The 41,980-nt window shown below is 69.5% G+C and carries 38 protein-coding genes and 2 pseudogenes (1 of these 40 only partly in view); 23 read left to right on the forward strand and 17 right to left on the reverse strand.

Features of this window, described 5'->3' with window-relative positions; genetic code table 11:
- Positions 1–339, reverse strand: the 5' end (the start) of a protein-coding gene (locus AWQ68_RS27025; protein WP_174554151.1) for an NADP-dependent oxidoreductase. 684 nt of this gene lie to the left of the window's left edge; only the first 339 of its 1,023 coding nucleotides appear in the window; its start codon is at positions 337–339; the stop codon falls past the left edge of the window.
- Between the two features lie 80 nt (positions 340–419).
- Here AWQ68_RS27025 and AWQ68_RS27030 point away from each other — a divergent pair, with 80 nt between their 5' ends.
- Positions 420–1,337 (forward strand): LysR family transcriptional regulator, encoded by a 918-nt coding sequence (locus AWQ68_RS27030; protein WP_066945043.1) that lies wholly within the window; start codon positions 420–422, stop codon positions 1,335–1,337.
- A gap of 223 nt (positions 1,338–1,560) precedes the next feature.
- Here AWQ68_RS27030 and AWQ68_RS27035 read toward each other — a convergent pair whose 3' ends face one another.
- Together AWQ68_RS27035 and AWQ68_RS43730 are read right to left on the reverse strand one after the other, a co-directional pair.
- Positions 1,561–2,736: a coiled-coil domain-containing protein gene (locus tag AWQ68_RS27035; RefSeq protein WP_066945046.1), complete on the reverse strand. Its 1,176-nt coding sequence runs from the start codon at positions 2,734–2,736 to the stop codon at positions 1,561–1,563.
- Positions 2,737–2,942: 206 nt separating this feature from the next.
- Positions 2,943–3,281, reverse strand: a complete 339-nt coding sequence (locus AWQ68_RS43730) for a hypothetical protein (protein WP_169808994.1) — start codon at positions 3,279–3,281, stop codon at positions 2,943–2,945.
- Between the two features lies 1 nt (position 3,282).
- On the opposite strand from AWQ68_RS43730, the gene AWQ68_RS27040 reads away from it, so the two are divergent.
- Positions 3,283–3,717 (forward strand): beta C-S lyase family protein, encoded by a 435-nt coding sequence (locus AWQ68_RS27040; RefSeq protein WP_218007054.1) that lies wholly within the window; start codon positions 3,283–3,285, stop codon positions 3,715–3,717.
- A 363-nt stretch (positions 3,718–4,080) separates the two neighbouring features.
- Here AWQ68_RS27040 and AWQ68_RS27045 read toward each other — a convergent pair whose 3' ends face one another.
- Positions 4,081–5,049 carry a DUF6183 family protein gene (locus AWQ68_RS27045; protein WP_066945048.1) on the reverse strand — a complete coding sequence of 323 codons (969 nt, stop codon included), beginning with the start codon at positions 5,047–5,049 and terminating at the stop codon, positions 4,081–4,083.
- Positions 5,050–5,407: 358 nt separating this feature from the next.
- Here AWQ68_RS27045 and AWQ68_RS27050 point away from each other — a divergent pair, with 358 nt between their 5' ends.
- The gene (locus AWQ68_RS27050; RefSeq protein WP_157545764.1) at positions 5,408–5,665 is read left to right on the forward strand and encodes a hypothetical protein; all 258 of its coding nucleotides are present in this window, start codon (positions 5,408–5,410) and stop codon (positions 5,663–5,665) included.
- Positions 5,662–5,928, forward strand: a complete 267-nt coding sequence (locus AWQ68_RS27055) for a hypothetical protein (RefSeq protein ID WP_066945052.1) — start codon at positions 5,662–5,664, stop codon at positions 5,926–5,928. The genes AWQ68_RS27050 and AWQ68_RS27055 overlap by 4 nt, the downstream gene beginning before the upstream one ends.
- Positions 5,929–6,182: 254 nt before the next feature.
- Here AWQ68_RS27055 and AWQ68_RS27060 read toward each other — a convergent pair whose 3' ends face one another.
- The gene (locus AWQ68_RS27060; protein ID WP_066945054.1) at positions 6,183–7,733 is read right to left on the reverse strand and encodes a hypothetical protein; all 1,551 of its coding nucleotides are present in this window, start codon (positions 7,731–7,733) and stop codon (positions 6,183–6,185) included.
- Positions 7,734–8,282: 549 nt separating this feature from the next.
- Here AWQ68_RS27060 and AWQ68_RS27065 point away from each other — a divergent pair.
- The 5 genes from AWQ68_RS27065 to AWQ68_RS27080 all read left to right on the forward strand — a co-directional run bounded on the left by AWQ68_RS27065 (position 8,283) and on the right by AWQ68_RS27080 (position 12,513).
- Complete coding sequence (locus AWQ68_RS27065) at positions 8,283–8,567, forward strand: hypothetical protein (RefSeq protein WP_066945056.1); 285 nt, start codon at positions 8,283–8,285, stop codon at positions 8,565–8,567.
- 175 nt (positions 8,568–8,742) lie between these two features.
- The gene (locus tag AWQ68_RS42780) at positions 8,743–8,934 is read left to right on the forward strand and encodes a hypothetical protein (protein ID WP_218007055.1); all 192 of its coding nucleotides are present in this window, start codon (positions 8,743–8,745) and stop codon (positions 8,932–8,934) included.
- Positions 8,935–9,152: 218 nt separating this feature from the next.
- Entirely contained in the window at positions 9,153–10,301 is a 1,149-nt protein-coding gene (locus AWQ68_RS27070; protein WP_218007056.1) for a serine hydrolase domain-containing protein, read from the forward strand.
- A 383-nt stretch (positions 10,302–10,684) separates the two neighbouring features.
- Positions 10,685–11,107, forward strand: coding sequence for a transposase (locus AWQ68_RS44365; protein ID WP_066945059.1), 423 nt, complete (start codon positions 10,685–10,687; stop codon positions 11,105–11,107).
- 230 nt (positions 11,108–11,337) lie between these two features.
- Positions 11,338–12,513 (forward strand): Cmx/CmrA family chloramphenicol efflux MFS transporter, encoded by a 1,176-nt coding sequence (locus AWQ68_RS27080; RefSeq protein ID WP_066945061.1) that lies wholly within the window; start codon positions 11,338–11,340, stop codon positions 12,511–12,513.
- On the opposite strand, the gene AWQ68_RS42785 is transcribed toward AWQ68_RS27080, so the two are convergent.
- Positions 12,469–12,912 carry a hypothetical protein gene (locus tag AWQ68_RS42785; protein WP_157545766.1) on the reverse strand — a complete coding sequence of 148 codons (444 nt, stop codon included), beginning with the start codon at positions 12,910–12,912 and terminating at the stop codon, positions 12,469–12,471. The genes AWQ68_RS27080 and AWQ68_RS42785 overlap by 45 nt on opposite strands.
- Before the next feature lie 305 nt (positions 12,913–13,217).
- On the opposite strand from AWQ68_RS42785, the gene AWQ68_RS27090 reads away from it, so the two are divergent.
- From AWQ68_RS27090 to AWQ68_RS27105, 5 genes are all read left to right on the forward strand, one after another.
- On the forward strand, positions 13,218–13,892 hold the full coding sequence (locus AWQ68_RS27090; protein WP_084464448.1) for a DNA alkylation repair protein: 675 nt from the start codon (positions 13,218–13,220) through the stop codon (positions 13,890–13,892).
- A 99-nt stretch (positions 13,893–13,991) separates the two neighbouring features.
- Positions 13,992–14,168, forward strand: a complete 177-nt coding sequence (locus AWQ68_RS42790; RefSeq protein ID WP_157545768.1) for a hypothetical protein — start codon at positions 13,992–13,994, stop codon at positions 14,166–14,168.
- A gap of 307 nt (positions 14,169–14,475) precedes the next feature.
- Positions 14,476–15,330: a hypothetical protein gene (locus tag AWQ68_RS27095; protein WP_157545770.1), complete on the forward strand. Its 855-nt coding sequence runs from the start codon at positions 14,476–14,478 to the stop codon at positions 15,328–15,330.
- A gap of 303 nt (positions 15,331–15,633) precedes the next feature.
- Positions 15,634–16,410 (forward strand): GntR family transcriptional regulator, encoded by a 777-nt coding sequence (locus AWQ68_RS27100; protein WP_066945067.1) that lies wholly within the window; start codon positions 15,634–15,636, stop codon positions 16,408–16,410.
- Positions 16,411–16,510: 100 nt separating this feature from the next.
- Positions 16,511–17,332, forward strand: a complete 822-nt coding sequence (locus AWQ68_RS27105; protein WP_218007057.1) for a sulfite exporter TauE/SafE family protein — start codon at positions 16,511–16,513, stop codon at positions 17,330–17,332.
- Positions 17,333–17,560: 228 nt separating this feature from the next.
- Here AWQ68_RS27105 and AWQ68_RS27110 read toward each other — a convergent pair whose 3' ends face one another.
- Complete coding sequence (locus AWQ68_RS27110; RefSeq protein ID WP_066945070.1) at positions 17,561–18,253, reverse strand: TetR/AcrR family transcriptional regulator; 693 nt, start codon at positions 18,251–18,253, stop codon at positions 17,561–17,563.
- 53 nt (positions 18,254–18,306) lie between these two features.
- Between AWQ68_RS27110 and AWQ68_RS27115 the strand changes: the two genes are divergently transcribed.
- A complete protein-coding gene (locus AWQ68_RS27115; RefSeq protein WP_066945073.1) occupies positions 18,307–19,479 on the forward strand; it encodes an FAD-dependent oxidoreductase in 1,173 nt (390 codons plus the stop codon).
- A 105-nt stretch (positions 19,480–19,584) separates the two neighbouring features.
- Here AWQ68_RS27115 and AWQ68_RS27120 read toward each other — a convergent pair whose 3' ends face one another.
- Positions 19,585–20,148: a dihydrofolate reductase family protein gene (locus tag AWQ68_RS27120; protein ID WP_066945076.1), complete on the reverse strand. Its 564-nt coding sequence runs from the start codon at positions 20,146–20,148 to the stop codon at positions 19,585–19,587.
- A gap of 549 nt (positions 20,149–20,697) precedes the next feature.
- Between AWQ68_RS27120 and AWQ68_RS27125 the strand changes: the two genes are divergently transcribed.
- The gene (locus AWQ68_RS27125) at positions 20,698–21,081 is read left to right on the forward strand and encodes a VOC family protein (protein ID WP_066945079.1); all 384 of its coding nucleotides are present in this window, start codon (positions 20,698–20,700) and stop codon (positions 21,079–21,081) included.
- 262 nt (positions 21,082–21,343) lie between these two features.
- On the opposite strand, the gene AWQ68_RS27130 is transcribed toward AWQ68_RS27125, so the two are convergent.
- The gene (locus tag AWQ68_RS27130; protein WP_066945081.1) at positions 21,344–22,456 is read right to left on the reverse strand and encodes an ABC transporter substrate-binding protein; all 1,113 of its coding nucleotides are present in this window, start codon (positions 22,454–22,456) and stop codon (positions 21,344–21,346) included.
- Between the two features lie 287 nt (positions 22,457–22,743).
- Positions 22,744–23,673, reverse strand: coding sequence for a tyrosine-type recombinase/integrase (locus AWQ68_RS27135; protein ID WP_066945083.1), 930 nt, complete (start codon positions 23,671–23,673; stop codon positions 22,744–22,746).
- Between the two features lie 226 nt (positions 23,674–23,899).
- Between AWQ68_RS27135 and AWQ68_RS27140 the strand changes: the two genes are divergently transcribed.
- Positions 23,900–24,334, forward strand: coding sequence for a VOC family protein (locus AWQ68_RS27140; protein ID WP_066945087.1), 435 nt, complete (start codon positions 23,900–23,902; stop codon positions 24,332–24,334).
- A 70-nt stretch (positions 24,335–24,404) separates the two neighbouring features.
- Here AWQ68_RS27140 and AWQ68_RS27145 read toward each other — a convergent pair.
- Positions 24,405–27,608: pseudogene (locus tag AWQ68_RS27145) on the reverse strand (Tn3 family transposase).
- Positions 27,609–28,221: 613 nt separating this feature from the next.
- Between AWQ68_RS27145 and AWQ68_RS27150 the strand changes: the two are divergent.
- Positions 28,222–28,761, forward strand: a complete 540-nt coding sequence (locus AWQ68_RS27150; RefSeq protein WP_218007058.1) for a DUF1062 domain-containing protein — start codon at positions 28,222–28,224, stop codon at positions 28,759–28,761.
- Positions 28,762–28,955: 194 nt separating this feature from the next.
- Here AWQ68_RS27150 and AWQ68_RS27155 read toward each other — a convergent pair whose 3' ends face one another.
- The gene (locus AWQ68_RS27155; RefSeq protein WP_066945093.1) at positions 28,956–29,504 is read right to left on the reverse strand and encodes a GNAT family N-acetyltransferase; all 549 of its coding nucleotides are present in this window, start codon (positions 29,502–29,504) and stop codon (positions 28,956–28,958) included.
- A gap of 217 nt (positions 29,505–29,721) precedes the next feature.
- Between AWQ68_RS27155 and AWQ68_RS27160 the strand changes: the two genes are divergently transcribed.
- Positions 29,722–30,471: a class I SAM-dependent methyltransferase gene (locus AWQ68_RS27160; RefSeq protein WP_373281546.1), complete on the forward strand. Its 750-nt coding sequence runs from the start codon at positions 29,722–29,724 to the stop codon at positions 30,469–30,471.
- Positions 30,472–30,893: 422 nt separating this feature from the next.
- Here AWQ68_RS27160 and AWQ68_RS27165 read toward each other — a convergent pair whose 3' ends face one another.
- A complete protein-coding gene (locus AWQ68_RS27165) occupies positions 30,894–33,290 on the reverse strand; it encodes a M4 family metallopeptidase (RefSeq protein WP_066945098.1) in 2,397 nt (798 codons plus the stop codon).
- 615 nt (positions 33,291–33,905) lie between these two features.
- Here AWQ68_RS27165 and AWQ68_RS27170 point away from each other — a divergent pair.
- From AWQ68_RS27170 to AWQ68_RS27180, 3 genes are all read left to right on the forward strand, one after another.
- A complete protein-coding gene (locus AWQ68_RS27170) occupies positions 33,906–34,280 on the forward strand; it encodes a hypothetical protein (protein WP_066945100.1) in 375 nt (124 codons plus the stop codon).
- 36 nt (positions 34,281–34,316) lie between these two features.
- The gene (gene secD, locus AWQ68_RS27175) at positions 34,317–36,563 is read left to right on the forward strand and encodes a protein translocase subunit SecD (protein WP_066945104.1); all 2,247 of its coding nucleotides are present in this window, start codon (positions 34,317–34,319) and stop codon (positions 36,561–36,563) included.
- 259 nt (positions 36,564–36,822) lie between these two features.
- Positions 36,823–38,232: an FG-GAP-like repeat-containing protein gene (locus AWQ68_RS27180; RefSeq protein WP_157545772.1), complete on the forward strand. Its 1,410-nt coding sequence runs from the start codon at positions 36,823–36,825 to the stop codon at positions 38,230–38,232.
- 268 nt (positions 38,233–38,500) lie between these two features.
- Here the strand turns inward: AWQ68_RS27180 and AWQ68_RS27185 are convergent, their stop codons facing one another.
- Complete coding sequence (locus AWQ68_RS27185) at positions 38,501–39,100, reverse strand: ABATE domain-containing protein (protein WP_066945110.1); 600 nt, start codon at positions 39,098–39,100, stop codon at positions 38,501–38,503.
- 87 nt (positions 39,101–39,187) lie between these two features.
- On the opposite strand from AWQ68_RS27185, the gene AWQ68_RS27190 reads away from it, so the two are divergent.
- Positions 39,188–39,976, forward strand: coding sequence for an MBL fold metallo-hydrolase (locus AWQ68_RS27190; protein ID WP_066945112.1), 789 nt, complete (start codon positions 39,188–39,190; stop codon positions 39,974–39,976).
- Between the two features lie 220 nt (positions 39,977–40,196).
- On the opposite strand, the gene AWQ68_RS27195 is transcribed toward AWQ68_RS27190, so the two are convergent.
- From AWQ68_RS27195 to AWQ68_RS43735, 3 genes and pseudogenes are all read right to left on the reverse strand, one after another.
- Complete coding sequence (locus AWQ68_RS27195; protein WP_157545774.1) at positions 40,197–40,925, reverse strand: hypothetical protein; 729 nt, start codon at positions 40,923–40,925, stop codon at positions 40,197–40,199.
- Between the two features lie 382 nt (positions 40,926–41,307).
- Positions 41,308–41,775 (reverse strand): tRNA (N6-threonylcarbamoyladenosine(37)-N6)-methyltransferase TrmO, encoded by a 468-nt coding sequence (gene tsaA, locus AWQ68_RS27200; RefSeq protein WP_157545776.1) that lies wholly within the window; start codon positions 41,773–41,775, stop codon positions 41,308–41,310.
- Positions 41,775–41,980 (reverse strand): annotated as a pseudogene (locus AWQ68_RS43735) (TetR/AcrR family transcriptional regulator); the annotation flags it as partial. The gene tsaA and the pseudogene AWQ68_RS43735, both read right to left, overlap by 1 nt.

Genomic DNA, 41,980 nt, shown 5'->3' on the forward strand with positions numbered 1-41,980 from the left:
CCGCACCGTCGAGGCCTCCACCAGCGCGTGGGTGCGCCAGCCCTTGCGGTGCAGGACGAGGTCGCCCGGGGCGAGGGACGGGGCGGCGGAGGTCAGGACGCGGCCGATGGTGCGGCCTTCGAGCGGTGCGTCCAGGTCCCACCAGCTCACGCCGCCAGGAAGGCCGGCCTGATCCATCAGTTCACGCATGTAGGGGTCAACGGACAACAGGATGTTCTCGACCAGGGCCGTGCCGGGCGACGGCGCGTCGAGTACGTGCTCGGTGAAGGCGAAGTCGGACAGGGACGGGAAACCGGAGGGGCGTGCAACCTGGTGCACGGCCTGTGCTGTGATCGTCATGGTCACGACGCTACGGGGGACCCCCGGGCTCGGGCAGACCGTATTATTCATGGCTCTACCGCTGAACATGAAAGGCTCTCATGGCAGAGCTCACCCCCGCCGAGCTGCGCATCCTGGTGTCCGTGAGCGACGAGGGCGGCTTCACCGCGGCCGGGACCACTCTGGGCATGACCCAGTCCGCTGTCTCCCACGCCGTCCGCGGCATGGAGCGCAAGCTCGGTACGGTGCTCTTCGCCCGCGCCCGCACCGGCGCCACGCCCACCCCGGCCGGTGAGCGTGCTGCCGCGCACGCCCGCCGGATCCTGCGGCTGTACGAGGTGATGGTCGCCGAGGTCCGCGCCGACAACGCCACGGGCGCTGTGCTTTCCGGCCCGCTGCACGTGGCTGCCTTCCGCAGCGCGGCGCTCCACCTGCTCCCGGACGCCCTGGAGCGACTGGCCCGACGGCACCCTGGCCTGAGGCCGGAGGTCCGGGTGGTCCGGGACGTGGGCCCCGGGCCGGCCGGTGAAGTAGCTGATGGGCGCGCCGATCTGGCGATCGCGACGCTCGGCGGGTCTACCCCCATGCCGGCAGGATTGATCACGGGCGATCTGCTGGAGGAGGCATACGCCTTGGCCCATCCCAGCGGCCACACGGCTCCTCGCAGTCTGCCGCTCGTCGACTGGCAGGAGAACTGCTCCTCCTACACCGCCGCCTGGTGGTCCGCCCAGGACTGGCTGCCCCCCGCCACCATCACCGCCGAGGACGACGGAACGGTACTGGCTCTGGTCGCTCAGGGACGGGGCATGGCCGTCATGCCCGAGCTCTCGCTGCGCGACGCACCCCCGTCCGTCGAGACCGTCGACCTCGGCCCCGACCGCCCCACCCGACGTATCGGCTACGCCACGACACCGGAGCTGGCCCGCACGGCAGGGGTCCGCGCGCTCATACGGGAATTGCGAGCGGGAAAGCCCAGTGCGCTCCCCGGGCGGACGCCCGGCCTGCACCGGGGACGGTGAACGGCCCAGAGTGCGCCTGCCGTCAGTCTTCTTTTCCTCCTCTGCAGCGCCCGGGCCCCGGAAAGGGCGCAGTCCCTGGCCGGGGCCGCTGGCCTTGATGTTGCACAGGTAGCGGCACAGGAAGTGGAGTGGGGCCGGTCCCCGGTGAACGGACTCGGTCCTTGCGCACCCGGCGTGACCCATCCGGGGCGTCACCAAGAGCGGCCTTTGCCCGGGTGGAGCGTCACGCCGTAGGCCGGGGGGCCTGTCCGCCATCGCCGGCGGGCGCCTCGTCGTGGCGGTTCGCCCGGAACTCGGCCGCGACCGCGCGCTCGCGAAGCTGGGCCGACTCCGCCCTGGCCGCATCGAGCTGCGCCCGCATGTCCTGCAGGCGCGCCCGCTCCAGGGCCAGCTCGGCCTGGAGCCGCTCCCGCTCCGCCGCGTCCGAGCGCGCGCGCTCCGCGGCCGTGTCCAGCTCCTCGCGGGCGGCGCGGGTGTCGGCGGCGGCCTTCGCGGCCTCGGCCTGAGCCCGCGAGGTCTCCGCTACGGCGAGGGCACGGGCCGACTCGGCGGCCTCGGCCCGGTCCCGCTCCCCGTCCGCGCGGGTGACGGCCCGGTCGCGCTCCGCCTCCGCGGCCTGGGCCCGCGCGATGGCGGCGGCGGTCGCCTGCTCGGCCTCCCGATGCGCCCGGCGCGCCATCTCCGCCTCTGTTTTCGCGGTCTCGGCGTCGGCGCGGGCCCGCTCGCTCTCCTGCCGTGCCTGTACGGCGTCCGCCTGGGCCTGCTGTACCTCGGCGGTGGCGCGCTCGGTGTGCTCCGCGAGCTCATGTAGCGCCTTGTCCCGGGCGGTCTCGGCGAGGTCGGCGCGCTTGCGGGCGTCCTCGACCGCCTGCTTGGCCATCCGTTCGGTCGTCGCGGCCTCACGCAGCGCGGCGAGCGCCTGCTCCCTTGCGGTCTCGGCGTCGGCGAACGCCGTGTCACGCTCCCCGTGCGCCTCCTCGGTCTGGCGGCGGGCCTCCTCCGCCTCCCGCTTCGCCTCCTCGGTCGCCTCGCGGGCCAGCCGTACCTGCTCGAACGCCTGCTCCCGCTCGGTGCGGGCGATGGCGACGCGGGTGTGCGCCTCGGCCTGTACCGCGCTCAGCCGCGCCTCCACTCCGGCGGGGCTCAACTCGTCGGCCAGGACGTGCGCGAGCGGAGCGATCGCCGCGGCCAGCCCCTTCTCCATCCGCTCGTAGAGGTCCTCGGCGCGGGCGAGCGCGCCTTCGAGCCCCGGCGTCGCCCGGCGCAGCTCGCGCTCGCGCTTGGCCGCGACCTGGCAGTCGCCCTCCGGGCAGTACTCGCGGGGTCTCCCCCGCCCCGGCCGTTGCTCGACGGGCATGCCGCAGTGCTTGCACGGCGTCGCCGCCGGAGAGGTCGTCATGGTCGCCAACTCTAGCAATTTCTGGATTTCTGGAAACTGGAAAACAGAAAAGGCGAGATCTTGTGTGAGAGGATGTGTCGATCACTTGGGAGAATGTCAATTCCCGCAAGTAACCGCGAATCCGCACGATGGCGGACGTCGCGAAGCCGGTGATGTCCTGTCTCACGAGACCTGGCGTACGTCTCAGAGAGTTGGCAGCCGCACGGTCACACGCCAACTCGTTTGTGAAGCGCTCCGGCTTCGGCGGAGGCAGAAGGCGCCCGACCGGGCACCACCAGCGATGAATCGGCCGAGTTGGAGCGTCTGTGGTGGGAGAACGCCGCCAGCGGCAGAGCGCGGCCATCACCGCGCACCTGGTCGCCGCCGCCCCGCTCGGAGAAGAGGCCCGTTCCGCCCTGCCCCAGCTCACCGCGGTGCTCACCGAGCTGCCCCGCAGGCTGGAGGAGGCCGAGAGCGGCGCGCCGGCCCAGATCGAGGCCGCCGAACAGGAGGCCGCCGACGCCCGCGTCGACGCCGACTCTGACCTCCGCGACCAAGGCGTTCAACGTGCCGGGGGTACGCTGCGCCGTCGCGCACATCGGCGCGGCCGACGTGCGCGTGGCCCTTTCGGGCCCGACCTATCTGTACGGCGAGCCCAACACCTTCGGCGTGGCCGCCACCTTGGCGGCCTGGCGGGACGGTGACTCCTGGCTGTCACAGCTGCGGCCGGTCCTGGACCGGAACGCCGCGCTGGTGCATGAGGGGCTGCCGCGGGGCATCGGATACCGCGTCCCGGAGGCCGGCTTTCTCGCCTGGCTGGACTGCCGCGCCCTCGATCTCCCCACCGACCCGCACACATTCTTTCTGGAGAAAGCCCGTGTCCTGCTGAATGACGGCCAGACCTTCGGGCCCGGCGGCGAGGGCTTCGTCAGGCTCAACTTCGGTACGTCACCGGACCTCCTGCGGGACATCCTGGGCCGTATGCGCGAGGCCGTGGGCTGATCGCGCCCTCCGGGCGAGCCGGCCGCGAGAGCTACTTGTCACTTCCTGGCCGTGCCCGCGCTTATCGCCGTAGCCGGACCGGCCGGATCGGCGTCCGCAGGCGCCTCGTCACGGTTCCTCGCGGATGACGCCTTTCGACAGGAGTGCCTCACGGCGCACAACACCTATCGCGCGGCACGGGGTACCCGCGCTGCAAACTGAGCCGGAGGGCGTCGAAGCGGCCAAGAAATCCGCTGCCTATTACCCCCAAAAGGGAACCATCGACCACAGCTCGCCAATTGCCCCGGCGCAGGCCGCCGCGCGGGTCGCCGAAGCCGAGTGGGGACTGCCCACGGGCGGCCCCGCACCAGCCGGATACGTCGACTAGTCGGTGTCGTGGGTGACGAGCAGGCTGAGGACGGTTCCGCGCGGGCTGAGCGCGCCGATCGCGAGTTCCCGATACACCCAGTACGGCTGCCGCCGGATGATCCGGAACACCGTCCATCGCCATCGAGCGGCGAGTTCGTTGATCCGGCGGACGTACGCGCCCGCCGGGGCGCGTACGAGGCCGGCGACCGACTGCCACGCCGCGAGCCTGCCGTATCCGCCGCGGAGGCCAGGAGAGTAGCTGGCGTCGCAGTAGGCCACGGCGAACAGCTCGCTCACCACCGCGTCCAGGCCCGTCATCGCGCCGTACAGCGCGATCTGGGCACGGAGCGCGCCCGGCGGGAACGCGTTCACCCCCAGCGGCGTCAGGGCCTGGGGATCGATCTGCCGAGGAAGCTCGATGACGGCCGCCACCCCCGGCGCGCTCCAGTGCTCCACCGCGGAGGCGATGCGCCGCTCGTCCTCCCGCGTGCTGACGATCCTCGGCGCGCGGTCCGGAGAACCCCGGCCCGCGAGCCAGGCGTCCCGCTCCGGAGGCTCCGGGAGAGCCTGCTCGCCGCGTGGCGTCCAGCCGGGACCGAGGACGGCCGCGTCCATCCGCCGCTCTCCCCGGGTGCGCTTCAGGGGTAGTCCGGCCAGGGGGTGACCGAGTCCCCGTAGGGCGTCCGCGCATCGCGCCGCCGCCGGCACCCTGACCAGGGTGACGCGGCGTGCCACCAGCTCCTGGATGAGGCAGGCGACCAGCTCGGCCCACGCGCCCGGCTCCTCTGGCGGGTGCTCCAGCAGCGGCACCAGGTGGTGGACCCGCCGCCGCTCCGCCAGCAGCGCGGCCAGGTCGCGGACCCGGCCCCCCTGCTGCTCGTCGGCGTACTGGTCGCGCACCAGCTCGGCCAGCGACGCGGCGTCGCCCGGGACACGCGCCAGAGCCCGCTCGTGCGGCCCGCCCCTTCTCTCATGCACGGTCATGAAGTCCCTGACGTGATCCCGCTGACATGGTCGCCCTCTCGTACTGGCCCTGGCCCAGTGTTCGTCGCCGCACGCCCACGCTGGCGGCGACCGCACTCGACCTTCACATGCCAGAGCGTAGATCGGCCAGCGCATGTGAACGCGGCCATGGCCTCACCGGGGATCGGCGCGATCACATCGAAGTAGGAGGCGGATGGCTGGCGTCGCGCCTTCGCGACTGGTCCCGGATCCACTGTCCCTGCGGCGTGCGGAGCACCTGCTCAGCCTGCTGAACGGTCATCGGCTGCCTGATCGTCCTGCGGCCGCCGCCGCATCGCTGCCGAGGCAGTGCGCGATCGGCTGAAGGACGTCTTGGATGATGAGCGCTGACGCTGACAGAGCCCGGCACACCGAGGAGTTGGAGCGGCTACGGCAAGCGTTCCAGAGCGCCGACGCCGAAGCGCGGGCGTACATTGCCACGCTGGAGCGCGACCTGGCGCTGGCCCACGCCCTGGGTGAGCAGGCAGCCGACCAGCGCGAGCGGGCCGACCGCGCTGAGGCCGACATCGAGCGGGCACACGCAGACGTCCAGGCCGCCGAGGTCCGGACCCGGCGCATGAGCGCTTGGCGTAGGTGACCCGGGAGCATCGCGAGCAGGTCGACGCCTTCCGCGCCGACCTCACCACAGCCCGGCAGGAGGTCGCGACGGCCAAGGCCGAGGTTGCCGAGGCAGCGGCCGACGCACGCACGACGCATGCTCGCGCCGAGGAGGCCATCGGCGAGCGTGAGGCGATCCAACGGGAACTGGACGAGCTGAGGCGCCTCGTGGAGACGTTCCGTACCCGTGACCAGTCCGAACAGCACCACGCTGGCCTGCCGGAGCCCCCGCAAGAGACCTGACCTGTCCCCCGCTCCCCCGCTGGGCGTCACGCTGTCGTTGCCCGGTGACGGTCGAATGACCGGTGGACGGCAGGGCGCGCTGAACCAGTGCCTCATCAGACGGCAGCATGATGTCGGCATGCACGTGTGCGGCTTGTCCGGAAAGATCTGCTCATGGGCAAGGACGTGCAAGGCTACGTCACCGACGAGTGGTTCGACCGGTACCTGACCGAACGCCGCTGCGATCGGGCCGGGTCAGCGCCGGTTTCCAGGGGCTACCGCTTACTTGTGTGATAGACGGTCTTTCGCGATTTGCCGGGATAGACGATGACCAGATGCTCCTCGACCGGCAGCTCGGACACGGACATCATGGCCTCCTCCTGGTCGCGTACGTAGATGCGGACGCGGTAGCGGCCGGGCCCGGAGACGGCGAGCTCGGGCAGCGGGTCGCCCCTTTCCCACGATGTGAGCCCGAGCTTGCCGGATGGGCTGGTGATCCCGGTCTCGACGACCGCCTCCCATCCCGCCAGCCGCACGCGGGGAGCACGGCGCAGCACCTTGACCGTCAGGCAGACGGAAGAGTTCTCCACCGCCGTGGTGACCGAGACCCTGTGGGCGGACAGGTCCCAGAGGATCGCCTCGGCCGCCTTGTCCAGGGCGTACGACGGCTCCTCTTCGCCCTCGAAGTCACCGTCCTCGATGAAGTAGCCGCCGCCTTCGCCGACGAACAGTGCCGTGGTCGCCTGTCGCACGCCCCGCAGCCGCCGCGCCGGGTCCGTGCAGTGCGAAGTCATCACCGCCTGGTATTCCTCTTCCAGCCGCTCCGGATCGTCCTCCGACAGCGTCAGCCCCGGCCACGTACGCGCGACTGCGCCGGGGCAGAGGAACACCAGCACCCTCATGACCATGTAGTTCCAGTCGTCCGCACCGGCCTCGTCGAGCACTGTGCGGACGCGGCGTTCGGTGGTGGGCCGTCCGGCGACGCTGCAGAGAGCGCGGCCCGCCACGAGCTTTTCCCGGTCGGGGAGCTTCGCGAGCCGCGACGCGAAGCCGCCGGCAGCCCTGGCGAGGCAGAGGAATGCGCGCTCGCGGTCACCGGGCGCGGTGTCGCCGTAGGAGCGGTGCTCGTCGGTCCACTGATCACAGACCGGTTCTGTGGCGTCCCGGTCTCCGTCTCTTGCCGTGTCCCGGGCCCCTTCGACTTCCCCCATGTCATAGCCACCGTGGTAGCCGATGGACCGCGCCGCGACGTCAGCGCCGGTGAAGCGGATGTCCGGCCCCTGGTCCACCCCGATCAGACCGAGCAGGAGGCAGCACACCACGACGACCCCGGCCGTACGGCGCAACCGGATGAGGCGCGCAGACGCGGGGCCGGCGGGCCGCACCGCGAGCAGGATGAGGACCGCGCAGACTGTCCAGCAGGCGCTCATGCTGAGGTTCCACACGGCCGTATGCCGCCACACCTCCCAGCATCCGGCGCCGACCGTGAAAAGGTCGTACGCGAGGAGCGCCGGTTCGAGAAGGGCCGGGAGCAGCACATACGCCGACACGACACGGGCCGCGACGCGGCTCGGCCGTTCCCCGCGGGTGACCAGCCAGAGCGTAGAAGCGAGAGGGACGGCGAGGAAGTTCCACCTCAGGAGCGCCGCCGCTGTCGACGGCCAGTAGACCTCGGTCTGGAACTCGAAGGCCGGGCAGGTGGGCGGGTTGCCCACCATGAAACTGATGGTGGTCAGCACCGAGTCGGGGAGTACCCACAGCGCCAGGGGCGGCAGCGCCATCACGGTCGCGACCGTCCAGAGCCGGAGCCCGCGTGACCGCCACATGTGAACCGACTCCTCGCCGCCCGGACAGAGCAGACGCACCTTATCCAGGAAGGGATCTTGATGTGCCGATAAGTGGGAATTGGATGGTCGTCGCGCCGTAACCGTCTCTGGGCCGTGACCCGGATTCGTTTCCCGGGCTGCCGGCTATGTCGGCTGGGCCGGTTCCCCGACGACGCGGAGGGGGTCGAGCATGCTGTGCCGCTCAAGGACATCGCCGACGCGGGCGTGCCAGCGTGGGTGCCGGGCGACACGACCGGGCCGCCCTCCCCGCAGGTGGTGTTGACACCGTCGCGGTACAGGCTGGCGACGCCGGTGCAGCAGACTCCGTGTGGGATGAGGGACTCCTTCGGGGAGGTTTCCGCTCTGCAAGGGGATCGGTCACCTCCCCTCCAGGGGCATGCGGCCCTTGGAAACCGCCACTCTTCAGTTATCTTGGGGCTCTTGGCGAGGTTGCAGGCTGCGCACGCAGGGGTTCCGTTGGGTGTCGGACGTCCGGTCATCACCGGGAGCTGAGCCAATGACGATCACCAGCCCCGACAAGGAGGATCGGTGGACATCCAAGGCCAGATGCTTAACGTCCGCCGTACGCTCGACGCCGCCGGCCACAGCCGCAATCAAGGCCAAGGCGGCTACGAGCTCAGCGTCGACGACGGCAAGATCGTGATCCGCCACGACCTCCGCCCCGGCGAAACACGCCAGCTCAGATACAAGGTGATCCGCCGGTACGCGTGGGCGCTGGAAGACGCCGGATACTCCACATGGATTATCGGCCTCACCGACGGCGCATCCCGGATCATCATCCACGGCAGACCCTCCTACGCTTCGGGCGCCTGAACCGGCGACAACCGGCCGATCATTCGCCTCGTCCGACATCACGATGGACGCCAACACCGTCAACGCCGCCGCAGCCATAGCGGCCATCGGCGATGTCGGGGGCCGGTGCGGTAGAGCTGGCAGGCACAGCCGAGGGCGCCTTCGGGGCTGCCGGCGAAGCCGCCTGCTGTCCGCCTTGGACGGTGACGAGCGGATGGCCGGCCATCACCGGGTGCTGGCCGTACGGGCGCATCTGCTGGAGAAGACCGGCGACACGGCCGGGGCGTACGAACATCTCCGGCGCGCCGCGAAGTTCACCGCCAGCATCGCCGCGCGGCGCTACCTCGAATCCCGGGCCGGCAGGGTGGCCGCCCGGCGGCCGGATTGAAGCGTCCAGCCGATGCTGACGCCGCCGGGCCCCCGCGGTGCGGTGGAGATGGCAGGGGGTGGCCGGTGCGGGCCGCGAATGGGCGGGCGCATGCGCCCATTCGTTTGGGTTCTCGTCCCAGATCATCCCGAGCTTGGCCAGCCCGATGGTCGGGCAGCGCCGATTAGCGCTGTGCAGATGTCGAGATCTCACCGTTGGTACCGACTCTCGGGTGAACGGTGCCCACAAGCGCCGCAGCCAAAGATCGAGAGGGCATGAACATCATGCAGAAGCTTGTGCAACAGGCCATTGACCAACTGGTGGAGTCGGGCTCCGAGCTGGGTATCCAGGTCGCGGTGTACCAGCACGGTGAGCTGGTGGTGGACGCGGTGGCAGGTGTCGCCGATCCGGACAGCGGCCGTCCGGTCACCTCGGACATCCCGTTCTACAGTGCTTCCACTGGCAAGGGTGTGACTGCGACGGTGGTGCACGTCCTCGCAGACCGCGGCGCCCTTGACTATGACACGCCGATCGTGGAGCTCTGGCCCGAGTTCGGCGCCCACGGCAAGAGCAAGGCGACCATCCGCCACGCGCTGACCCACTCCATCGGCGTCCCGGCGGTGCCGTCCGACCTCACGGTGCAGGACCTGGCTGATTGGGACAGGATGTGTGCCCTGATCGCCAGCTCCGAGCCCTGGTGGGAGCCGGGGACCAAGACCGGCTACCACGCGATGACCTGGGGCTTCGTGATGGGCGAAATCGTCCGTCGGGCCACCGACAAGCCGATCTCGCACGTACTCAGGCAGGAGGTGGCGGCTCCGCTGGGCATCGCCGACGAGCTGTTCTTCGGCGTCCCGGAGTCCGAGCTCGGCCGGCTCGCCCGACTCGAGGAGGCGCCCGGTTCCGCCGCGATGATGGCAGCGGTGCCCGCCGACCTGCCGATGTTCAAGGCCACGCCGCCCGCCGTGACCCCCAGCGCCGAATACGGCAACAACCCCGTGGTGCTCGCTTCGGACATTCCCTCGGGCGGCACGATGTCCGCCCGCGCGGTGGCCAGGATGTACGCCGCGCTGCTTGGTGAGGTGGATGGTGTCCGGCTGGTCTCGGACGAGCGGCTGCGTGAGGTCACAGCCCTGGCCACGGCCGATGTCGACCAAATGGTCGGCTTCCCGATGCCGCGCGCGCTGGGCTACAACCTCGGCCGGCCCGGAGCCGACCCGCAGGAGACGCTGAGCGTTTTCGGCATGCCCGGCATGGGAGGCAGCGCGGCGTATGCCGACACCGCGACCGGCATCTCCTTCGCGCTGACCAAGAACCGGTTCTTCCCTGGTCCTTCCGTCGCGGTCAATCAGATCAGCGAGCTGGTCGCGAAGGCCGCCACCAGCTGAGACTCTCCGGTCGGGCCCGGCTGCGGCCAGGCGGTGCGGGCACGGCCGGTCAGCCTCCGGGCCTGTGCGGTCCAGGTGGACTCGGCGGGTGTGGGCATGGCGGCCATCCTGCCCGATCTGGATGACGTGTCCGGTGGATGGGCGGTTCGCGGTGGCCGTCGCGGATACGGCAGCCTGCCGCTGTCTTGATCCACTTGTCGCGATCGGCCTGTTTGCCATGCCCGTTGCGGCTGCGGGTCGATCTCTGTGACCGCTGCCGAACGCAAACGGTTGAAGAAGGCGGCCTCGGGCCACCGAAGCGAGTACCGGGCGCGGGTGCGCGCGCAGATCGTGCTGCTGGCCACACGCGGCTGGGCCAACGCGCGCATCGCCCGGCAGGTCGGGTGCACCTGGACACCGTGCGGATGTGGCGAGGCCGGCTCGCCGAGCACCGGCTGGCCCGGGTTGGCAGACCGCCGCCGCTCGGGACGCCCGAGCGCCTTTCCTCACACCGCGCGCAGAAGGCCGCCGACCGGCTCACCGCCGCGTTCCCGAACGCGGTGATGGTCCACACGCCCGTCCACGCCTCCTGGCTCAATCAGGTCGAGATCTACTTCTCCGCCGTGCAGCGCAAGGTCACGCACAACGACTTCACCGACCTTGCCCAGGTCGGGGACCGGCTCCGAGCCTTCGAAGACCGCTACAACGCCACGGGCACAGCCATTCCAGTGGAAGTTCACCACCTCCGACCTGGACGAACTGCTGGCCAGGCTCGACCGGCACACCGCCGATCACAGGAAGAATCCTCGTTCTGCCTCGCCGCATGATCACCCCCGAAGGACTTCCGGAGCCGACCTCTAAGTAGACTGCTTCGCATGAGGTTGCCCGAATCAGACAGGGAAGGGCTGCCGGCCCGCCGGTAGCCCGAGATGCCCTAGATCCCCCTTTCGCGACCGTTCGCGCAGCGCTTTCGCCGCGCCGTCGCTGAGCCTCACGCATCCGAGCGCCGGTGGTGCCGAACGTCCTGTTCCCACCACCTCTTTCGGAAGGCATCCTCATGCCTGTTCTGCTGTACCTGCTTGCCGTCGCCGTCTTCGCCCAGGGAACCTCCGAGTTCGTCCTGGCCGGCCTTCTTCCCGGCATCTCGCGCGATCTCGGCGTCTCCCTCGGAGAAGCGGGGCTTCTCACCTCCGGGTTCGCCCTCGGCATGGTCGTCGGCGCTCCGGCCATGGCGCTCGCCGGCCGCCGCCTCTCCCCGCGCTGGACGCTGACCGGCTTCCTCGCGCTGTTCATCGCGGCGCACGCGGTCGGCGCCCTCTCGGGCGACTTCGGCGTGCTGTTGGCGAGCCGCGTGATCGCGGCCCTGGCGAATGCGGGCTTCCTGGCCGTCACACTCTCGACCGTGCTCGCGCTGGTCCCGGCCGACCGTCAGGCCAGGGCCCTGTCGGTCGTGCTCGGGGGCACCACCCTCGCGCTCATCGCGGGCGTGCCCGGCGGCGCGGCCATCGGCGAGCTGCTGGGCTGGCGCGCCGCGCTCTGGGCGATCGCCGCCCTGTGCGTTCCCGCGCTGCTGGTCGTCGCGGTGGCCACGCCGACCCGCTTCACGGGCACCGCCGAGACCGGATCCGCGTCACTCCGCCAGGAGCTCGCGGTGCTGCGGAACCACCCGGCGCAGGCGAGCATCGTGCTCGCCGTACTCGTGAACGCCGCCACGTTCTGCACGTTCACGTATCTGGCGCCGCTCGCGACCGACGTCGCCGTGCTGGCGCCGGGCGCCGTCCCGCTCCTGCTCGCCGTCTTCGGCGTCGGCACGTTCGTCGGCGTCAGCGTCACCGGCCGGCTCGGCGACCGCCACTGGCGCAGGCTGATCGGCGTGACCGCGCCGGTCCTCCTGCTCGGCTGGATCGTCGTCGCGCTGACCGCTCAGCACGCCGTCGCACTGTGGGTGCTGGCGCCGGTGATGGGCGGGCTGTCGTTCGCGCTGGGCAGCACGCTCATCGCGCGCATCGCGGTGACGACGCGAGCCGCACCCACCATGGGCGGCTCGTTCTCGACCGTGGCGCTGAACCTCGGCGCGATCCTCGGGCCGGCGACCGGCGGGATGGCCATCGGCATCCAGGGCCCGCGGGGCCCGGTCCTCGTGAGCGCGGCGTTCGTGCTCCTGGCGCTCGCGTGCTGGTGGGCGGTGTCACGCGCGCTCCGCGGGGACGCCGTCCCGTCGATGCGCGCGTAGCGGAGTCGTCCGGCGGCCGCACCCGAACCCGGTGCCGCCGCCGGACACCGATGCCGATGGCCACCGCACCCGCGCCGAGGACCTAGATGACGAGTAGCGGCCGAAGCCCTTGGACTCAATCATCCAGGCGTTGGGGTCGCAGACCTGGTTACTGTTCGTCGACGAACACGGGATCGACGGGTACGTCCAGCGCGCCATCTCCAGCCTCTGCTTGTAGCTCCAACGCACCTCGGCCCCATGCGGGACCTTCACCGACTGAACGTAGGACGCCTCCTGGTTACCCTGCTGGATGAACCATCCGGTGCTCCACTTCAGGGAGTACCTTCCGGGCGAGCCGATGGTCATGTCGTACTCGTCGCAGCTGATGGGCGGGGCGAAGCCGACGTTGATGGGCCCCATGTTGACAGAGCCGGTGAACTGGCCGCTGCTGCAGTCATCGCTGTCCGACCCCGGCTTCGGGCCCGGGTTCTGCAGGGGCCGGATAGGACTCGAGGTAGATGCGGGTGACGCTCCAGTTCTGCCCGCGACCTCGGCAGGCCATCCGTAGCCGGTCTATCGCCGCCCTGCTCTCTGGATAGCGGCATGGCCGATTCTGAGAAGACTGAGCTGAACATCCGAGTGCTCGTAGGCTGAATCTCGCACGTGATGGACAGGAGGCTGAGGTGGCCGGGACGACGCTGACCGAGACGACGCTGACCGAGACGATGGTGGCCGAGGTGATGGTGGCCGAGGTGATGGCCGAGCTGGCCGAGCTCGAGGACCCGAAGACACGCGAGGTGAACGAGAAACACGGTGACGATCACGGCGTGAACCTCAGCAAGCTGCGCGCGCTCGCGAAGCGGCTGAAGACGCAGCAGGAACTCGCCTGCCAGCTCTGGGAGACGGATGACACTGCAGCGAGACTGCTGGCGATCCTGATCTGCCGCCCGAAGGCATTCGAGCGTGACGAATTGGACGTCATGTTGCGCGACGCGCGCACACCCAAGGTGCACGACTGGCTCGTGAACTACGTGGTGAAGAAGAACCCGAACTCTGAAGAGCTTCGCCTGGCCTGGTCGGCCGATCCAGACCCAGTGGTCGCGAGTGCCGGCTGGGCGCTGACCACCGAACGCGTGACGAAGAAGCCCGAGGGCCTCGACCTCGCAGGACTGCTCGACGTCATCGAGGCGGAGATGAAAGATGCCCCGGATCGCCTGCAGTGGGCGATGAACCACTGTCTGGCTCAGATCGGGATCGAGCACGCCGAGCACCGTGCCCGTGCGGTCGACATCGGTGAGCGCCTGGAGGTGCTCAAGGACTACCCGACTTCCCCGGGCTGCACGTCTCCGTTCGCGCCCATCTGGATCACCGAGATGGTGCGCCGACAGCACGATAAGTAGGAAGGTTCGCGCACGCCCGTGCCGCGACTCCCTCAGAACGCCGCAGCCGATACGAGCCGGCCCTCAGGGGCCTCACGGCGCCTACGGCTGGAGAGCACCGTGGGCGGCCCGGCCCAGTGGTCGCGCCGGTGGACGTGGCTGCGGGTGCCGGCCACCCCCGTCGAGCGCAAGCTCCACGACAAGCCGCTCTGGGGCACCACCGAGGCGGCCGAGCTGCTGCCGCGGCAGGTGCCCCGCCCGGAGCTGTGGGAACGTCGTCGACTGGGAGCCGGGTGACGGCTATGCCTGTAGGGCCGAGCTGACCGAGTTCATTCACGCTCCGGTCTGCTCGGCGACGCCGGATCTGACAACGCCCCCGACGCTCGCCGACTCCTGGTGGGCGGACATGCGCGCGGCAATCGACGTGGTTGCCGCTCCCCCTCCGCCGCCGACACGCGCTCCTGTGGTCAGTCAAGCGTGGCTGGACCGCAGCCTGCCGCGCTTCGTCACCTTTATGCCACTTTAGGGGGCATGATCAACCTGTCGCGTACGCCCCGATCGAGGGTGCTGTGAACCCTTGATCACTCAGGTCCGTCTCAGGTGCATGAGAGGCATCTGGTCTGTGGCCGCGCTCGTGACGCTCGCCGCCTGCGGGACGGCCCCGGCAGTGACCGCCCACCCGGAGAGGTACCAGGCTGACGGCACCGTGCTGTCCGACGCGCGGCACGGTCCCCAGCTCTGCTCCTTCGTCGCGCAATCCCTGCCGCCGCAGTGCGGTGGGCCCGACATCCTCGGGTGGGACTGGAACGCGGTCGAGCACTCCGCTCGCGGCGGTGTGCGCTGGGGCGAGTACCACGTGGTCGGCGCCTGGGACGGCACGAGGCTGACGCTCACCGAGCCGCCGCGCGCCGCCGAGCGTCGCGATGCCCCGCCGGAGCGGTCCGGCCCCACCACCCGCTGCCCGGAGCCCGCGGGCGGCTGGCGGCCGGTCGACCCCGCAAAGGCCACCTCTCGCGCGATGGAGGCCGCGATCGAAAAGGCCCGGAAGCTTCCCGGGTACGCGGAGGCGGCGCTGGACCAGAGCTACCTGGAAGAGATCGAGGGGTACCAGCCCGATGACGTCCGATCCGTGGAGCGCTACGCCAACGACCCCAAGCGGCTCGTGCTGAACCTGTGGTTCACCGGCGACGCGACCGCCCGCGAGGTCGAGATCCGTGAGATCTGGGGCGGTGCGCTGTGCCTGAACAGCGCTCAGCGCACCGAGGCCGAGCTGCGCGCGCTCCAGGAGCGAGTGTGGAAGGAAATGAAGGGGGTGCAATCCGCCTCTGCGGACGGGCGCACGGGCCAGGTCACGATCGGCGTCTGGGTGGTCACGCCGGAGCTCCAGCGTGAGGTCGACGAGAAATACGGGAAGGGCGTGGTGGTCCTCGAAGGCTTTCTCAAACCGGTGGTCTCGTAACCGCCCCCGGGCCCCGTCCCCCGGCCATCCCGGTCGGAGCGGATGCCGGAATTGTCTGGACGGCACGTGGGCGGTCGACACGTGGGCGGTCGACGGCGGGCAGGCAGCGGTGGGGCGCCGCGAGCGGCGGGTGACCGGTTCAGCCGGCTCCGTGCGCGGATCAGACCGGCGCAACCCCATGGCGGCTCCGTGAACCCCCGGGTCAGGCGTTTATACAGGTCAAGGTAGGTGGCGTAACTCTGGCGTAACAGTGCCCGGATAGCGTGGCCGACAGCGGCGTCAGCACCCGGACGGGGGGATTCGATGAGCGACGGCTGGGTGTCGTCACAGCCGAGGGCCCAGCGGGCGCGGCGAGTGGCCGACCTGCTGCGGCAACAGATCACCTCCGGCGCGTTCGGCGACGGCGTGCTGCCCGACGAGCGCACCCTTGGAGATCGGCTCGGCGCCTCGCGCAACGCGGTCCGGGAGGCACTCGGCCTGCTCCGGGGCGAGGGCCTGATCACCCGGCGGCGCGGGGTGGGCACCACCATCGTGACACCGAAGTACGGCCACGGGCTGGACCGTCTGGCGGGACTGGCCGAAGCCCTGACCGGCTACGGAACCGTCACCAACGAGGTCCGCGTCGCCGAGGTCGTCGCCGACCCGCCGGCGGCGATCGCCGAGCGGTTGAACCTGCCCGCCGGGGCCGTGGCGGTCCACATCGAACGGCTGCGCAGGCTGGACGGGCTGCCGCTGTCACTGGACACGTCGTACCTCACGGCCGATGTGGGGCGGGGCGTCCTGGGCGGCGACCTCGCCGGACGGGACGTGTTCGCGCTGATCGAGGAGACGACGGGCCTCCTGCTCGGCCGTGCCGAGGTGGCGGTGCACGCGGTCACCGCCGATCCCGGCACCGCGGCGCTGCTGGAGATCCCGGTCGGCGCGGCGGTGTTCGCGATCGAACGGCTCACCTTCCTGTCCGACGGGCGGCCGGTCGACGTCGAGTCGATCCGCGTCCGCGCCGACCGCTTCACGCTCTGCGCGACCGTGTACCGCGGCGGGTCGGCCTCGAGTTCATCCACGCCCACGCCGACCGGCTGACGTTTTACGTGACCGACCGCCGGGGGCGACCCCGACGGTCGGCCGACCTCCCCACATCCCCACGGCCGGGCGGTTCGTCCGGCTCGACTCTTGCCTGAAGGTGGCCCATGACTTCCGCCTGCCCGTGCACGCCGCGATCCCGCCGTACGGAGGCACGGTGATGGAGGATCCGTCGCTTCCGCTGCTGGTGCTGCTGGGACTGTTCGGCTTCGCCGGAGGGGTCGGGATCACCGCGCTCGGGCCCGGCGGCGTCCTGCCCACGATCGGGCTCTTCGCCCTGACCGGCCTGTCCCCGGCCGAGGTGGCCGGCACCGCGATCGTCACCCATGTCGCGACGGGCGCGCTGGCCACGGCCGCGTACACCCGCTCCGGGCAGTTACGCGAGTGCGCGACGCGCCGTACGGCGCTGCTGCTGGCCGGCACCGCGGTGATCGGCACTCCGATCGGTGTGCTGGTCAACACCATGGTGTCCACGCGGGCGTTCGGGCTGACGCTCGGGCTGCTCCTGGTCCTGGTGGCCGCGCTGGTGTGGATCCGCGAGCGGCGCAGCCCTGCCGCCGGAGCGGTCCCGCCGACCCCGCTGGTGGCCGGACTCGGCCTCGCGGTGGCCGTCGCCGCCGGTGTCGTCGGGATCGGAGGGCCGATGCTGACCGTGCCCCTGCTGATCGCTCTCGGCGTCCCCGTGCTGGAATCGCTCGCGTCGGCGCAGGTGCAGTCGATCGTCGTCGCCGCGGTGGGCACCGTCGGCTATCTGGCGCATGGCGCCGTCGACTGGCCACTGGCCGCCCTGGTCGGCATCCCCGAGCTCGCCGGCGTGCTCATCGGCTGGAAGATCGCGCACGCCCTGCCGGCCCGGGGGCTGAAGTACGGGCTCATCGTCGCGCTGCTCGCCCTGGCCCCTTATCTGGCCCTGCACGGCTGAGGCGACGCTCCTGCCGAGGCGGCGGGGGCTGACGAGCATCGGAACTGTGACTCTTGACCTACGGTCGAAAAGTCCCGCTAAGCGGGCTCCTTAGAGCGGCGTGACTTTTCGTTCGGCGTGGCCGACCGCCTGGCCCGGGTGTCGCTCGAGTGCCGCGACGCGTTGGAGGTCACCGCCGCCTACGGCCGGTCATGCGGTGCCACGGATGTCACCCGCAAATCCTGAGCGTCACGCCGGCGGCCGGGCGAGTTTGGCGGCCACGGCGTCGAGGACCCAGTCCAGGCCGGTCGCGAAGGACGCCTCAGCATCCACTTCCGTGCCGTCGTGCACGACCTTGGCCAGCGCCGGGAAACGGCCCGTGGCCAGCATCCTCATCACATGCGGGCCGGAGGCGCGCTGCCAGTCGTGCTTGGACAGGCCCGTGGCGCGCTCGGCCCGCAGGTTCGCGATCTCGCGCCTGATCGCGCCAGTGAAGTAGGCGCTGACAGTCTCCACGGCGCGCATGACGGTGTCGAGGTCGGCGAGGCCGTCGAGGGCGGCCAGCGTGGCCTCGGTCACGGCGAGGCCGTTCGGGCCCAGGGTCGGGCGACCGCCGAGCAGGTCGGCCAGCCATTCGTGACGGAGAGCGGCCTGCCTGGTGCCGTGGGCGAGGGTGCGCAGCGCCTCCCGCCAGTCGCCGGGCTGCTCCTCGGGGAGGATCTCGGCGTGGACCTCGTCCACCATGAGGTCGAACAGCTCCTCCTTGGTGGAGATGTATCCGTACAGCCGCATCGGGCCGGCGTCCAGCCGGGCGGCGACCTTGCGCAACGACACCGCCTCCAGCCCGCCCTCGTCGGCCAGCGCGATGGCGGCGGCAACGATTCGCTCCCGGTCGAGCGGCGCGGGGCGAGTCGGCGGCTCCGGCCGGTCCCACACAGTCATGCTTACATCGTACTGTTGCGATACACCGTATCGGCAGAATACGGTGTATAAACATGAGACATCGTATCGCCGTGATTGGAGGCGGCCCCGCCGGCCTCACCTTCGCCCGCGTCCTGCACCGCCACGATCACCCCGTCACCGTCCTCGAACGCGATCCCGCCCCCGACGCCCGTCCCCCGGGCGGCACGCTGGACCTGCACGAAAAGCTGGGCCAGCTCGCGCTGGGCAAGGCGGGGCTGCTGGCGGAGTTCCAGGCGCTGTCCCGCCCCGAGGGGCAGGCCATGCGCATCCTGGACACGGACGGGACCGTGCTTCGCGACTGGCAACCCCGTCCGGATGACCGGGCCAATCCCGAGATCGACCGCGGGCAACTCCGTGACCTGCTACTCGGCCCTCTGGACGTTCAGTGGGGGCGGGGCGTGACGGAGGTAGTGCCGGGGGCCCGGGATGGCGTGCTGGTCCATTTCGCGGACGGACGACAGGAGACGTTCGACCTCGTGGTCGGCGCGGACGGCGCCTGGTCCCGGGTCCGCCCGGCAGTCTCGTCCGCGACGCCGCACTACACCGGCGTCACCTTGGTCGAGACCTCCCTGGACGACGTAGACACCCGCCACCCCGACCTCGCCCGGCTGATCGGCGACGGTTCCATGGCTGTGTACGGCGTGAACCGCGCCCTCGTCGCCCAGCGCAACAGCGGCGGCCACGTCAAGGTGTACGCCCAGTTCCGCGCGCCGCTGGACTGGCACACGAACCTGGAGCGGCATATGGGCCTGAACCGGCGCGCAGGCATGGACGCGGGCCTGGACCTGGCCGACGTCGAGGCCGTGCGATCAAGCCTGCTGGCCCTGTTCGACGGCTGGGCCGCTCCCGTCCTCGACCTCCTCCGCCACGGCACCGCTTTCGTCCACCGCCCCCTCTACGTCCTGCCCGTGGGCCACACCTGGGCCCACGTCCCCGGGGTGACGCTAGTGGGCGACGCCGCCCACCTGATGCCCCCATTGGGGGTGGGCGCGAACCTCGGGATGCTGGAAGGCGCCGAACTCGCCGAGTCCGTCGCCGCCGCCCCCAGTTCTGGCGATCTGGACGAGGCCGTCCGCGCCTTCGAGGAACAGATGTGGGCACGGGCCGGCATGTGGGCGAAGATCACGACGGCCGGTCTGGAACGCCTCGTGAGCCCGGACCCCACCGAAGCCCTCGCCTTCTTCGACGAAGTCCAGCCATCCTGACTGCCAAACGCGAGAGCACCAGCACCAGCAGCTCGCCACGGCTTCACGTGGCAGCACGGCACCGCCGCGGTTCCTTCCGGCAGATCCACCGCCCGCCATACGAACTCAGCGCCTGGTCTCGTACCTGGTCAGGAGTACGCCGTCGGGGAACGTCCGGGTCTCCATCAGGGTCAGGTTCACCCAGTTGTCCAGGGCCGTAAAGAACGGCGTGCCGCTGCCCAGCAAGACCGGTGCGGTGACCAGCACGTACTCGTCGATCAGCCCGGCCCGTGTGGCCGCTGCGGCAAGTGTGGCGCCGCCGATGTCCATGGGGCCACCGTCCTCGGCCTTGAGCCGGGTGATCTCGGTGACCGCGTCGCCGGTGACCAGGCGGGTGTTCCAGTCGACCGTGCTGGTCGTCGAGGAGAACACCACCTTCGGCATGTCCCGCCAGCGGCGGGCGTACTCGATCTCCGCCGGTGTGGCGCCAGGCTGCTGGTCGGCGGTCGGCCAGTGGGAGCTCATCGCCTCCCACAATTTGCGCCCGTACAGCGCCAGGCCGGTCACCCCCACCCGGTCGGACCACCACTGGAACAGCTCGTCGCTCGGCACGCTCCAGCCGAGGTCGTCGCCGGGCGCGGCGACGTAGCCGTCCAGGCTCAGGTTCATGGCGAAGGTCAGTTTCCGCATGGCGTCAGCCTCCTATAAGTCGGTACTCGGCGTACAGACCAGCACGGCGCGGAAAAATCATCGGTCAGGCCATACCGAGGGCCGGTTCACCACCACGCCAGTCCGCCGCGAGAACACCAGCCGGTGCCTGCCTGACGGGCCCAGGCCATGAACACCCGGAACCCGGCTCGGGCCGCCAGACGGCAGAACAGCTCGTGGGCGTGGAGCGCGACGCACACCGCGGCCTGGGCTACCTGAACGACGGAATCCGCGCGAACACAGTCAGGGCCGCGTAGCCAGATTCAGCCCCTGCCCCTTGGAGTAGGCCGCCGCTCCGAACTGACAACCCTGCTCGCCGACGAAGTCGCCGCCCCCGAGATCCGCACTGCCCGACGCTGTCGCGATCGACACTGGCCAGCACTCACCTCAGCCTGCGGCCCGTTTCTGCCGTATTCCGCTGGCACCCCCTCGAGGGCGTGTATCGAAAGTGCTGCCATGCGCCTGAGCTGTGTGCGAAGGCTGAGCGCAACGCGGTGGCGTCGGGAGTGGAAGTCGGGCAGGCTTGCGCGCATGGTTTCGGTATTGCAGAACGTGGCGATTGACTGTGCGGATGCCTACGAGCTGGCCCGGTTCTGGAGCAGGGTGACTGGCCGCCCACTGCATCCGGAGGACAAACCGGGTGACCGGGAGACTCAGGTGCTGCTGGCGGAGGGCCCAGTGCTGTACTTCAACCAGGTGCCCGAGCCTAAGAAGATCAAGAACCGGGTCCATCTGTGTTTGCGCCCTGAGACCTCGCGTGAGCAGGAGGTGGAACGGCTGCTGGGCCTCGGTGCCACCTTTGTCACCGATCACCGGAATCCTGATGGCTCTGGCTGGGCAGTCCTCGCTGACCCTGAAGGCAACGAATTCTGTGTTCTTCGCAGCGATTCCGACCGAGCCGCGATGAGTTCCTGAAGCTCACGCGTCATCCGGGCCGGTTTCGCACGACTGCTGGTCACCCTCTCGGAAGAACCGGGCCTACCTGCGCAAACGCGGGGTTCGCTGCACCATCCCTAAGGCCGATCACGTCCGAACCGCAGGAGGCTCGGCTCCCGAGGCGACCGCAAACTTGAGGAACTTGGCGATCTGTTCCGCCAGGTTGGCATCTCTGGGGTGACGTCCCCTCGGCTGCGCCCTGATCTGCCGGCGCCGCCTCAACCCATTGCGTAAGCAGCTCTCAGCCGGCGTGAAGGATCCGAAAGCGATCAGGTTCCGCTGGATCTCGATCAACGACTTGGATTGGCGGCCAAGCCCATTGCCAGACGCTGATGCCTGGCGCGCGGGAGAACTGGATCAGCCCGCGGGTGCCTTCGACTGCAACGCGCTGCCAGGATTCGGCGGTGCGCGCCCGGTCCGCGCCGTGAGAACGCAGCACATTGGCGAGAACGGCAACCGTGTCGTAGCCCTCGAAGGCGACGAAGGAGGGCGCTTCGGCCAGCCGCTCGCGGAGGGCCGTCTCGACTCGGGCACCGAGTGGGCTGAGGCCCTCGGGCAGGTAGCGCAGGAACGGGATCGCGGCGCTGTCGTCGCCCAGCAACGTCGCCCATTCGGCGAACTCCGGTTGCCCGGCTGGAGCACCAATCATGATCTCGGCGAGGCGCTGGTCGCGGCGGACAGACTTGACGATCGACACCGCCGGCTCCGGGTGGCCGACCAGAAGAAGGAGGGCTGTCGCGCGATTGCCGACGAGTTCGTCGCACACGGCCGCGGGGGCGAACGCGCGCATGTCGAGTTCGATGACGGTGCCGCCGCGTGGAGCGAGGTAGTCCCGCAGAATGCGGGCCCCAGATGCCCAGTAGACACTCGGCTCGGCTGCTACGACGATGCGTCTGTGGCCCGCGCTGAGGAGGAAGTCCGCGTAGATCCGCCAGCCGTGGGACTGCGCCGGGGCGAGGCGCGCGACCCATGCCGTTGGCTGCTCGGTGAGCGCGTCGAGAACCGCTGACGAGCAGAGGAACGGCAGGCCGAGGGCGTCGGCCCTGGCGGCAGCGGCGCGAGCGACGACGCTGTGATACTCCCCCGCCAAGGCAGCCACCCCCAGGCGAGCCAATTCATCGACGGCTGCCGCGGCCCTCTGTGGATCAGCCGCGGTGTCTCGGACCACCAGCTCGAGTGGTCTTCCGGCGATCCCGCCGGCGTCATTGACTTCGCGAACGGCCAGCTCGAGTCCAGCGAGCAAGTGTTGGCCTGCCTCGACCCAGCCAGGCCGAGTCAGCGGAACGAGAGCGCCGATCTGGACCGATGATCCGTCAGTTCGCTCCGCTCCAGGTGGCGACGGTGGCGTATTCATGCGTTGGCGTCTCCCGTGTGACGATTCATTGCACTATGCCTTGATCACAGAGTGGCAAGGGCCGATAGTACGCGTTCATCTCATCTCGCCGTTGCGGGCGCACCTGGGTGACCATGCCGGACATCGCGTCCATTCGCCATCTCCAGCAGGCAAACTGGTCGCTGGTGATCAGGTGGTGGGGTCGTCGATCAGATCGATCTCCGGGGTTGAGGAACCTGGGAACAGCCGTTGACGCTGAGATTGATCTTGGTTGTGTGTAGTGACGTGTGGAGCATTGAGCGTGCAGGTCAGCGGCGGTCGCGGCGTCGGCGGGCGGCTCGGATCTCGGTGTCTGCGACGTCGTCGGCGAGGAGGGTGTACAGCTGGGTGGTTTCGGTGGAGGCGTGGCCGAGCCGCCGGCGGACGACCTCGATGGAGACGCCGGCGTTGATGAGTTCGGTGGCGTGGGCGTGCCGTAGCTGGTGGATCTCGATGTCGACTCCGGCCGCCTCGCAGTAGCCCTGCCACCGGTGGTGGGCGGCGTCGTAGGACAGCGGTCCGCCGGTCCCGTTGATGCTGGCGCGGAAGACGGGGCCGAACCGGTAGCCGGCGCGACTCAGGTAGAGCTTGAGGAGGGCGACGTAGCCGTGGTCGTCCAGCAGGACGGTGCGGACGGTGCCGCCCTTGCCGTGGATGCGGACGTGCTCGTCGTCTTGGCGGAGGTCGAAGTCATCGAGGTCCAGGGAGCAGGCTTCGGCGGCGCGGGTTCCGCGCACGTAGATCGTCTCGAACAGGACCCGGTCACGGAGCCGGTCGAGGGGGACGTCCTTGCGCGGCCGACGGCTACAGATCGAGCCCAGAACCTTGGTGATGTCGGCGGTCGCGGCGGGCCGGGGCAGGTACTTGGACACCTTGATAGTGTCGATCTTGTCCATGGGGTTGGCGTCGAGCAGGTCGTGGCGCACGGCCCACTTGCACCAGGAGGCGACGGCGGCGCGCTTGCGCTTGCGGGTCGCGGCCGACAGGGCGCCGATCGCGGTAAGGAACTCCCGGATGGGCGGCGCGGTCAGTTCGGCGATCTCGCCGTCGCAGTGCGCGGTGAACTGGAGGAGATCGCCGCGGTAGGCGCGCAGGGTGTGCGGGGAAGCGCCCGCGTTCTTGCGGTCGGTGAGGAAGTCGTCGAGATGACGGGCGAGCGGATGCTCGCGCCCGAGGTGTTCGACGATCACCGGATCCACGTCCTCACCCTCCCGTGCGCCGAGTTGCCAGATAACTGGGAATCGAACGGCCCGTCGTGGAGGGATGATTCCCTGCTCACCATGGCCATTCGATCTTGGTCTTGCCAGATTCGGCGGGCGAGGCGTTCAGGCTGGAGCTGTGGATCTTTTCAGGACTTTGCCAATCCGGCCGGGGTGCACGGTGGGCGATTACGGTATGCATAGTGATCTATGGAAGGATTTTCCCATGGTATCCGTTAAGCAGTTTCAAGTCGCCTTCGATTGCGCTTCACCTGAGCGTGTCGGTCGCTTCTGGTGCGAGGTGTTGGGGTATGTCGCGCCGGCACCGCCTGAGGGGTTCGCCAGTTGGGACGACTTCAATCGCACGCTGCCGCCCGAGCAGCGGGACTCATGGTTCGCATGCAGCGACCCCTCGGGTGTCGGTCCGCGGCTGTACTTCCAGCGCGTTCCCGAAGGCAAGGTCGCCAAGAATCGGCTGCACCTTGACGTGCGGGTCGGCACCGGACTCGTCGGTGCAGAGCGCCTGGCAACCCTCGAGGCCGAATGCGCACGATTGATCCCTCTCGGCGCGAAACGCGTGCGGCTCCTGCCCGCCGATGAAGAAAACGAGTCGTGCCTCGTGATGCAGGACATCGAGGGCAACGAGTTCTGCCTGGGCTGACGAACTTCTATCTCGTTGAACGCGATACAGACCTGACTCGCTGATCGGCTCCCACGGGGAAGGCTGTCCGTCAGCTCTCACTTCGCACCGCGCCGCTGTTGATCTCGGGAAGATCGGGGATCTCGCCGAGTTCGCGCAGTCCCTCGGAAGGCCCGGACGAAGCGATGGCATAGCCGCCCAGGAAATTCACGTGGGCGTGGCCCAGCGGGCTGAGCCGGGCGACGTCCTCGTCCTTGACGGGCACCCCCCTGGGCGCGGAGATGTTCGACGGCGGCCGACAGGTAGCGGGTATTCCAGAGAGCAACGGCATTGACGACCAGGCCGAGAGCTGCGAGTTGGTCCTCTTGGCCCTCACGGTATGCCTGTCGGATCTGGCCGCCCCCGCCGTGGCAGATCTTGCGGGCGAGCCGGTGTCGGGATTCCTGCACGGTGAGTTGCTTGTTCAGCTTCCGGTGGTAGGTGTCGTCGATCGGGTCGAGGATGCTCAGCAGGTGCAGAGTCTTGTCGATGCGGCCGTACTCGGCGAACGCCTGCCCGAGCGGGGTGGGGTTGCCGTTACGGGAGAACATGCGCAGCAGGTCATAGGCAAGGCACGGACCTGGTTGGACACCGGCGACCCGGCGACCCGGCGACCCGGACCATATCGGACCACTGCGTCTGGATCTTCGTCCGATTGATCTTGTTGCGGGCGATCGCCTCCAGCGGCCCGTAGCCGCTCGCGGTCTCCTCGCCCGACCCCTCCCCGCTCGGGGCGTCACCGCTGGGGACGTCGGCGCGCCAGAACCGCTGGTCACCGAGGTCGGCGAAGCGGGGCGCGAACCGGTAACCGAGCATGGAGAAGATCCCGAACACCATGTCCGAATCCGACGCCTGGTCGGTCGTGACGACTTCCGGCTTGGGACCGGCGTCGATGTTGATCAGGCAGTCGAGGATGAACAGCGAATCGCGCGGGGTGCCGGGCACGACCACCTGCCCGATGCCCATCACCTGGTCGTTTACCGCGTTGAGCAGGGTGAGCCCGCGCTTGTACCCGAAGTACTTCGGTGAGGGCCCGGCGTTGACCGTCTGGACGGGGACGACGAACCGCAGCCCGTCGACCGAGGCCAGCAGCCCGCCGCCCCACTGGGCGACGATCGAGATGGATCGCTGGGCCTCGATGAGGATCGCGTTGGCCGCCGAATGGGTGTCGGTCCGCACATGGTTCTGATCGACGTGCGACAGCCGGCCGCGGGTCAGGGCCTCATCCCCGTCCTTGATCACCGGGACGAGGCCAACGTTGCAAGCCTCGGCGACCAGCAGCGCCACTAGTGACCGCGGCAGATCGTGCATCCGGGTGGAGACGTCGGCCAGATGCACGTACGCGTCCAGGAATCCGGTCCAGGAGTGCACCTCCAGCAGCAGCTCGGGCAGGTCGATCCGAGGCAGCATCGCCTGGCAGGCACCGCGCAGCCAGGCCAGCGACGGACTCTCCCCAAGCGCGCCGAGCTAGTCCACCGACAACCGGGCACGCCCGTCAGCCGGGGTGAACACCCGTCCCGGGCGTCTTCGCCGGCTTCCTCCAGCCGGGCCGTCATCTGCTTCCACGCCGCGTCCAGCGCCGGCAGCTTGCCGTCCAGATGATCGTTAACCGGGTCGGTCAACGACAGCGACGCCAACACGTCCTCGCTGATCGCCTCCCACGCCCGCCCGTCCAGCAAATGGCACGCGGGTCGGCCCACCGCAGCGACGGCGCCGCGAACACATCCCGGACTCCAAGCGCCCGGTGCAACGCCTCCAGCACGCAGACCACGTAGGCGTCCCGGTCCACCGCGCCCTGGGGGAGATTCGGGTTGGCGAACACGGCCCGCTTCCACGCCGCCGTCATCAGCGAGCCGTCCACTTCCTTGGGCAGCAGCGGCTTACGCGTCACCTGACGGCGGGCCAGTTCCGGGAGCCGCCGCACCGCCGCCAGGACCTTCCGGCCGCCTGCCGCCGCGCCCAGCGCCTGTGACTCACCCAGCAACTTCAGGAACGGCCGGACGGTGTTGTATTTGTCGACCAGCGCGGCCCGCATCGCGGCCTCCGCCGCGCCGTCGTCGTCGGGAACCAGTTCCTCGACCGACTCCAGCGCGGCCAGCACCTGCTCCTTGGTCGCGCCGGCCTGGTCGGTGACCGCCGCCCACAACGCCGCCGGGTCCAGATCGGCGTCCGCCTCGGCGACCAGGTCGAGCTGCTCTACCAGGACCCGGCTCGCCTTCGACAGCAGCTTGGAGGCCTTCTCCAGCTTCGGCAGCATCGCAAGCCGATCCACGCTCGCCTTGCGCCGAACCGGGCTTATCAGCCTGGTGGCCATGAGCAAGGCGAACAGATCGAGGGCGTCGTCGATCGCCTCGGCCTCCAGCGACCTGGTCACCGCCACCAGAGTCGCCGTCCGCCGAGGCTCGTGCAGCCTGACCAGCAGCGGGGCCTTGCTTCCTGCCCCGTACCGGGCCAACGTCTTCATCCGGCGAACCGGCACCTTGGACACCTCCACCCGGCCCAACTCGAACCGGGCGATGTCATCCACCCGCTTCAACGCCCGCACCAGCTCCGCGCCCGACTGCCGCTTCGGCGCCTGCCGCAACCGCTCCAGCTCCGAGAACCGCGACCCCTCCGGAACCTCCAACAGTCCGAACAACGCCCGCGGCAACCCCGAATCCGCGCGAGACGCCTGCCGGGCCACAGTCGCGAACAGCCGATCGTCTGCCTGTTCCCGGACGCTGGCGACCAGCCGCTCCAGCACCCTCACACCCGGCAGCAGCACCCGGTGTCGCCGCAACCACGCCGCCGACTGGTCGAACAACGCCGTCGGCCCCTCCGCGTGCGTCCAGGCCCGACCATGCAGGAACGTCAAGAACTTCTTCGCCAGGACCCGGCCCTCCCACGTCGTCTCCCGCCCCTCGAAGCCGTGGAAGCCATAGGCGTCCCGGATCATCCACGCGTGCTCATACGTCGTCTTCGGCCGCACCCCGTACCGCTTCACCTGCGACGGATCCACGATCCCCAACTGCACAGCCAAGTAGTCCACCACAGGCCAAGGCACCGCCAGGGGGTCCTCCAAGAACAGCCCCTTGTACCGGACCGTCCCGATCTGGATCCCCACGCCCAGATGATGCGCATCCTGCCGTGACTGAGCAATCACGTTCCGATCGAACGCATCCAGGAAGAAGAACTTCTCCAGATCCGCCAGGGACGGCAACTCCTCGAACTCCGAGTACGCCTTGACCTGATCGTCAGACAAAAATCCCACCGGCATGACCCAAGACCGTAAGCCCGCCGTGTATCCCCAGGTAACGGGTGCAAATTCGCCAGAAGTCCAGGCCCTAACCAGGAACGATCAACCCCACATCCCCACCAAGATCAATCTCAGCGCCAACGGCTGTTCCCAGGTTCCTCAACCCCGATCTCGACGCCCGCCCGCGGATGTGGGCCACGGCGACGTCCCGTGGACGGTCTTCGCCGACCCGGAGGGCAAACGAGCTCTGCGTCCTCATCCCGGCTGACACGGAGCCTTGCCGACCCTCACCGTGGACACCGGCGACGGCTACCGGCCGGGCCTCGACGACACCATCGCCTTCGCCACTGAGGGGTCCCGGTAGCACTGACGAAGTTTCGGTCGGAAAACCGTTTGAGCCTTCCTTCCGCGTTCCCGTAGGTTGCCCCCAGCCCCGTCGCAGTGAGGACAGAGGACATAACCGCGTGACCCCGCCTGCTCTTTAGACCTGACACCTTCTTCCGCTCACCTGTAGCCGACGCTCCCGTCGGTTCTGCCGGGCTGCCCTTGTGCGCCCGGTCATACAGCGTTTGAGGTCGCGCGTAATCGGCCTCGTGTCAGGTCTAGAGAGATCATGTCTTCACAACCTCATACCGTGCTGCCCTGGGTCGTTCGCCGGACCAGGCTGCCTCTGCTGTCGTTGCGGTGCGTGGACTGCCGGTCGGAGTCGGCCACCACCGGCGAGGGCAGGTTCCGCGTCAACGCCAACGGCAAGCTGCTGGACGTGTGGCTGCTGGTCCGCTGCGTATCCTGCGATCGGACGAGCAAGCTCACCGTGCACGAGAGAGCGCCGGTCAGATCCTTCGATCCGGCCGAGCTCCACGGCTACCGCGTCAACGATCCGGAACTGGTGGCGTCCAAGCTGTTGGATCCGCTGCTCGCCCGGCGCAACCGCTTCACCCTGGACTGGACGGGGGCCTGGCGGCTCGACACCCCGTCGGCATGGCTCGACGAGGCGTGGCCGGTCCAGGTGGAGGTCGTCTTCGAGGATCCGGTACCGGTGCGCCCGGAACGGCTCATCGCGCAAGGGCTCGGCCTCAGCAGGAACGAGGTACTGCGCCGGATCAAGTGCGACATCCCGCTGCGCCGTCCAACGAGCGCCGGATTCACCTTTGCCGTGATGGCCGGGGACTAACGGGGATGTAGCCGGGCGGGCCACCCGGCCCGCCCGGCTTCACCCTCGAAACCATGCCAATACCGGACGCGCAAGCCACCCCCGTCACGGAACGCAGCGGCCCCGGCCAGGGCCTGCGCCCCCTTCCGGAACCCGGACGCCGTCGAAGACGGCGAAGGCTGACGGCCCGCACACCACCCATTCCGGGCACGAGCTCAAGCGGGCGGCGTGACCGGGGACCACACGCCCATCCACTGTTCGGCGCCCCACGCCTCGTACCGTTGCACTTCGACGAACCCCAGCTTCGCCGCGAGGCGCATCGAGCGGTCGTTGGCGGTCTGGGTGCAGAGCACCACCGGCTCACCGGGAAACGCGTCGGCGAACCAGCCGAGCGCCGCCGCGCACGCCTCGGCGGCGTACCCGTGTCCCCATGCCTCTGGCAGGAGCAGGTAGCCGAGTTCGGCCTCCCCGGAATCCGGACGGACATGACTCCGACGCTCCGCGTCGCGCCGATTGAGCTCGATGGTGCCGATCATCGCTCCGTCGAGCTCGATCACGAAAAGGCCGGGGCGCCTCTCGGGCGTCTCGGGCAACGAGCGCTCGAACTCATCACGCGGTCGAGGGCCACCGATGTAGGTGCCCACCTCTGGCGAGGTGAACAGCTCGATGATCGCCGCACGGTCCCGGGCCTCGGGCTCGCGGAGCACGAGCCGCTCGGTCCGTATCGGGGCAGGTGGCCAGGCAACGGGGCCAAGCTCAGTCATGGCGGGCAACCTATCGCACTCGGCGGGCGCTCTCGCCGCTGTTCTGGGTGCATATCAACCCCTACGGACGGTTCCGTCTCGACATGAACACCCACCTGGACCTCAGCCCGGTCGCGTGAGAAAGGTGCGCCCGGCTTCCCGCGGGGAGCGGACTCCGCCGACGGCCCAGCGCCCGGGCTGTTCGCGGGCCCGAGCCTGGCAAGCCAAGATGGCCGCCATGTCTACCGTGCCCGAAAATCACGTCGAGCCCGCACATCCGTCCCGAGCCAACGACTATGACAGTCTCGCCGAGGCGTACGCGGCCGAAAACGAGGCCGGCATCGCGAACGCCTACTACGAGCGGCCCGCCATCCTGGCCCTTGCGGGGGACGTGACCGGCCGGCGGATCCTCGACGCCGGCTGCGGCTCGGGCCCGCTGTTCGCGGCGCTGCGCGACCGGGGTGCCGTCGTGACCGGCATCGACAACAGCACCGGAATGCTGGAGCTGGCCCGGCAGCGGCTGGGTGCCGGCGCGGACCTACAGGTCGCCGACCTGCGTAACCCGCTGCCGTTCCCCGACGGCGCGTTCGACGACGTCATAGCGTCCCTGGTACTCCACTACCTGGAAGACTGGGGGCCGACGCTCACCGAACTGCGGCGCGTGCTGACGACCGGCGGCCGCCTGATCGTGTCCGTCGACCATCCCTTCGCCATCCACGCCATCCACCGCTCGGCCGGGCGCAAGACCGACTATTTCGCGACCTACAACTGGACCGAAGAGTGGACCATGGGCGGCCAGACCGTCCCGATGAGCTTCTGGAACCGGCCACTGCGCGCGATGACCGACGCCTTCACCGCGGCCGGCTTCCGTCTGGCCGTCATCAGCGAGCCACAGCCCGTGCCGGCCGCCCGCGAGCTGTTCCCCGACGAATTCCGCGCCCTCGCCACCAGCCCGAGCTTCCTGTTCTTCGTTCTAGATGCCGACTAGTAGGTGGCAGCCGGAATGGCGTGGACCTCCTATGGCTACGGCGAGCCGCCTACCGGGGCGCGCCGGCTCGGCGAGCTCGACTCCCGTCCGGTGCCGTTCCTCTCTGGACAGAGCTGCCGACCCGGCAATCCGCCGGCGGGTCACCTCTTGAAGATGCGAGCGCCCCCGCGGTGTGGGGCGGGGGCGCGCGGGGTGAATGGTCAGGTGAACAGGTGGTGTGGCCGGAAGGTCAGATCCAGACGGACTGCAGCATTTCCACGTAGCGGGCGCCGAAGCCGCCCGGGCGAGGTGACGGCCTGGACGGCTGCCTGTCCGACTTCGGCCTCTGGAATTCATTCCTGTCTCTGAAACGATGTGGGCGGGCGGCCCACGGATGGCCGCCCGCCCTGTCATCGATCAGAACGACTGATCAGGGTTCCTGATCAGAGCCGCTGCCAGAGGGCGGGAACGTTCGGCGGCTCCCAGCCGGGCAGTGACGTGTGCCCCTGGAGGCACCGGTAGCGCACGCCGTCGTAGGTCACGACATCGCCCGCCTTGTACGAGGTCCAGGTCGCCCAGGTGGTCTCCCCACTGCCGCCGCCGACTGTCAGGGAGAAGGTCGTCGAGTGGCTGGCCGACGTACCGGCCGCGTTGAGGTTGATCGTGTAGGTCCCCGCCGTGGTGGTCGAGGACGTGACGATCGTCACCGTCGAGGTCTGCCCCGCGCTGATCGTGGAGGGGTTGAAGGTCACGGTCACCCCGGCCGGCGCGTTGCTGGCCGACAACCCCAGGGTCTGCGTGCTGCCGCTGATCACCTGGGTGCCGAGGGTCGCGGTCGCCGACTGGCCGGCCTGTACGGAGGCCGACGACGGGTTCACCGAGACGGAGAAGTCGTTCGTCGGAGGCTGGTCGCGGCCGACGGTCAAGGAGAACGTCGCCTCGTGGGTGGTCGAGCCGGCGGTGCCGACGACGGTCACCTGGAAGGTGCCGCCCGTGGCGGTGGAGGAGGCGGACAGGGTCAGCGTGGAGGACTGGCCGGCGGTGACCGTCGCCGGGTTGAACGACGCGGTGACGCCGTTGGGCAGCGAGCGCGTGCTCAGAGTGACCGGCTGGGCGCTGCCGGAGGTCACGGCGGTGTTCACCTGGGCGGTGGTCGACTGGCCGGCCTGGACGCTGCCGGAGGTCGGGTTGAGGGAGACCGAGAAGTCGTTGCCCGGGTTGGCCGTGCAGGTCGGCTCACCCGACTGGGCGTTGACGCTGACCGCGGCCCAGGCCGCCTTGACCGCGTCGAACTCGGTGCAGCTGTTCTTGAACAGCGACTTGGCCGCGTTCAGGGTGGCCACGCGGGCCTTGGCGTGGGTCCACGGAGTGGTCTTCAGGTTCAGGCCGCCCATGAAGATCTGGCCGGCCTTCTGGATGCCGATCCCGGTGACGGTGGTGCTGTTGCAGGTCGGGCTGGTCGGCTTACCCCCACCGGGGTTGCTGCCCTCCGCGAGGAGGTAGAACCAGTGGTTTTGCGGGCCGGCCGCCTTGTGCACCTCGGTGTTGGGGATGGAGGCGCTGTAGCAGTTGGGGTCGCCCAGCGCGCTCGGGTTGTACATGTTGCGGATCGGGCCGTTGCCGACGAGGTTGAGCTGCTCGCCGACCAGGTAGTCCGGCGTGTCGTACGGGGCCGGCTCGTTGGCGTAGTGCTCGGTCAGCGCGCCGAAGATGTCACCGGTGGACTCGTTCAGCCCGCCGGCCTCGTTGCCGCTGCCCGCGCCACCGGAGCCGGAGAACTGGAAGATCGCGTGGCCGTACTCGTGCGCCACCACGTCGTACGTGGTCGCCTGCTTGTTGTTGGCCTGGTTGTGGCCGAAGTTGGTGTAGGACCCGTTCCAGTAGGCGTTGACGTCGTTGAGGCCGACCCGGGCGGGGTAGGAGCCGCCTGATCCGCTGTGGCCGTTGCGGCCCAGCCAGTCGCGCAGCATGTTCCACTCGACCTGCGCGGCGTACATCGCGTCCACGCAGGCGGTCTCCAGGTCGGTGCCCGAGCCGTTGCCCCAGCTGTCACTGCTCTTGGTGTAGGCGGTGCCACCCTGCCCGCCGCAGCGCAGCCCCGGCCGGTTCGGGTCGGTCATCGAGTACGAGCCGCCGGACCCGGAGGTTGCGAGTGTGACGGTGCCGTGGTAGTTGCTGTTGCCGGTGCCGTCCCGCACCTCGTCCCAGGCGTCGATCACCTGGCCGGTCTTGGCGTCCACGTACACGTGCTGCACGCTGGGGCCGCCGTGCTTGGCGGTGCCGGTGACGACGACCTCCCACGCCAGGCGTGGCCGGGCGGTGGTGGCGTGCACCACCAGCTCGGGGGTGGCGACGCTGTCGGCGCCGGCCAGTTGGGCGCGGGCGGTGTCCGCCGCGGCATCGGCGGTGACGGTGGCCTTCACGTCGAGCTTCAGCGTGGTTTCCTGGCCGGTGGCGACGGTCTCGACGACCTGGCCGGAGGGGTCGGTGGCCACCACCACGTCGCCGCCGTAGACCGGCACGCCGCGGTGGGAACGCTGGTAGGTCAGGTACTGCAGGCCGCGGGTGCCGGCGATGTTGCGTACCAGCTGGAAGGTGTCGTCGGCCGAGGCGTGCAGCGCCGTCGTGTCGGTGGCCAGTGCCTTGTCGGCACTGGCGACGGCGTTCTTGCGCTGCTGGGCGTCCGGCTGAGCGAACGCCGGCGACGGCGGCGGGGCCACCTGGGCAGCCGCCTGGGAGCCGTCGGCCCCGGCCGCTGAAGCGGCGGGCACTGCTGTGAGTGTGGTCAAGGTGACCGCCGCCAGCAAGGCGACGGCGCCCGACCTCATCGTGGGATTCACTCTTGGTGACTCCTCTGCATGGGGGGCTGCATGGGGGGTGAGCAGTCCGAGCAATCGGACTGGCCCCAAGCTGACACCAAGAGCGTCCGCGCAATACCCTCCAAATTTGCATAACTCTGGGATATGGATGAATCCCCCAGAAAACCCCACTAAGGGCGAAATTCGGCACTAGATGGTGAAACCTGCTACGTAGGTGCCACTACGGCGAGCGGACGCGCGACAACGACGACACTGGGCGGCCTCTGAGCCTGGATCCACGGCCTGAAATCGGTCGGTCGTTTTCCGGGTCCAATTCCTGGACAAGGACCGTTCGGGCAGATCAGAACTCGTTTCAGGCGTGCGAGGGCCGCCGCTCGCAAATCGCGGCCTGTCCACACAATCGTCCGCGCCGGCAACGCCGCCGCTTGACCCACCTCAGCGGCCAAGCCGCTCCCCTCCGATAGCGCCGGCAGCGCATACGCATCCCTGACCCGTGAGACGATCAACGCCTCCCGCTCGGCCGGGGCGGTCGCCGTACCGGCGGACGGCGAACCGGGCCGAGGCCGGGCGGTTCATCGTGGCGCGCCTTCGGAGCGTCCCACGCTACGGTGGCCTGCTGAGCGGAGAGGAGAAACGATGCGGAGCAGACTGACCGCCGCGTTGCTCCTTCTGCTGCCCGTGTTCCTCTTAGCGGGCGCGACCCCGGCGGACGCGCTCACCGCGACCCACCGGGCCGCCTCCGTCACGGTCCTCCACGCCGGACCCATCTACACGGCGCACAGGTGGTACGACCTGCCCGCCCCCGGGGTGGACCAGCAGCACAGGATGCCCCGGCTGCAGGCGCGCTCCGGCCCGCACACCGTGTCCGGTGGCGTCGCCGTACTTCCCGGTGCCGGGCCGTACCGCGCTCTCCTCGTTACGGGGCAGCACGGTGCGGCCGGCCCCAGCCTGCCCGTGCCTCCAGGCACGTCGATCGCCCCGGCGCGCGCGCCGCCCTCCACAGCGCAGTGACACGTTTCCTATAACGACAAGCCTGTGGAGGCTCGAATGTCACGTGCGCCCTTGTGGCGTGCGTTGGCGGCGCTTGCCGTCATCGCGACCTCGCTGTCGCTGGCCCTGACCATGGCTCCGCGCCTCGGTCTGGACCTGCGCGGCGGGACCCAGCTCGTCTTCGAGACGAGGGACTCCCCCACGGTCAAGGCGGACTCGGAAGCCGCCGACCGTGCTCTCGACGTCCTCCGGCGCCGCGCGGACGCCCTCGGAGTCGTCGATCCCACCCTGGTCCGTTCCGGCGAGAACAGGATCATCGCCGAGCTGCCCGGCGTGCTCGACCCGCGTGAGGCGGCCAAGGTCATCGGCAAGACCGCGCAGCTCAATTTCCACTCGGTCCTCGGCGCCGCCGAGGACGGCGACAAGGACGCCGTCGCGGACGAGAGCGGCCAGAAGCTGAAGCTCGGCCCGGTGGCCATCAGCGGGGCCGACGTTACCGACGCCGCGGCGTACACCGATCCCCAGATGGGGTTCGGCTGGTTCGTCACCATCGATTTCAAGGAGGCGGGCCCCTGGCGGGAGCTCACCGGGAAGGCGGCCTGCGAGCCGATCGGCGATCCCAAACGCAGGGTGGCCATCGTGCTCGACAACGAGGTCATCTCCTCGCCGCAAGTGAACGACACGGTGGGCTGCAACGCCGGCATCGCCGGCGGCACCACCCAGATCACCGGATCGTTCAGCGCCGAGGAGGCGCAGAACCTGGCGGTGCTGATCAAGGGCGGTTCGCTCCCGGTGCCGCTTGAGCTGGTCGAGCAGCGCACGGTCGGCCCGACGCTCGGCGCCGAGGCGATCGAGGCCAGCGCGAAGGCGGGAGTCCTCGGTGTGCTCCTCACCGCGCTGTTCATCGGCGTCATCTACCGCCTGGTGGGCGTGCTCGCCGCAGTCGCCCTCGGCTGCTACGCGTTGATCTCGTACGCGGGGCTGGTGGCGCTCGGGGCCACCCTGACCCTGCCCGGCCTGGCCGGTTTCGTGCTGGCGATCGGCATGGCGATCGACGCCAACGTGCTGGTCTTCGAACGGGCCAGGGAGGAGTATCACGAGTGGCCCCGCAGGGGCCTGCGCGCCGCGCTCGACCGGGGGTACAAGAACGCCTGGAGCGCGATCGCCGACTCCAACATCACCACCCTGCTCGCGGCCGGTCTGCTGTTCTGGCTGGCGTCGGGACCGGTCAAGGGATTCGGGGTGACGCTGGCCATCGGCGTCATCGTCTCGATGTTCTCGGCGATGGTGATCACTCGGGTGCTCACCCACCTGGTGATCGGCCGGATCGGCCCGAAGGCGTCCGGCCTGTCGTCGGTCGGCCGGGTGCGGTCCTGGTTGACCCGGCGGAACCCGGACTTGATGTCGCGCAACCGGCTCTGGCTCGTCATCTCGGCCGGGCTGCTCGTGGTGATGGCCGCGGGTCTCTTCACCCGCGGGCTGAACTACGGCGTGGAGTTCACCGGCGGCCGGATCATGGAGTTCGCCACCAGTCGGACCGTCGACGCCGGGACGGCCAGGCAGGCGGTGTCGGACGCCGGGTTCCCCTCGGCCGTCGTGCAGATGTCGGGCGACGCGATCTCCGTACGGACCGGGCAGATCGGCGCCGACGACGTGGTGCGCATCGAGAAGAAGCTGGGCGAGCGGGTGGGTGAGGTCACCAAGCAGCGTGACGAGCTGATCGGGCCGAGCATGGGTGAGGAACTGCGCAGGAACGCGCTCATCGCGCTCGGCGTCGCGCTGGCGGCGCAGCTCGTCTACCTCGCGATCCGGTTCCGATGGACGTTCGGCGCCGCCAGCGTGGCCGCGCTGTTCGTGGACACCTTGGCCGTCGTCGGCGCGTTCGCCTGGCTGGGCAAACCCATCGACGGTGTCTTCCTGGCCGCCCTGCTCACGATCGTCGGCTACTCGGTCAACGACAAGGTCATCGTCTTCGACCGGGTCAGAGAACTGTGGCCGGCGAACCGGAAGACGCCGTTCGACCGCGTCGTCAACACCGCGATCCTGCAGACGGTGCCACGCACGGTGAACACCGGCGGCAGCACGATGTTCGTCGTGGCGGCGCTGGCGGTGTTCGGCGGTGACTCCCTGCGGGACTTCGCGATCGCGCTGCTCATCGGCATCTTCGTCGGCACGCTGTCGTCGATGTTCTTGGCCGGGCCTGCGGCGATCGAGCTGGAGCGGTTCAGCAAGCAGCCACCGCCCCAGCAGACGAGCAAGCGGCGGGCGCCCCACGTCCGCGAAGGGTCGGGCGCGGTGGTCTGAGCCGTTTCGTGGTGACACGCCGGTCGAGGTCACCCCTCGACCGGCGTGATCGCTGCGGCCGGCAGACGGGCGGATCCTGGCCTCACCGGTGGGCCACCCTGGGGATCCCAACCCCGTACGGCGTCCGACCGGCCCCAATCCCATCCGCGGTGTGGGTCGATTTCGACGACTCGGCTGCGGCCTGCCCGAACCGCCCCGCTGAGCCGGCGAACGGTCACCGATCCAACCGATCTACAAGTGTGATCCCAATACTGGCGCCATGCGTATGAACAAGCCGGCGTGGTCGGCGGCCCTACTCGCCCTGACCGCGGTCATCGCCTCTCCCGCCCAGCCCGCCGCCAGCGCGGCCGTCGGCGGCAGCAGGGATTTCGACGGCGACGGATATCAGGACCTGGCAGTCGGCACCAACGGTCTCAGCGCAGGGGTCGTGATCCTGCACGGAGGGCCGGACGGCATCAATCGCTACACGGTGCGCCGTCCCCCGGAGAACTGCACGCCCGGCTGCTTCGGTTCGGGCGATCCGGTGGCCGCCGGCGACCTCGACGGCGACAACGCGGCCGAGGTCGTCTTCGCCAACAGATACGGGTACGTGCAGATCGACTCCTGGAAGTCGGGGCACGCCGAGACGGTCTACTCCGGACAGGGGCCCGGCGAGAACACGCGGTTCCTCAGGGTCGGGGAGTTCGACGGTCGGCCGGGCGCCGACGTGATCGGCATCCAGGACACCCACGTTCAGGGCAAGACTCGGGTCTACCTCGTCTCCCAGCTGGTTTCCCGCCTCAACGGCGGCGGGTGGACCCGTAACCGCCTCTACGACGGGCCCGTCTATGTGAAGTCCATCGCCACCGGCGACGTACGTGGCGGCGGCAAGCAGCAGATGGCGATGATCGTTCACAGGTGGGTGGACGAACAGGAGGAGTCTCCCTACCTGTGGCTGCTGGACGACGTGACCAAGGACCCGGTGACGCTCGACAGCGGCCTGTGGGCCTGGGGCGGCCTGTGCACCACCCAGAACAGGGACGTGCTGGGGTGCCCGAAGCAGGATTCCCAGGTGGCGATGGGCGACGTGAACGGCGACGGGCGACTGGACGTGGTGATGGCCACCCCGAGCACCCGCGGCCTGCAGGTGTGGTACGGCTCGGCGTCGGGTTTCTCCCAGTTCCCCGGGTTCTCCAGGCACGACCTCAACTGGTTCGACGCCGGTACCGGGCGCAGGCTCGACCTGGACGTGGGTGACATCAACGGCGACGGCGCCGATGACATCGTCCTGGGCCTTCCCGACGCCGACGTCGAGGGACAGCACAGAGCGGGCCAGGTCGTGGTCATCCCCGGGTCCCCGAACTCGGCCCGTGGCCCGGCGGTCGATGCCGTGCGGATCATCACGCAGGACCGCATGAGCTCCCCCGGGGAGCCCGACACCGACCCCATCGGCGAGCAGTCCCAGGGGCGTGACAGCTTCGGTCAGACCGTCAGGGTGCTCGACGTCACCGGCGACGGCAAGGCCGAGGTCATCGTCGGCGCCCCGGGCAAGTACGCGCACCATGGCATGATCGTGGTCCTGCGTGGATCGGCCTCCGGCGTCTCCAGCAGCGGCACCCAGGTCTTCCGCTCCGATCAGTTGGGTATCGGCTCAGTGAGCACTCAGCTCGGCAGTTCCCTGTCCCGCTGACTCGGTTCCCTACGGCGGCGCCGAGCGGGACAGGAAGGGCCAGCCCTCGACGTCCTTCTGGTGATGTCGTCTCGAAGCTCCCGAAGTTACGGCGAGCCGCAATGTAGGGACGGTCAGTCAGCAGGCAGCCCGGCCGGCCTCGTTCCAAGTCGACGCCAAGTCGATCACTAAAGCGCACTGCGACGCTTCGGTGTCGATAACGACACCGAGGAGGCGGCCGGGACGGAGTCCCCCTTCCCCTTCACGTCACGGTCTCAAGGAGGTTTCGTCAGTCCGCCTTCGACTGGGTGCGTCGGGCGTAGGCGCGTGCGGCGCGGGCGCGGTCGCCGCAGCGGATGGAGCACCAGTGGCGGCGGCCGTGGCGCAGCAGGTAGCGGTTGCAGGGGGTGGAACCGCAGGCGGTGAGGCGGTCGGCGTCGGGGCCGGTGAGGAGGTCGGCCGCGTTGGCCGCAAGGGCCGCGAGAGCGCGGTCGAGGATCTCGTTGGTGGGGCACGGCGCCGCCCGGTAGGGGCCGTTCTTCTCGTCCCAGTACAGCAGGGCGGCCGTGGGGGCCCTGCTCAGGGCGTCATTGACGGCGGACACAGCGGTGGGCAAGGCGGGCAGCCCGGCAACACGGGCGGCGAACAATCCCCTGACGTGTTCGCGCAGCGAGCGGAGCTGCGTCGCGCACATCTCTCGCACCCCGGCATCGGCGGGAGCGAGGCCGCGTTCGGTGAGCCACTGATTCGTCGCCGCAGGGGTGCCGAGGAGATCGATGAACTGCCCTCCGGGCAGCGCGATTGCGCTGTTGACGAAGTCGAGGGCGAGGTAGTCCTCCGCACCCGGCGCGGGCGGCGCCACAGAGTCGGCGGTCAGGAACTCGCTCATGGCATTCATGGTACGGCTTGCATTCATCCGTGAGACACCGCTACCGTCATTCACGGATAAACCGCTCTTCATCCGTGAGGTTTTTCGATGGCTGATACCAGGACGACCACTGAGGAGATCCCCGTACGCGTCTTCGGCGGCCCGACCGCCCTTTTCGAGTACGGTGGCCTGCGATTCTTGACCGACCCGACCTTCGACGCTCCCGGCGACTATCAGGTACCGGGCGGCCAGTTGACCAAGACGGCGCCTTCCACCGCCGCGCCGGCCGACCTCGGCCGTATCGACGTGGTCCTGCTCTCCCACGACGAGCACCCCGACAACCTCGACCACTCAGGCCGAGCCCTGCTCGCCGACGTCCCGCTCACCCTCACCACGCCCGGGGGTGAGCAGCGCCTGAAGAATGGGGTCAAGGGGCTGGCCGACTGGGAGTCGATCGAACTGGACCGCCCCGGCGGCGGCACGATCACCGTCACGGGCGTGCCCGCCATCCACGGCCCCGGCACACGTGAGGAGGTCGAGCCGTTCACCGGCCAAGTCGTCGGATTCGTGCTGACCGGAGAGAGCCTGCCCACCGTCTACATCAGCGGCGACAACGCCTCGCTCGACCTGGTCAAGCAAATCGGCGAACGCTTCGGCCCGGTGGACACCGCCATCCTCTTCGCCGGAGCTCCTCGCTTCACCGTCCTCTTCGACGGCGCGCTCATTGTCCTCGACAGCGCCCAGGCTGCCGAGGCTGCCAAGATTCTCGACGCCCGCAGGGTGGTTCCCGTCCACTACAACGGCTGGGCCCACTTCACAGAAGGCCGTGAGGAGCTGGTTGCCGCTTTCACCGCCGCTGGGCTTGTTGACCGCTTGGACCTGGGTGACCCGGCCTGACCAGGCGCCAACCGGCACCTCGGTAGGGCCTGTCGGCTCGCGGCCTCCACCGGCTCGGCCTGCCGCAGCGGCGCCCACACATCCTGGGGTCTTGTCCGAGTGTCGTCCACCATGAGCATCGACACGGCACCGAGGCAGAGGTCGACTTCGGTGATGTCATGGTGCGGATCGCTCGGCCGTAGAGTCACCCGGTGCAGCCCCGCAGGTACGTGTCGCCTGGCTAGGAGCGGCGGGGGTCATAGTTCTGGAACTCGACCAGGCGGATGTCGCTCCGCGGCAGCAGGGGCACCCCGCTGCTGGAGTCCAGCACCACCCGGCGGCCCAAAGGCTCGCGCAGCGTGACGCCGATCCGGTCCGTCTTCCCTATGTCGTTGCAGACCTCCACGTTGTCGTTGAGCCGGACGTCGACGCCCACGACCACCGCTTCGGGCGTCTCGTGGACGCGCGAGCCGTACGTCGTGTCGCAAATGCCGTGCGTATAGCTCAACTGGAGCTGAGTCGGCGCGCGCACCTCGTAGGTGCTCACCTCCTGGATCCCGCGGTCCAGCGGTCGGGGCGGCCCGCCCATCGCCTCCGGGTCCACCGCCACCCGCCGGAACGGTTCCGGCACGCCCTTCACGGTGAAGTCCCACGTCGGTACCCGCACGTCCCCCCGACTGCTGGGCATCGTGGCCTCGCCCCGCGCCACCGCGACCACGCGCAGTGGCCGGCAGCCCTTGGCCGGGCACTCCTCGTCGACGAAGGACTTGGGCTTGCTGAGCCCGGCGTAGGCGGCTGTGGCCGTCAGCACCGGCACGTTCAGCGTGCTCTTATCGGCCCAGCGCAGCTTGGCCGGGGCGGGCACCTCGGCCGGGAGCTCGGTCTCCAGCTTCCAGGCGCTGTTGATCACGCTCCGCCCGACCCAGCGGGGCATGCGTCCCCAATCGGACTCCAGGGTCAGGTTCCGCAACGGTACGAACCCCGCGATCCAGGGCTCTCTCCGCCGAACTCTGCCAGCGTTCGGCGACCTCACGGGCGCGGTCCGTGAACTCGTCGAACTCGTGGGCAGTGACCGGAGCTCGGCTGGAACCGCAGGCCGTCGCGAGCATGATGAGCACTGCGACTGGAAGCATCCTCATGTTCGGTAGACGTGCCGGCGGGCGGCACGGTTCGCGCAACCGCGCGTCAGGAGGCACGGCTACGTCCTTGACCATGGTCACCGCTACGAGGGCCAGACGCCGGAACAGGTCACCGCGCCCCTGAGCGAGACGGTCGGCCGGGCCCCGGACATCCTTGACACCAGCCTCGGCGGTGCCAAGACCGCCGCCTACCGCAGCCGCCGCCAAACCTGATCAAGCCTTGTAGTACTCGCTCATGAGATGGGTCGCCCAGGCGGGCTGCCGGACCGGATCGGTGGGCGCGAATTCGACCAAGTACGGCTTGATGTCCAGAACAGGGGTGCCGTCCAGCGCGTCCAGGTCGGCCACATGCAGGTCGCGTCCATCGACGGCCAGCAGCCGGCACACAGAGACGCCGAGCCGGTTGGGCCGGTACGGTCCACGGTGCGCGAAAACGCCCACGAGCGGGCCGTCGGGATTCTTGCGCGGCGGACGCGGCCGGCTTTGCACGTTCTCATCGTCGATCCGGTCGAACTGGAAGACGATCTCCAGATGGGAGAACTCCTGTAAGCCCTGCAGGGCCGACGCCTCGAAGCGGTCCTCCAGCCGGATGACGGCCTTGACGTCATACCAGTTGTCCTCGTACATATCGGGCCGTCCGCCAAGGACGCGGGCGACGGGGCTCAGAATGACGCCGTCCATCATGAATCACCTCGTATGGAGCAGAGCTGGGCGCGGAGGGTGTCGCCGACCCATCGCTCCCAGCGCTCGCGCGTCCACCCGCGCTCACGGACGAACAACAGGTACAGCTCGGGGCTGAGCAGGCCGTACAGCAGGTCGGCGGCCTCCTCCACCGACACCTCGGCTCGCGCACCGGGTTTGCCGACAAGCGCCTCGGCCGCGCCCC

It is taken from the genome of Microtetraspora fusca (genome assembly GCF_001570365.1).
Taxonomy (GTDB): Bacteria; Actinomycetota; Actinomycetes; order Streptosporangiales; family Streptosporangiaceae; genus Microtetraspora; species Microtetraspora fusca.

Bases quoted from the DNA above. Each gene is read 5' to 3' on its own strand.
- AWQ68_RS27030 (WP_066945043.1), top strand. From the start codon at position 420: ATGGCAGAGCTCACCCCCGCCGAGCTGCGCATCCTGGTGTCCGTGAGC.
- AWQ68_RS27035 (WP_066945046.1), bottom strand. From the start codon at position 2,736: ATGACGACCTCTCCGGCGGCGACGCCGTGCAAGCACTGCGGCATGCCC.
- AWQ68_RS27045 (WP_066945048.1), bottom strand. From the start codon at position 5,049: ATGACCGTGCATGAGAGAAGGGGCGGGCCGCACGAGCGGGCTCTGGCG.
- AWQ68_RS27050 (WP_157545764.1), top strand. From the start codon at position 5,408: ATGAGCGCTGACGCTGACAGAGCCCGGCACACCGAGGAGTTGGAGCGG.
- AWQ68_RS27060 (WP_066945054.1), bottom strand. From the start codon at position 7,733: ATGTGGCGGTCACGCGGGCTCCGGCTCTGGACGGTCGCGACCGTGATG.
- AWQ68_RS27080 (WP_066945061.1), top strand. From the start codon at position 11,338: ATGCCTGTTCTGCTGTACCTGCTTGCCGTCGCCGTCTTCGCCCAGGGA.
- AWQ68_RS42785 (WP_157545766.1), bottom strand. From the start codon at position 12,912: ATGGGGCCCATCAACGTCGGCTTCGCCCCGCCCATCAGCTGCGACGAG.
- AWQ68_RS27090 (WP_084464448.1), top strand. From the start codon at position 13,218: ATGGTGGCCGAGGTGATGGTGGCCGAGGTGATGGCCGAGCTGGCCGAG.
- AWQ68_RS27095 (WP_157545770.1), top strand. From the start codon at position 14,476: ATGAGAGGCATCTGGTCTGTGGCCGCGCTCGTGACGCTCGCCGCCTGC.
- AWQ68_RS27100 (WP_066945067.1), top strand. From the start codon at position 15,634: ATGAGCGACGGCTGGGTGTCGTCACAGCCGAGGGCCCAGCGGGCGCGG.
- AWQ68_RS27110 (WP_066945070.1), bottom strand. From the start codon at position 18,253: ATGACTGTGTGGGACCGGCCGGAGCCGCCGACTCGCCCCGCGCCGCTC.
- AWQ68_RS27115 (WP_066945073.1), top strand. From the start codon at position 18,307: ATGAGACATCGTATCGCCGTGATTGGAGGCGGCCCCGCCGGCCTCACC.
- AWQ68_RS27120 (WP_066945076.1), bottom strand. From the start codon at position 20,148: ATGCGGAAACTGACCTTCGCCATGAACCTGAGCCTGGACGGCTACGTC.
- AWQ68_RS27125 (WP_066945079.1), top strand. From the start codon at position 20,698: ATGGTTTCGGTATTGCAGAACGTGGCGATTGACTGTGCGGATGCCTAC.
- AWQ68_RS27130 (WP_066945081.1), bottom strand. From the start codon at position 22,456: ATGAATACGCCACCGTCGCCACCTGGAGCGGAGCGAACTGACGGATCA.
- AWQ68_RS27140 (WP_066945087.1), top strand. From the start codon at position 23,900: ATGGTATCCGTTAAGCAGTTTCAAGTCGCCTTCGATTGCGCTTCACCT.
- AWQ68_RS27155 (WP_066945093.1), bottom strand. From the start codon at position 29,504: ATGACTGAGCTTGGCCCCGTTGCCTGGCCACCTGCCCCGATACGGACC.
- AWQ68_RS27160 (WP_373281546.1), top strand. From the start codon at position 29,722: ATGTCTACCGTGCCCGAAAATCACGTCGAGCCCGCACATCCGTCCCGA.
- AWQ68_RS27170 (WP_066945100.1), top strand. From the start codon at position 33,906: ATGCGGAGCAGACTGACCGCCGCGTTGCTCCTTCTGCTGCCCGTGTTC.
- secD (WP_066945104.1), top strand. From the start codon at position 34,317: ATGTCACGTGCGCCCTTGTGGCGTGCGTTGGCGGCGCTTGCCGTCATC.
- AWQ68_RS27180 (WP_157545772.1), top strand. From the start codon at position 36,823: ATGCGTATGAACAAGCCGGCGTGGTCGGCGGCCCTACTCGCCCTGACC.
- AWQ68_RS27185 (WP_066945110.1), bottom strand. From the start codon at position 39,100: ATGAGCGAGTTCCTGACCGCCGACTCTGTGGCGCCGCCCGCGCCGGGT.
- AWQ68_RS27190 (WP_066945112.1), top strand. From the start codon at position 39,188: ATGGCTGATACCAGGACGACCACTGAGGAGATCCCCGTACGCGTCTTC.
- tsaA (WP_157545776.1), bottom strand. From the start codon at position 41,775: ATGGACGGCGTCATTCTGAGCCCCGTCGCCCGCGTCCTTGGCGGACGG.